At 65.0% G+C, this 55496-nt stretch carries 52 protein-coding genes and 1 tRNA gene (2 of these 53 only partly in view); 17 read left to right on the top strand and 36 right to left on the bottom strand.

What is annotated here, in order from left to right; all coding sequences use genetic code 11:
- Positions 1–560, bottom strand: the 5' portion of a protein-coding gene (locus AIOL_RS12060; protein ID WP_049643203.1) for a hypothetical protein. The gene continues 307 nt to the left of window position 1, outside the view; 560 of the gene's 867 nt are visible here — the first part of the coding sequence; its start codon is at positions 558–560; its stop codon lies off the left edge, out of view.
- A 293-nt stretch (positions 561–853) separates the two neighbouring features.
- Here AIOL_RS12060 and AIOL_RS12055 point away from each other — a divergent pair, with 293 nt between their 5' ends.
- On the top strand, positions 854–1435 hold the full coding sequence (locus AIOL_RS12055; protein ID WP_235438991.1) for a hypothetical protein: 582 nt from the start codon (positions 854–856) through the stop codon (positions 1433–1435).
- A 164-nt stretch (positions 1436–1599) separates the two neighbouring features.
- On the opposite strand, the gene AIOL_RS12050 is transcribed toward AIOL_RS12055, so the two are convergent.
- The 3 genes from AIOL_RS12050 to ccmI form a co-directional block, all read right to left on the bottom strand.
- On the bottom strand, positions 1600–1842 hold the full coding sequence (locus AIOL_RS12050) for a DUF1289 domain-containing protein (protein ID WP_049643201.1): 243 nt from the start codon (positions 1840–1842) through the stop codon (positions 1600–1602).
- 29 nt (positions 1843–1871) lie between these two features.
- Positions 1872–2351, bottom strand: coding sequence for a Holliday junction resolvase RuvX (ruvX, locus tag AIOL_RS12045; RefSeq protein ID WP_049643200.1), 480 nt, complete (start codon positions 2349–2351; stop codon positions 1872–1874).
- 118 nt (positions 2352–2469) lie between these two features.
- Positions 2470–3720, bottom strand: a complete 1251-nt coding sequence (gene ccmI / locus AIOL_RS12040) for a c-type cytochrome biogenesis protein CcmI (RefSeq protein WP_049643199.1) — start codon at positions 3718–3720, stop codon at positions 2470–2472.
- A gap of 207 nt (positions 3721–3927) precedes the next feature.
- On the opposite strand from ccmI, the gene AIOL_RS12035 reads away from it, so the two are divergent.
- From AIOL_RS12035 to AIOL_RS12015, 5 genes are all read left to right on the top strand, one after another.
- The gene (locus tag AIOL_RS12035) at positions 3928–5172 is read left to right on the top strand and encodes a sarcosine oxidase subunit beta family protein (RefSeq protein ID WP_049645416.1); all 1245 of its coding nucleotides are present in this window, start codon (positions 3928–3930) and stop codon (positions 5170–5172) included.
- 399 nt (positions 5173–5571) lie between these two features.
- Positions 5572–5790, top strand: coding sequence for a hypothetical protein (locus AIOL_RS12030; protein ID WP_049643198.1), 219 nt, complete (start codon positions 5572–5574; stop codon positions 5788–5790).
- Positions 5791–5922: 132 nt separating this feature from the next.
- Positions 5923–6252 carry a sarcosine oxidase subunit delta gene (locus tag AIOL_RS12025; protein ID WP_049643197.1) on the top strand — a complete coding sequence of 110 codons (330 nt, stop codon included), beginning with the start codon at positions 5923–5925 and terminating at the stop codon, positions 6250–6252.
- On the top strand, positions 6249–9260 hold the full coding sequence (locus tag AIOL_RS12020) for a sarcosine oxidase subunit alpha family protein (protein WP_049643196.1): 3012 nt from the start codon (positions 6249–6251) through the stop codon (positions 9258–9260). Before AIOL_RS12025 ends, AIOL_RS12020 begins: the two co-directional genes overlap by 4 nt.
- Positions 9253–9801 carry a sarcosine oxidase subunit gamma gene (locus tag AIOL_RS12015; protein WP_049643195.1) on the top strand — a complete coding sequence of 183 codons (549 nt, stop codon included), beginning with the start codon at positions 9253–9255 and terminating at the stop codon, positions 9799–9801. Before AIOL_RS12020 ends, AIOL_RS12015 begins: the two co-directional genes overlap by 8 nt.
- A gap of 7 nt (positions 9802–9808) precedes the next feature.
- Here the strand turns inward: AIOL_RS12015 and AIOL_RS12010 are convergent, their stop codons facing one another.
- Entirely contained in the window at positions 9809–10288 is a 480-nt protein-coding gene (locus AIOL_RS12010; protein ID WP_049643194.1) for a hypothetical protein, read from the bottom strand.
- Positions 10289–10625: 337 nt separating this feature from the next.
- The gene (locus tag AIOL_RS12005; RefSeq protein ID WP_049643193.1) at positions 10626–11693 is read right to left on the bottom strand and encodes an NAD(P)/FAD-dependent oxidoreductase; all 1068 of its coding nucleotides are present in this window, start codon (positions 11691–11693) and stop codon (positions 10626–10628) included.
- A 97-nt stretch (positions 11694–11790) separates the two neighbouring features.
- Between AIOL_RS12005 and AIOL_RS12000 the strand changes: the two genes are divergently transcribed.
- A complete protein-coding gene (locus tag AIOL_RS12000) occupies positions 11791–12621 on the top strand; it encodes a nitroreductase family protein (RefSeq protein ID WP_053101257.1) in 831 nt (276 codons plus the stop codon).
- 51 nt (positions 12622–12672) lie between these two features.
- Here the strand turns inward: AIOL_RS12000 and AIOL_RS11995 are convergent, their stop codons facing one another.
- Entirely contained in the window at positions 12673–14523 is a 1851-nt protein-coding gene (locus tag AIOL_RS11995) for a LysM peptidoglycan-binding domain-containing protein (RefSeq protein WP_082152561.1), read from the bottom strand.
- A gap of 103 nt (positions 14524–14626) precedes the next feature.
- Here AIOL_RS11995 and AIOL_RS11990 point away from each other — a divergent pair, with 103 nt between their 5' ends.
- Entirely contained in the window at positions 14627–15184 is a 558-nt protein-coding gene (locus AIOL_RS11990; protein WP_049643191.1) for an LOG family protein, read from the top strand.
- Here the strand turns inward: AIOL_RS11990 and rarD are convergent.
- The 12 genes from rarD to AIOL_RS11930 all read right to left on the bottom strand — a co-directional run bounded on the left by rarD (position 15121) and on the right by AIOL_RS11930 (position 28902).
- Positions 15121–16065 carry an EamA family transporter RarD gene (gene rarD / locus AIOL_RS11985; protein ID WP_049643190.1) on the bottom strand — a complete coding sequence of 315 codons (945 nt, stop codon included), beginning with the start codon at positions 16063–16065 and terminating at the stop codon, positions 15121–15123. The genes AIOL_RS11990 and rarD overlap by 64 nt on opposite strands.
- Positions 16062–16880 carry a metallophosphoesterase gene (locus AIOL_RS11980; RefSeq protein WP_160314477.1) on the bottom strand — a complete coding sequence of 273 codons (819 nt, stop codon included), beginning with the start codon at positions 16878–16880 and terminating at the stop codon, positions 16062–16064. Before AIOL_RS11980 ends, rarD begins: the two co-directional genes overlap by 4 nt.
- Positions 16881–17034: 154 nt before the next feature.
- On the bottom strand, positions 17035–17634 hold the full coding sequence (locus AIOL_RS11975; RefSeq protein ID WP_049643188.1) for a superoxide dismutase: 600 nt from the start codon (positions 17632–17634) through the stop codon (positions 17035–17037).
- Positions 17635–17744: 110 nt separating this feature from the next.
- Complete coding sequence (locus AIOL_RS11970) at positions 17745–19286, bottom strand: flotillin family protein (RefSeq protein ID WP_049643187.1); 1542 nt, start codon at positions 19284–19286, stop codon at positions 17745–17747.
- Positions 19287–19298: 12 nt separating this feature from the next.
- Positions 19299–20087 (bottom strand): coniferyl-alcohol dehydrogenase, encoded by a 789-nt coding sequence (locus AIOL_RS11965; RefSeq protein ID WP_049643186.1) that lies wholly within the window; start codon positions 20085–20087, stop codon positions 19299–19301.
- Complete coding sequence (locus AIOL_RS11960) at positions 20087–21559, bottom strand: aldehyde dehydrogenase family protein (protein ID WP_049643185.1); 1473 nt, start codon at positions 21557–21559, stop codon at positions 20087–20089. The genes AIOL_RS11965 and AIOL_RS11960 overlap by 1 nt, the downstream gene beginning before the upstream one ends.
- A 1-nt stretch (position 21560) precedes the next feature.
- A complete protein-coding gene (locus tag AIOL_RS11955; RefSeq protein WP_049643184.1) occupies positions 21561–22691 on the bottom strand; it encodes an ABC transporter ATP-binding protein in 1131 nt (376 codons plus the stop codon).
- 77 nt (positions 22692–22768) lie between these two features.
- Positions 22769–23509: an ABC transporter ATP-binding protein gene (locus tag AIOL_RS11950; protein ID WP_049643183.1), complete on the bottom strand. Its 741-nt coding sequence runs from the start codon at positions 23507–23509 to the stop codon at positions 22769–22771.
- Positions 23506–24441 (bottom strand): branched-chain amino acid ABC transporter permease, encoded by a 936-nt coding sequence (locus AIOL_RS11945; protein ID WP_049643182.1) that lies wholly within the window; start codon positions 24439–24441, stop codon positions 23506–23508. Before AIOL_RS11945 ends, AIOL_RS11950 begins: the two co-directional genes overlap by 4 nt.
- Positions 24438–25304 (bottom strand): branched-chain amino acid ABC transporter permease, encoded by an 867-nt coding sequence (locus tag AIOL_RS11940; RefSeq protein ID WP_049643181.1) that lies wholly within the window; start codon positions 25302–25304, stop codon positions 24438–24440. Before AIOL_RS11940 ends, AIOL_RS11945 begins: the two co-directional genes overlap by 4 nt.
- A 51-nt stretch (positions 25305–25355) precedes the next feature.
- Positions 25356–26564 (bottom strand): amino acid ABC transporter substrate-binding protein, encoded by a 1209-nt coding sequence (locus AIOL_RS11935; RefSeq protein WP_049643180.1) that lies wholly within the window; start codon positions 26562–26564, stop codon positions 25356–25358.
- A gap of 265 nt (positions 26565–26829) precedes the next feature.
- Positions 26830–28902 carry a DEAD/DEAH box helicase gene (locus AIOL_RS11930; protein ID WP_049643179.1) on the bottom strand — a complete coding sequence of 691 codons (2073 nt, stop codon included), beginning with the start codon at positions 28900–28902 and terminating at the stop codon, positions 26830–26832.
- Between the two features lie 304 nt (positions 28903–29206).
- On the opposite strand from AIOL_RS11930, the gene AIOL_RS11925 reads away from it, so the two are divergent.
- Positions 29207–30430 carry an MFS transporter gene (locus AIOL_RS11925; RefSeq protein WP_049643178.1) on the top strand — a complete coding sequence of 408 codons (1224 nt, stop codon included), beginning with the start codon at positions 29207–29209 and terminating at the stop codon, positions 30428–30430.
- 89 nt (positions 30431–30519) lie between these two features.
- Complete coding sequence (gene purS, locus AIOL_RS11920) at positions 30520–30750, top strand: phosphoribosylformylglycinamidine synthase subunit PurS (protein ID WP_049643177.1); 231 nt, start codon at positions 30520–30522, stop codon at positions 30748–30750.
- A gap of 13 nt (positions 30751–30763) precedes the next feature.
- Here the strand turns inward: purS and AIOL_RS11915 are convergent, their stop codons facing one another.
- The 5 genes from AIOL_RS11915 to AIOL_RS11895 form a co-directional block, all read right to left on the bottom strand.
- Positions 30764–31168: a hypothetical protein gene (locus tag AIOL_RS11915; RefSeq protein WP_049643176.1), complete on the bottom strand. Its 405-nt coding sequence runs from the start codon at positions 31166–31168 to the stop codon at positions 30764–30766.
- Between the two features lie 508 nt (positions 31169–31676).
- Positions 31677–31750, bottom strand: a tRNA-Gly gene (locus AIOL_RS11910).
- 36 nt (positions 31751–31786) lie between these two features.
- Entirely contained in the window at positions 31787–33316 is a 1530-nt protein-coding gene (locus AIOL_RS11905; RefSeq protein WP_049643175.1) for a phospholipase effector Tle1 domain-containing protein, read from the bottom strand.
- Positions 33317–33400: 84 nt separating this feature from the next.
- The gene (locus AIOL_RS11900; RefSeq protein ID WP_049643174.1) at positions 33401–33808 is read right to left on the bottom strand and encodes a (R)-mandelonitrile lyase; all 408 of its coding nucleotides are present in this window, start codon (positions 33806–33808) and stop codon (positions 33401–33403) included.
- Between the two features lie 300 nt (positions 33809–34108).
- Positions 34109–36142, bottom strand: coding sequence for an ASKHA domain-containing protein (locus AIOL_RS11895; protein WP_049643173.1), 2034 nt, complete (start codon positions 36140–36142; stop codon positions 34109–34111).
- A 534-nt stretch (positions 36143–36676) separates the two neighbouring features.
- On the opposite strand from AIOL_RS11895, the gene AIOL_RS11890 reads away from it, so the two are divergent.
- Complete coding sequence (locus tag AIOL_RS11890) at positions 36677–37723, top strand: CobW family GTP-binding protein (protein WP_049643172.1); 1047 nt, start codon at positions 36677–36679, stop codon at positions 37721–37723.
- A 114-nt stretch (positions 37724–37837) separates the two neighbouring features.
- Here the strand turns inward: AIOL_RS11890 and AIOL_RS11885 are convergent, their stop codons facing one another.
- Genes AIOL_RS11885 through AIOL_RS11875 form a run of 3 tightly spaced genes read right to left on the bottom strand, consistent with a single transcriptional unit; the run spans position 37838 to position 40940 of the window.
- Entirely contained in the window at positions 37838–38419 is a 582-nt protein-coding gene (locus AIOL_RS11885) for a retropepsin-like aspartic protease family protein (RefSeq protein ID WP_049643171.1), read from the bottom strand.
- Between the two features lie 42 nt (positions 38420–38461).
- On the bottom strand, positions 38462–39097 hold the full coding sequence (locus AIOL_RS11880) for a MarC family protein (protein ID WP_049643170.1): 636 nt from the start codon (positions 39095–39097) through the stop codon (positions 38462–38464).
- 1 nt (position 39098) lies between these two features.
- Complete coding sequence (locus tag AIOL_RS11875) at positions 39099–40940, bottom strand: ABC-F family ATP-binding cassette domain-containing protein (RefSeq protein WP_049643169.1); 1842 nt, start codon at positions 40938–40940, stop codon at positions 39099–39101.
- Between the two features lie 185 nt (positions 40941–41125).
- Here AIOL_RS11875 and ndk point away from each other — a divergent pair, with 185 nt between their 5' ends.
- Positions 41126–41548, top strand: a complete 423-nt coding sequence (gene ndk, locus AIOL_RS11870) for a nucleoside-diphosphate kinase (RefSeq protein ID WP_049643168.1) — start codon at positions 41126–41128, stop codon at positions 41546–41548.
- Between the two features lie 80 nt (positions 41549–41628).
- On the opposite strand, the gene AIOL_RS25510 is transcribed toward ndk, so the two are convergent.
- From AIOL_RS25510 to AIOL_RS11855, 4 genes are all read right to left on the bottom strand, one after another.
- On the bottom strand, positions 41629–41781 hold the full coding sequence (locus AIOL_RS25510) for a hypothetical protein (RefSeq protein WP_160314476.1): 153 nt from the start codon (positions 41779–41781) through the stop codon (positions 41629–41631).
- Positions 41782–42249: 468 nt separating this feature from the next.
- A complete protein-coding gene (locus AIOL_RS11865) occupies positions 42250–43563 on the bottom strand; it encodes an FtsX-like permease family protein (protein WP_049643167.1) in 1314 nt (437 codons plus the stop codon).
- The gene (locus tag AIOL_RS11860; protein ID WP_049643166.1) at positions 43563–44249 is read right to left on the bottom strand and encodes an ABC transporter ATP-binding protein; all 687 of its coding nucleotides are present in this window, start codon (positions 44247–44249) and stop codon (positions 43563–43565) included. Before AIOL_RS11860 ends, AIOL_RS11865 begins: the two co-directional genes overlap by 1 nt.
- Positions 44250–44463: 214 nt before the next feature.
- A complete protein-coding gene (locus tag AIOL_RS11855; RefSeq protein ID WP_049643165.1) occupies positions 44464–45858 on the bottom strand; it encodes a tetratricopeptide repeat-containing sulfotransferase family protein in 1395 nt (464 codons plus the stop codon).
- Positions 45859–45976: 118 nt separating this feature from the next.
- On the opposite strand from AIOL_RS11855, the gene modA reads away from it, so the two are divergent.
- The 5 genes from modA (at position 45977) to AIOL_RS11830 (ending at position 50560) form a co-directional block, all read left to right on the top strand.
- Complete coding sequence (gene modA / locus AIOL_RS11850; RefSeq protein WP_049643164.1) at positions 45977–46726, top strand: molybdate ABC transporter substrate-binding protein; 750 nt, start codon at positions 45977–45979, stop codon at positions 46724–46726.
- Positions 46723–47394, top strand: coding sequence for a molybdate ABC transporter permease subunit (gene modB, locus AIOL_RS11845; RefSeq protein ID WP_049643163.1), 672 nt, complete (start codon positions 46723–46725; stop codon positions 47392–47394). Before modA ends, modB begins: the two co-directional genes overlap by 4 nt.
- Entirely contained in the window at positions 47387–48394 is a 1008-nt protein-coding gene (locus AIOL_RS24445) for an ATP-binding cassette domain-containing protein (RefSeq protein ID WP_082152559.1), read from the top strand. The genes modB and AIOL_RS24445 overlap by 8 nt, the downstream gene beginning before the upstream one ends.
- A gap of 399 nt (positions 48395–48793) precedes the next feature.
- Positions 48794–49417 carry a Hint domain-containing protein gene (locus AIOL_RS11835; RefSeq protein ID WP_049645413.1) on the top strand — a complete coding sequence of 208 codons (624 nt, stop codon included), beginning with the start codon at positions 48794–48796 and terminating at the stop codon, positions 49415–49417.
- A 369-nt stretch (positions 49418–49786) separates the two neighbouring features.
- Entirely contained in the window at positions 49787–50560 is a 774-nt protein-coding gene (locus AIOL_RS11830; RefSeq protein ID WP_082152558.1) for a FadR/GntR family transcriptional regulator, read from the top strand.
- 49 nt (positions 50561–50609) lie between these two features.
- On the opposite strand, the gene dgoD is transcribed toward AIOL_RS11830, so the two are convergent.
- From dgoD to AIOL_RS11805, 5 genes are all read right to left on the bottom strand, one after another.
- A complete protein-coding gene (gene dgoD / locus AIOL_RS11825; RefSeq protein ID WP_049643161.1) occupies positions 50610–51743 on the bottom strand; it encodes a galactonate dehydratase in 1134 nt (377 codons plus the stop codon).
- The gene (locus AIOL_RS11820) at positions 51740–52633 is read right to left on the bottom strand and encodes an NAD-dependent epimerase/dehydratase family protein (protein ID WP_049643160.1); all 894 of its coding nucleotides are present in this window, start codon (positions 52631–52633) and stop codon (positions 51740–51742) included. Before AIOL_RS11820 ends, dgoD begins: the two co-directional genes overlap by 4 nt.
- A gap of 2 nt (positions 52634–52635) precedes the next feature.
- On the bottom strand, positions 52636–53640 hold the full coding sequence (locus AIOL_RS11815; RefSeq protein WP_049643159.1) for an ABC transporter ATP-binding protein: 1005 nt from the start codon (positions 53638–53640) through the stop codon (positions 52636–52638).
- 83 nt (positions 53641–53723) lie between these two features.
- Positions 53724–54554: a carbohydrate ABC transporter permease gene (locus AIOL_RS11810; protein WP_049643158.1), complete on the bottom strand. Its 831-nt coding sequence runs from the start codon at positions 54552–54554 to the stop codon at positions 53724–53726.
- Between the two features lies 1 nt (position 54555).
- Positions 54556–55496, bottom strand: partial view of a carbohydrate ABC transporter permease gene (locus tag AIOL_RS11805; RefSeq protein WP_049643157.1) — the 3' portion only. Its footprint extends 1 nt past the window's final position; the window shows 941 of its 942 coding nt (coding positions 2–942); the start codon is cut by the window's right edge — 2 of its three bases fall inside, at positions 55495–55496; the stop codon is at positions 54556–54558.

The raw sequence follows: 55496 nt of genomic DNA, 5'->3' as shown, positions 1-55496 counted from the left end.
TCGGTGCCCTCGATCCAGACCATCAGCACGGCTTGCGACAGGGCCGTAAGCACGGGGTCGTTGGAGTTCTCTGGATCCACAACCTCGCAGATCGACCCGCCGCTGTCGCACACAAAGTTCGGATAGCCATAGATGCGCTCTGACCGCTCGGCGAAGTAGGGCGTGTCCAGAAGCGCCAGGGTCTCGGCCTGTTCGTGCTGGGCCTGGCGTCGCTGGTACTCTGCGATGGGCAGGCCGCCCTTGGACGGATCGCCGGGCTTGCCCAGATAGGTCGACAGCGGTGAGAGGTTCTCGAACGAGATGTTCGACCCGATATAGATGGAATCGCTCATCAAGAGCTCGCGCAGCAGCGGCACCTGCATGGCCAGCGCCTTGGCGTTGTCCGTGATGTACTCGCCCATGTAGCGCGTGCCGATGCGGTAATCGACAGAGTAGTGATACCACTGCCCGGTCGCGCGCAGCATGTTGGACAGGTATGTCTTGCCGAGGCCCGACATCCCAAAGAGCAGCACGCGCTTCTGCGGCGCCGCCAACCATTCCTTGCCAGAGCTGTAAATCATGGACCTTCCCCGAAGCTGCGCCTACCTATCTGAAAGCAGAGGACGAAATCCAGATGGTTTTGCGAGTGGATGCGATGCGATCAGATGCGGGGGCACAATTCCGGCGCGATGGGTGGTGCCGCTTGCCCTGGGCAAGGGACGTGGCCGATTGGGGCAGGGCGGTGCGGCCCTTCGCCGTCGCCGCCGTTGCAGACCCAACGCACGCAGAGTGGGTGCGCTGCGGCGGGACGTGGTTTGCGGGTGTGAACGCGTTGGGTAATGACGCCTCAGGGGCGGTCGGCGGGTCAGGCGCAATGCCCCAAAGCGTGGTGTCGGCGCTGGATGCGCTTGGGCTGGGGGCGCGCGAATGGGACCGCGCACAGATATCCGTGACCTATCCGGGCTATCCAAAGCCCGGCGAGGGCGAGAGCGATGCGGGCTTTCGGTTTCGCCGCGACCGAGATGCGGCGCATGTGGATGGGCTCTTGCCGGTGGGCGCGGCGCGGCGGCGCATGCTGCACGAGCCGCATGCCTTCGTCCTTGGGCTGCCGCTGACAGAGACCGGCGCGGGGGCCAGCCCGCTTGTGGTCTGGTGCGGCAGTCACGAGAGGATGCGCGACGCTTTGGGTGCGGCTCTACAAGAACACCCTGCCGCGCGGTGGTCAGAGATCGACCTCACGGATGTCTACCAAGACGCGCGGCGGGCGTGCTTTGAGCGATGCGAGCGGGTCGAGCTGCATGCGCGCCCGGGCGAGGCCTATATTGTGCATCGCCTTGCCCTGCATGGCGTGGCCCCCTGGCAGGAGGGCGCCGCGGCGCCGCCTGAGGGACGCATGATAGCCTATTTCCGCCCGGAGCTTTCCGCACCGGTGACGCGCTGGATCGCAGATCCTTGAACGATCCCAGCGTTAGGGCGCATTCGACGAGTGGTTTTTTTGTGTGCGGCGGCGGAAGCCTTCAAGGCTTCCGATACGATTTCATGTGATGAAATCGGCGCGCCGCGCGCGTTTCGAGATTGGCGATGAGACGCGCAGCTGTCCTGGGCAGTTTCGGCCTCGGCTCAAGTTTTAAGCCGCGCGGCGCGCCCGCCACGCCGACGCATGATCTGCCCCGCGCGCTCGGGCAGGGCGGCCATAATCTCTCGCCGTGCCTCCGGCGTCATTCGCGTCCAGGCGGCGATTTCTTCGGGCGTGCGGTAACACCCGGTGCAGATCCGCGCCGCAGGGTGCACCACGCAGATCCGCACGCAGGGGCTTTCGATCTCTTGGCGAGACCAGATGTCGTCTTCGCTGGTATGCTGCACGTGCCCGCCCTTTGAATTTCCCGCCGAACCTATAGCCCGGAACCTCTGATATTCCGTAACCGATCCAACGCTCCTTGCAAGATATACCCGGCGGCGACGTGATCTATCACCTCGCTGCGACGTTTGCGTGTCGTATCTGCCTCAAGCAGTGCGCGCTCTGCGGCGACCGTGGACAAGCGCTCGTCCCAGTAGGTGATGGGGATATCGGTCAGGGCGCCGAGGTTGCGCGCAAAGGCGCGGGTTGCCTGGCACCTTGGCCCTTCGCTGCCATCCATGTTCAATGGCAGGCCCAGAACGATACCGGCTATGTTGCGGTCGTCGATTATTTTCAGAAGCTTAGCGGCGTCCAGGCCGAATTTTTTGCGACGGATCGTCTCCAGCGGGGTGGCGATCGAAAGCAGGCCATCGGAGACCGCGACGCCGATCGTAGCGGTGCCAAGGTCTAGCCCAGCCAGGGCGCGGCCAAAGGGTAAGCTGGCTGCGAAATCGGTGATGTCTTCACAAATCATGAACGCCGCGCGCGGGAGAGGCCGCGGGCCCCACCCATTTCCATGGGGCACCGATTCGGTGAAGATTTCGCTAAATTTTTGTCCATTTCGGCAATTGTGATCCCTGTCCGCGCATTCGTCACTGCGCCACCCCCGCGCGCTGCGCCGCGGCGCGGACCAGCGCCAGCCCGTCGGGGTCCTGTGCGAAGACTTCCTGCGCCTTGGACCAGGTCGCCGCCGCGCGTTCGCGCTGGCCCAGGACTCCCAGCGCGTTCACAAGCCGCGCGTATTCCTCGGCCGTGCCGTCCTGGGTGGCCAGGCGCTCGGCCAGCCCCTCGACCATGCCCTGGATCATCGCCTGTTGATCCTGCGCGTCCAGTTCAGAGGCGGCCTGGATGTCCTCGGCGCTGGGCCCGGGCAGGGCGGGCGCGGCTGCTCGGAAGCGCTCTGGGATTTCGTAGCGCATGCCGGCGGCCGCGGCGATGTCTTCGATCTCGGCCAGGATCGGCGGCGTCCAGGGCGCGCGCACCGAGCTCTCCTGCAGGAGCTGCCGCCAGATCTCTAGCGCGCGGTCGGGCCGCGCCGATTGCGCGAACATCAGGCCAAGGTAATAGCGCGCGGTGCCGTTCTGCGGGTCAATCTCGAGCGTCTTGAGCGCGGCCTGCTCGGCCTCGGGTGAGACGTGGCCATCGACGGCGGCAACCAGGATCTCGGCCCAGGCGGCGTAGTCCGAGGCGCTGGCCTTGTCGCCCTTGAGCCTGATGATGTCGGCGATGGCGCGGTGCCCGGCGCGGTAGTTGCCAAGGCGGATCTCGTTTTGGGCCAGGAACATCTGCCCTTGCAGGTCCTCTGGGTTCTGGGCGACCTTGGCGCGCAATTGCTCCATGATCTCAATGAACTCGGCGTCGGTGCCCGGCGGCGGCACGAAGGGCGTGGCGTCGCGGGCCTCGAACTCGGCCTGGCTGGGGCGGCTCAACCGGGCGGCCTCCGCCTCGGCCACGCGCCGCGTCAGCGGGCGGTCATCCGCGCCCGGCGTGCCAATCCAGGCATAGAGCCCGCCGCTTGCCAAGAGGATCGCGGCCAAGAGCGTGAAGGCCAGCCGGCGCGACAGCGCACCGGGCGCCTCGCCTGCCTGGGCGCGCTGCGTGGAATCCGCCGCCAAGAGCCGCCGCGAGACCTCGACGCGGATGCGCTCTGCCTCGTCCGCGGCAATGACGCCGCGGGCCAGATCGCGCTCTACCTCGGACAGCTGATCGCGATAGACCTGCATGTCGGGGTGCTCGCCCGGCGCGTCGGCGCGCCCACGCACCAGCGCCAGCGCCAAAAGCGCCGCAACCGCGCCCGCAAGGCCCACGGCCACCGCCCAGAAGAAGATCACGCCCAGTCCCATGGCTTCCCTCTATCCTGCGCGGGCATGGGACAAAAGCCCCGCGCGGGCCCCCTGCGGCATCAAGGCCCTCTGCGCGGCGCACTGGCCGGGTGTTATGTCGCAATCACCCCCTTTTGCGGCGCGCAGAGCCTTGGCACCTTGCCGCGGCCATTGCATTACAGCGCGAACGTCAGAATCGCCCGCGCCATGCGCCCCTTGGAGTGCCATATGAAACGCTATTCCGCCTTTGCCATCGCCCGCGAGGCCCTGCGCGACCACATGGGCTGGACCCGCGCCTGGGAGAGCCCAGAGCCGCGCGCGCAATACGACGTGATCATCATCGGCGCCGGCGGGCACGGGCTGGCCACGGCCTATCACCTGGGCAAGGAGCATGGCATCACCAATGTGGCGGTGATCGAGAAGGGCTGGCTGGGCGGCGGCAACACGGGCCGCAACACCACGATCATCCGCTCGAACTACCTGCAAGATCCCTCTGCGGCGATCTACGAGAAGGCGCGCAGCCTCTACGAGACGCTCAGCCAGGACCTGAACTACAACGTGATGTTCAGCCCGCGCGGGGTGATCATGCTGGCGCAGACCGAGCATGAGGTGCGCGGCTACAAGCGCACCGCGCATGCCAACGCCCTGCAGGGCGTGGCGACCGAGTATATCGGGCCACAGAAGGTGAAAGAGCTCTGCCCGATCATCTGCCTGGACGGGCCGCGCTATCCGGTGCTGGGCGGGCTCTGGCAGGCGCGCGGCGGCACGGCGCGCCACGACGCGGTGGCCTGGGGTTACGCGCGGGCCTGCTCGGATATGGGCATGCACATTCTGCAGAAATGCGAAGTGACCGGGGTCAAAACCCAGAACGGAAAAGTGACCGGGGTCACCACGAGCCGGGGCGATATCGGCTGCAACAAGATGGGCATCGTGGTGGCCGGGAATTCCGGGCACCTGGCCGAGATGGCGGGCTTCCGGCTGCCGGTCGAGAGCGTGGCCCTGCAAGCGCTGGTTAGCGAGCCGATCAAGCCCTGCATGGATGTGGTGGTGATGGCCAACACGGTGCATGGCTATATGAGCCAGTCCGACAAGGGCGAGATGGTCATCGGAGGCGGCGCGGACGGCTATAACAACTACACACAGCGCGGCAGCTTCCACCACATCGAAGAGACCGTGCGCGCGCTGATCGAGACCTTCCCGATGATCTCGCGGCTCAAGATGCTGCGGCAATGGGGCGGGATCGTGGACATGACCGGGGACCGCTCGCCGATCATTTCCAAGACGCCTTTGGAGGGCTGTTTCATCAACTGCGGCTGGGGCACCGGCGGGTTCAAGGCGATCCCGGGCTCGGGTTTTGCGATGGCGGAACTTATGGCCACCGGGCGCTCGCCCCTGGCGGCGGAGTTCGGGATGGAGCGGTTCCGCGAGGGCCGGTTCATCGACGAGAGCGTTGCGGCAGGGGTGGCGCATTGATGTGGAGCGGGGCCAAAATCCTTGTAAGGATTTTGTCGAGGATTTTGCAAAATCCTCGCCTGGCCGCACGCGTGCCTAGTGCCAGATCCGCAGCAAACGGCGCCGAGAATTTTGTAAAATTCTCGACAAGAGATTTCCAAATCTCTTGTCCGTTGCACTTCAATTCTGCCGTGGGCGGTTCCCGGGGATGACGGTGGTAGGTATCAATGGTGATGCGCTCGGCACACCGGCTCCCTGTCCGGGATTGCGACCAATATGCGGTTTCTCAGCGGGTTTTGACCGGGCATGGGCGGCCAAACCGGCCAGTCTTGGCGCAATCGCGCCGGGGATTTCCGCCGATATGGACCTAGGCCGCGGCACGGGTGTTTTGATGTCCCCCTCAGAAGAGGAGTACATCTCATGTCTGACTATCAACAGCCCGACTTCCGCCGCCCCGTTGACACCGGCACCGGGCGCGGCGTGCTTATCCCGCTCGCCATCGTGCTTGCCATCTTCGTGGCCCTTGTTGGGCTCGGCGCGCTTACCAGCGGCAGCGGCGAAAGCGACAGCGCCGATGGCGCGCCTGCGGGCGCCGTCGTCGAAGAATCCGCGCCGCTCGTGGCTACGCCGGCGGAATAACACCAACGCACCTATCGCGAATAAATCAGGCGGGCGCCTCTCGGCGCCTGCCTTTTCCTTTGCCCGATTGCGCGCCGACGCAATGCCGACGCAAAACCGACGTGATACCGACCTCGAAAATGGACCTCTGCCATGCTCCTTCTGAGATGCCCCTATTGCGGCGTTGACTGCGATGAAACAGAGCTGAGCCCCGGCGGCGAGGCGCATCTGAAGCGCTTCGGCCCCGGCTCGGAAGACGCCGATTTCGAGGGCTACCTGTTCCAGCGCGAGAACCCCAAGGGCGTGCATTTCGAGCGCTGGCGCCACGCCAATGGCTGCGGCAAGTGGTTCCACGCGGCGCGCTGCACGGTGACGCTGGAGGTATTTGGGACCTACTCGGCGCAGCTCACCGAGCCGCCACAAGACATCAAGGACGCCATCACCGCCAAGCGGCCCGGCTGGCACTGGAGAGAATTCGCATGAGCACGCGTTTGACCCAAGGCGGGCGCCTGATCGACCGCGCGCAGCGCCTGGATTTCACCTTTAATGGCAAGCGCTTAAGCGGCCATCCCGGCGACACGCTGGCCTCGGCCCTGCTGGCCAATGGGCAGATGCTGATGGGGCGGTCGTTCAAGTATCACCGCCCGCGTGGGCCCGTCGCCAGCGGCCCCGAAGAGCCTAACGCGTTGATGCAGATCGGAAAAGAGGGCCGGTTCGAGCCGAACCAGCGCGCCACCGTGCAAGAGCTTTTTGATGGGCTCGAGGCCGCCAGCCAGAACCACTGGCCCAGCCTGGACCATGACGTGGGCGTGGTGAACAACTACATGTCGCGGTTCCTGACCGCGGGGTTCTACTACAAGACCTTCATCCATCCGCGCGCGGCCTGGAAGCATGTGTTCGAGCCCATCATCCGCAAGGCCGCAGGCCTGGGCGCGGCCCCGCAGGACCGCGACGAAGACACCTACGAGCACTACCACACCCATGTGGACGTGCTGGTCGTGGGCGGCGGGATCGCCGGGCTGGCCGCCGCGCGGCAGGCGGGCGCCGCCGGTGCTCAGGTGCTGCTGGTCGAGCAGGGCGCCGAATGGGGTGGCCGCGCCCAGGTGGATGGCGCCGAGATCGACGGTATGAGCGCCGAGGATTGGATCAAGAAGACCCTGCAAGAGCTTGAAGCCATGGAGAATGTCCGGCTTCGCATCCGCTGCATGGGGTCGGGCGTCTATGACCACGGCTACTGCCTGGCCTATGAGCGGCTGACCGATCATTTGACCGAGAAGGACGGCCCGCGGCACCGCCTGTGGAAGATCCGCGCGCGACAGGTCGTGACCGCCACCGGCGCCATCGAGCGCCCGCTGAGCTTTGCCTGCAACGACGTGCCCGGCGTGATGCTGGCGGGGGCCGTGCGTGACTATGTGGTGAATTACGGCGTCTCCCCCGGTGACCGCACTGTGGTCGTGACGAATAACGACGACGCCTATCGCACCGTGATCGCTTTGAAAAACGCCGGGCTCGAAGTGCCCTGCGTGATTGACGCGCGCCAGACCCCCGCCAGCCCACTCATCGACCAGGTGCGCGACATGGGCGTGCGGATCGAGTTCGGGCGCGGCATCGGCAAGGTGAAGGGCGGCAAGCGGGTCGAGGGCATCACCATCGGCATCCAGGGCGGCGAGGGCGCCGTGCTGGAAGAGATCAAATGCGATGCGGTGGCGATGTCCGGCGGCTGGTCCCCGGTGGTGCATCTGTGGTCCCATTGCGGCGGGAAACTGGTCTGGGACGACGCCCAGGCGCATTTCCGGCCCGACCCCGACCGCGCCCCCACCGGCGCCGATGGCGCAGGCTTTGTGCGCTGTGCTGGCATGGCGAACGGGTCTATGAGCACCGCTGAGGTGCTGGCCGATGCCGATGCGCAGGGCCGCGCCGCCGCGATGGCCGCGGGCCACAAGAAGCGCAAGAAAGCCGCGCCCAAGGCCGCGACCGAAACGCCCGCGGCCATCGAGCCGGTCTGGGTCATGCCCCAGGGCGCGCCCTCTGAGCTGCGCCAGAAGATGTGGCTGGACTTCCAGAATGACGTGAAGGTCTCGGACGTGCAGCTCGCCGCGCGCGAGGGCTTCGAGAGCGTCGAGCACACCAAGCGCTACACCACGCTGGGCATGGCCACGGATCAGGGCAAGCTGAGCAATATCAATGGTCTGGCCGTCCTTTCGGACAGCCTTGGCGCGGCGATTCCCGAGGTCGGGACCACCACGTTCCGCCCGCCCTACACGCCGATCTCGATGGGCGCGATTGGCGGCGAGGCGCGCGGCGATGTGTTCCAGCCGCTGCGGCGCTCGCCCATGCATGACTGGCACGACGCCAATGGCGCGTTCTGGGAGCCGGTGGGCCATTGGCGCCGCCCCTATTGCTACCAACGCCCTGGGGAATCGGTCGAAGAGGCCGTGAACCGCGAGGTGCTCAACACCCGCAAGCGCCTCGGCCTGCTGGACGCCTCCACTCTGGGTAAGCTCATCGTCAAGGGGCCGGACGCGGGCAAGTTCCTCGACATGATGTACACCAACATGATGTCCACGCTGAAAGTGGGGCGCTGCCGCTACGGGCTGATGTGCTCGGAGAACGGGTTCCTCTCCGATGACGGCGTGGTAGCGCGGATCGACGAGGACACGTACCTGTGCCACACGACCTCTGGCGGCGCGGACCGGATCCACGCGCATATGGAGGAGTGGCTGCAGACCGAATGGTGGGACTGGCAGGTCTATGTGGTCAACGCCACCGAGCAATACGCCCAGGTCGCCGTGGTCGGCCCGGACGCGCGCAAGGTGCTGGAGACCATCGGCGGGATGGATGTCTCGGCCGAGGCGCTGCCGTTCATGGCCTGGGCCGATGGCGAGATCGGCGGCTTTAAGGTGCGCGTCTATCGCATTAGTTTCTCTGGGGAATTATCCTATGAGATCGCCGTGGACGCGCATCAGGGCGCGGCGTTCTGGGACATGCTGATGGAAGCCGGTGCCGCCTATGGCGCCATGCCCTACGGCACCGAGGCACTGCATATCATGCGCGCCGAGAAGGGCTTTATCATGATCGGCGACGAGACCGACGGCACGGTGATCCCGCAGGATTTGGGGCTGCACTGGGCGGTGTCCAAGAAGAAGGACGACTTCATCGGCAAGCGCGCGCAGGAGCGCTCGTTCATGGTGGATCCCGAGCGCTGGCAGCTTGTGGGGCTGGAGACGGTGGATGGCGGCGTGCTGCCGGACGGCGCCTATGCGGTGGCCGAGGGCGCGAACGCCAACGGGCAGCGCAACGTGCAGGGCCGCGTGACCTCGACCTACCACTCGCCGACGCTGGAGCGCGGCATCGCCATGGGGCTGGTGCTTCACGGACCTGAGCGCATGGGAGAGGTGCTGAACTTCCCTGGCGTGGACGGCACCGAGCAGCAGGCCCGCATCGTCAGCCCGGTTTTCTATGACCCCGAGGGGGAGAAGCAGAATGTCTAACGCGGTATCAGCGCTGAACGGCGCGTCCTTTGAGGGCTATGTGACGGTGACCGATATGGGTCCTGCGGGGATGATCACCCTGCGGGGCGACTTGGGCAGCGCGGCGATCAAGAAGGCCATCGGTATGGCGGTGCCAGCGCCGCTGAAGATCACCAGCAAGGGCGAGAACTCGGTGGCGTGGATGTCGCCGGACGAGCTGTTGGCGTTGTGCCCCTATGAGGTTGCCGACGAGACCGCCGCCAAGATGACCAAGGCCCTAGGAAAGGCGCACTCGCTGGTCGCCAATGTCTCGGACGCGCGGGCATTGATCCGGCTTGAGGGCGCGGATGTGCGCGAGGTTCTGGCCAAGCTCACGCCCGCGGATGTGGCCGCGATGCAGCCGGGCGACCTGCGCCGCTCGCGCCTGGCGCAGATCCCGGCGGCGTTCTGGCTGACCGATGATGAGACCGCTTATGTGATTTGCTTCCGCTCGGTTGCGAAATACACGTTTGATCTGCTGACGACTGTGGCGGCACCAAGCAGTAAATTGGCACCCACCTGAGCGACTTCTAATACTTTAGTGAGGCCACGGTCGCTGATGACATATAAGCGAGCGAAACATAAATATAGGCAGTCTGGAGCCATTGAGGTGCCCAAAACAACAGACCCTCTACGACAGCTTCATATAGCGGTATGAGCTCCCAGGAGTCGTGAATGCCCCACTGATAGATGCCCCAGGCAAGCGTTATGGCGACAACCAGTGGCGCAAAGACGTTTTTTAACGACGCAATGACCCCGACGCCAAAGATGGAGAAGAAGCGATTGGCGAAGCCATATTCGGGCTCCACGGATTCTGGGTCAAAAAGAGATAAGACGCCGTAAACCCCGTAACAAAACAAGACAAACCCAAAAAAAATTGGCGGCGCCGATAGACGCAATACAATTTTTGCCTCATCACACCGTCTATAAGTGACGAAGGTTGCAGCAGCGCCGGAAGCAACGATTAGCGCACTAAAGCCACCGATGAATACATGTAAAACTAAATCCATTTCCGATTTCCAGATCTACCAAGATAAATTTGGACACGTTTGCATCCAAAAATCCAGCGGTCCGTGAAATATGCAAGAAAATTATAAATCTACACTTATTCATCGTGTCTTTGAAGACGCTATTGCTCAAATGAAAGAGATACAATCGTCGCGCCATCAACCATTTAAAGTGACCTGCGCCGCTCGCGCCTGGCGCAGATCCCGGCGGCGTTCTGGTTGACCGATGATGAGACCGCTTATGTGATCTGCTTCCGCTCGGTGGCGAAATACACGTATGATCTACTGACGACCGTGGCGGTGCGGGGCAGCGAGGTCGGCTAGGGCTCAAAACGCAGTCCTATAGGGCCGCGCGCTCATGCGGGCTTGCCCAGTCGCGACCCAAGCCGTAGCGGCCCAGGTCGTGGCGCGCGGGCTGCCCGGTCAGGTTATCTGCCAGGGCCTCGGCGATCACCGGCGCAAGGGTCATGCCCGAATGCGTCACCGCCAGCCACACACCGTCCAGCCCGCTTGGCCCAACGATCGGAAAGCCGTCCTTGGGGATCGGGCGGTTGCGCCGCGTGACCTCGACCACGGGCGCCTCGGTCAACCCTGGGACCAGGGCACGCAGTGCCGCCGCCGCATCCGAGGCCATAAGGTCATCCGCGCGTTCCGGTGTCTTGGCCAAGGACGAGGACATCAAAACCGCGCCGTCCGCGCCCTGCCAAAGGTCCAGCTTTGGCGTTGCCATCACGCAGGGCAATTGGATCGGCAGGGGCGCGGTACGCATCAGGATGCCAGGGCTTTGGCGCAGCGGCACGTCGATGCCAGCGCTGGCCAGCAGGTCGCCCGTCGCATTCCCCGCGCAGATCACCGTCTTGGCCGCCTCCAGTTGCTCGCCCGAGGCAAGCGTCACGCGCCCGGCTTCCACCGTTTCGACCAAGCCGCGGATCAGCCACGCCCCAGCGGCAAGCGCTTGCGCCGTCATCCAGTCTGTGATGCGCGCGGGATCGGCATAACCCTCGCGCGGCAGCAGCAATGCGGCCTCCGGCGCGTTCAGGCCAGGGATGCGCGCCTCAAGAGCGGCCCTGTCCAGGGCCAAAGCCGCCCAGCCAAGCGCATTCATCCGCTCTTCCTGCGCGCGGACTGCGCCTGCATCGTCGCCCCACAAGAGCGCGCCGGGGAAGAAGGCCGGGCAGTCGGGATGGGCGTCCTTGAGCGCGTGCCAGAGCTCCATGGAGGCGCGGCGCAGCTGGGCATAGCCCATATCCGCCGTAGAGGAGGCGTTCAGCCAGCCCAACGAGCCCAGCGAGGTCCGCCGATCAGGCGTATCCGCGTCAACGATCACCGGGCGCGCGCCGCGCCGCGCCAACTCCCGCGCCAGTGTCGCCCCCAGGATGCCGCCGCCGATTATGAGAATCTCGTTCATGCGCGGGATGCTCTGTTCAGCGGGGTCGAAAGTAAAGCCGCGCGGCATTTCTTTCCGCGCCCGCGGGCCCTAAACTTGGCGCAACGGAGGGGCGGTCATGAGCGACGAACTCAACGAGATCATGCGGGCGCGGTTCGGCGAGGCGCTGGATCTGGCGGAGGTGTCGGATGCGGCGCAAGCGGCTGTCACCGGCATCATTGGGCGCGGGTCCTGCCGCGCGTTCCGCGCAGAGCCGGTCAGCGAGGCGCATCTAAGGCTGATTGCCGCCGCTTCGCTCTCTGCGCCCTCCAAGAGTGACTTGCAGCAGCGCGACGTCATTTTGCTGCTCGACCCCGCGCGGTTGGCCCGGGTCAAGGCGTTGCTGGGCGCGCAGGAATGGATTGCCAAGGCCCCGGCGTTGATGCTGTTTTGCGCCAACAACCGGCGGCAGCGCCAGGCGCATGCGCATTGGGGGCGCGATTTTGCCAATGATCATCTGGACGCGTTCTTTAACGCCTCCGTGGATGCGGGGATCGGCCTTGCCACTGCGATATCTGCCGCCGAGGCCATGGGGCTGGGCTGTTGCCCGATCAGCACGATCCGCAACCACCTGGCCGAGACCCGCGACCTTCTGGGCCTGCCTGATCACGTCTTCCCGGTGGCCGCGCTGGCGATTGGCTGGCCGGTCTACCCGAGCCCGCGCGTCACGCCGCGCCTGGCGCTGGACGCCACCGTGCATGTGGACGCCTATCGGGACGCGCCGATCGACGCTGTGCTGACAGAATACGAGGCGCGGCGCGGTGGGATGACGGGCGCGCCGCGCAACCCCGACATTTACGGCTCGGCAGAGCCCTATAGCTGGTCAGACGACAAAACGCGCCAATACGGGCAGCCCGAGCGCGCCGATTTCGGCGCGTTCATCAGGCAGATCGGGTATAAGCTCGACTAAGGCGTTTCGTTTGAAGACTGGATGCAGGTTTTTCGCGATCCGCGGGAGGCGCTATTGCGCATCCGGCACCGCGAAGACCTGGCCCGGATAGATCAGGTTAGGGTCGCGGATCCGGTCGCGGTTGGCCTCGAACACCCGCACATAAAGCAGACCTTCGCCGTATTTCTCTGACGCGATGCCCCAAAGCGTGTTGCCGGGCTGCACCGTGACCACGCCGACGCCGCCGCGTGTGATGGCGTCGCGCTGGTCGAGCAGCGACAGCAGGGCCGGGGCCTCGCGTTTGAACGGCGTCTCGACGCGGGCGGTGACCTGGCCGGTGTCGTCGATCTGGTCGACGCGCAGGGTATAGGTGCCGGTGTCGACCTCGGGCAGGGGGGTCTGCCACTGCCCGTCGATGCCCACGCGGGTGGTCTGGATCGGCTTGTTGTCCAGATAGACCCGCACAAAACCCTCGCCGCTGCTGCGCCCACCCAGTGCTACGTCGCCGGTCGGCTCGTAGGTGATGGTGTCGATGATCACGGTCTGCGTGTTGGTGGGGCTGCCGTCGCCGCCATCCTGGAGCACGCGGATGCCGCTGTCATCGGCCAAGAGGACCGAGGGCGCGCGCGGCTCATCCGCGGTTGCGGTTTCTACGGCCGTTTCTGGTTCTGAGGCGACGCTCGCCTCAGTCGAAGCGGGCACCGGCTCGGATTGCGCCGTCTCGGTTTCTGCGCCCGCATCATCTTGGTTTGCGTCAGTAGAGGCTGTCTCGGTCTGAGCTGGCGCTTCGGGCGTTGTTGGCTGGGTCTGGGTGACCTCAGTTTCCTCTGCCGCGGCGTCATTGGTTGATGCGGTCTCTGTGTCCGCGTCCTGCGGAGCCTCTGGCGCCGCGATGTCCTTGGAGGCGACTTGGGTTTCCGGAGCCGGTTCGGCGTTTTCAGGGGCGATTGCGACGACACTCGGGGCAGGTGCCTCCGGTGTCGGCTCGACGGCTGCCGTGTTGGTCGACGGTTCAAGGGCGATCTTGGGCGCAACTTGCGTCGAGACGGGTTCTGCCGGCGCATCGGCGACGGCGTCCTCGGGCACGGAGGACAGACCGGCGACCTGCTCTGGGCTTGGCGCTGGGGTGGTCGTGTCGAGGGATGGGGCGGTGTCGCCAGCGGGGGCCTCAGCGGTGTCTTCCGGGGCGTCGGTTGCGGGCTCGGGGGCGATCTTTTCGACGGCCTCTGGTTTATCGGCGGGCGTGCCGCTTTGGGCCGGCAGCTCTGGCTTGGGTTCGGCAAGAGCGGCGACGTCAACCGCTGCGGGCTCGGGGTCCGCGGTTGTGCTGGCCTCGGCGTCTGCGGTTTCTGGGGTGGCCACTTGCCCTGGGGACACGGTGCCGGTCTCGGCCACCACGACGGGGTCCTGGGCCGGGGCCGGGGGGGCGATGATCACCGTGGCGGTCGAACGCAGCGGGTCCGCGCCGTCAACATCCATCAGCAGGCTGACGGTTTGCTCGCGCTGCACCGGGGGGATCGAGAACAGGAAGGCAAAGCTGCCGCCCTTATCCGCGCTGGCGCGGTGGACCTCGGTGCCGTCCAAGAGCACGGCCACTGACGCGTCCGGCGTGGCCTGCCCGGCGACCACGGCGGTGCCGTCGGGCTCGACGCGCACGAGGTCGAAGCTGGGCGGCGAAGGTATATCGGCGGCGGGCGTGTCGTTGCTTGCCGATGCGGCCGCATCCGCCTTAACATTGGCGCCGGAGCCGGCATCTTCGGACGCCGCGGCAGATACTTCGCTTGCAGGAACCGTGGGCGCGGGCGCAGTCTCGTCCGGGAACTCCCCGAACGGCCCATAGATCAGCGCCGTGCCGACCACGGCGACCACCGCTGCACCGGCGGCCACGCCGCCAATTCCACCCAATCCGGCCAGTTTACTCATTGTGTTTCCCCAAGGCCCACGGCGAGAATCCCCAAAGCCGCGGTTGATCGACAATATCAACGCGGCTAACAGGGGTCAAAACCCATTCCCGTGAGAGGTTACCATGGCGCGAATTGCCACATCCGTTTGTGTCTTTTGTGGCGCAAGGCCCGGAAATTCCGGGGTTTTCGTCGCTCAGGCGCAAGAAATGGGCGCGGCGCTCGCCCACGAGGGCTGGCGGCTGGTCTTCGGCGCGGGCGATCGCGGCATCATGGGCGCGGTGGCTGAGTCGCACCGCACTGCGGGCGGCGAGAGCCTCGGCGTGATCCCAACCCACCTCATGGGGTTCGAGAGCGCCAACGCCCAGGGCGACACTTTGGTGATCACCGAGAACATGCACGAGCGTAAGAAGGTCATGTTCATGAACTCCGACGCCGTGGTGGTGCTGCCGGGCGGGGCAGGCTCGCTGGACGAGTTCTTTGAGGTGCTGACCTGGCGGCAGCTTGGGCTGCACCAAAAGCCCATCGTGTTGATCAATGTCGAGGGTTACTGGGACCCGCTTTTGGCGCTGATCGACAGCGTGATCGACCGCGGCTTCGCGGATGCGTCGCTGCGGGATTACTTCTCTGTTGCGGCCTCGGTCGACGACGCCATGGCCGCCCTGCGCGCGGCCCTTTCCTGACGCAGCGCCTCGAGCGAATAGACCGCCAGGGCCAGCCAGATCAGCGGGAAGGCGATGCCGTGCCAGCGCGTGAAGGGCTCGGCAAAGATCGCCACGGCCAGCAGGAATTGCAGTGTTGGGTTGAGGTACTGCATCAGCCCTACGGTGGCCAACTGCAGCCGCCGCGCGCCGAAGGCGAAAAGCATCATCGGGCCCGCCGTCATCGGACCGCTCAGCACCAGGATCAGGCTGTCGCGCCAGGACGTGCCAAAGGCGCCCACCGCGGTCTCCGTCAGTGCCACCCAGCCATGGGCGTGCACGCCCCAGAGCCAGACCAGCGCGAAGGGCGTGAACAATAGCACCTCTGCGGTCACCGATACCACCGGCCCGGTGCGCGCGTTCTTCGTGAGCACGCTGTAGGCGCCGAAGGTCGCTGCCAGGATCAGCGACAGATAGGGCGGCACGCCCAGGCCCACCGTCAGCACCAGCACGCCGGTGCCCGCCAGCGCCACCGCCGCCAGCTTGGCCCGCCCAAGCGCCTCGCCAAAGAACACCACGCCGAGAAGCACGGAGAGGAGCGGGAAGATGAAATAGCCCAGCGAGGCCTCCATCACCCGGTCCACCTGCACCGCCCAGATAAATAGCGTCCAGTTGACCGAGACCATGGCCGCGGCGACGCAGATGCGCCAGCCTTCACCGGGCGCGCGCAGGGCGCGGGTGATCTCGGCCAACCGCCCCTGCAGCGCAAGATAGAGCCCAAAGAGAACCAGCGACCACACGGTGCGATGGCTCAACACCTCCAGCGGCGGCACGTGGTCGATGAGCTTGTAAAAGGCCGGGCTGAGCCCCCAGATCACATTCGCGGCGACAAGCGCGATCAGACCCTGCGCGGCGGGCCTCATGTGCTCGGCCCCGCAATCTCGACGAGTGTGATCTCGGGCACGGTGCCAATGCGCAGCGGGATCGAAGAGGCGCCGAGCCCGGCAGAGACCACAAGGTGGCGGCCGCGCTCTTCGAAATGCCCATAGGCGTAGCGCGTGCCGTGCCGCGAGGGGGCATAAAGCGCGCGGCCAAACAACCGCAGTTGCCCGGCATGGGTGTGCCCAGAGAGCGTCAGCACCACGCGCGGGTCGGCGATGTCGGGGAAGATATCCGGCTCATGGGCAAGCAGCACGATGGGGTCATCGCCTGGGGCTTGGCGCAGGGCCGCCTCTAGGTCGTCGCGCCCGGCGCGCTCTTTGCGCCACCACGAGCGCCCCTTGATGGCTTGCTGCGAGGTGATCCCGGCCAGCCAGATGTCATCGCGGCCGGGGCGCTGCGCCTGGTTTTCCAGAAAGGTGAACCCGGCGGCTTCTAGATGGGCCTGTGCGGCCACGGGGCCGGCCTTGCGGGCCTGCGCGGCGGGGTCATCATGCCAGTCGTGGTTGCCGAGCACGGCAAAGGCACCGAGCGGTGCGGATAGGCCTTTCAAGGCCTCGGCTCCGGCGGCGACATTGGCCTGGACGCGGGGCTTGCCGTGCCCGCCCGCCAGATCCCCCAGAAACACCACCAGGTCAGGGCAGAGCGCCGCGACGCGGCGCTTGACCGCCTCCATGCGGGCAGCGCTCATTGGGGCAAACCCCCAATGGATGTCCGACAGGATCGCGATGCGCAGCATCGCCCGCCGGCCCCAAAGAGGGCTCTCAATCCGCCAGCGCTGGACATGAAATCGGGTCATCGGCGCTAGGACCGAGCCCATCGCGCCTCTGCGCCCCCATCGGACCAGGCGCTTGGATGTGTTCCGGGGGCTCACGGCGCCGCGCACTCCAAAATAAAGCGACCGCCCGTCCGAAGGAGGGGCGGTCACATTCAGATCAAGCTGCCAGCAGGGATTACATCCGGCTGGCGACGTTCTCCCAGTTCACCAGGTTGTCGAGGAAGTTCGACAGGTAGGCGGGGCGCTTGTTGCGGAAGTCGATGTAGTAGGAATGCTCCCACACGTCGCAGCCCAGCAGGGCGGTCTGGCCAAAGCAGAGCGGGTTCACGCCGTTCTCGGTCTTGGTCACGGCCAGCCCGCCATCGGCGTTCTTGACCAGCCAGCACCAGCCCGAGCCGAACTGGCCCGCGCCCGCGGCGGAGAACTGCGCCTTGAACTCGTCAACCGAGCCGAAGCTTTCGGTCAAAGCGGCCTCAAGTTCGCCCGGCATCTTGCTCTCGCCCGGGCCCATCATCTCCCAGAACTGGTTGTGGTTCCAAAGCTGGCTGATGTTGTTGAAGATGCCATTCTGGGCCACAGCGGAGGCGTCATAGGTGCCCCCGATGATCTCTTCGAGGCTCTTGCCGTCCCACTCGGTGCCCGCAATCGCCGCGTTGCCGTTGGTGACATAGGCGTTGTGATGCAGGTCGTGGTGGTACTCAAGCGTCTCTTTGGACATACCAGCGCCGGCCAGAGCGTCATGCGCGTAGGGAAGATCGGGAAGTTCGAATGCCATGGGTAGGGCCCCCTCTAGGTGGAAATTTCGCTACCTGCTTGATGTGCCCTGAGGCACCATAAGGTCAAGAGGGAAGCGGCAATTCTAGGCGATAGTGCGTTCGGACTTAGTTAGCCCTTGTTTCGGTCCGGATTGTCTTTCGCCTCGAGGGTTTCGTCCAATGAAAGCCCCATCTGGTCGCCGAGCTTTTTCAGCAGGGGCAGTTGCACGGCCATCTCCATGATCGAATCCATGGCCGCGCCCACCGGGGTCTTGTGGCCGGCCTCGCCGCTGCCGCTGCCGGAGCCGCCGAGCCCCGTCACATGGTTGACGTTGATCGACTTGATCTTCTCGGCGGGCTTGACCATCTGGGCGACGATGCCGGGCATGGCCTCTAGGCGCGCCTTCTCCAGCTCCATCGCCACGAGCGCCTCAGAGCGGGCGTTCTCAGCCTCGATCCGGGCGCGGTTGGCGTCAGCCTGGGCGACCTGAGCGGCTTTCTCGGCCTCGGCCTCCTCGCGGCGGGCGGCGGCGCGGTCCTTGGAGGTGGCCTTGTCGCTCTCGGCGGCGATGGCGGCGCGGGTGGCGGCGGTCTTAGCCTCGGCCTCGGCGTTCACTTGGTTGAGCTGCGCGCGGCGCTCGGCCTCGGCCAGGGCGCGGGCGGTTTCCACCGCCTCAGAGGCTTTGACGGCTTCGGCGCGGGCGGCATCGGCCTCGACCTGGGCGCGGCTCTCCTCTTGGCTCTTGGCGGCGATGGCGATTTGGCGGTCCTGCTCGGCAATCGTCAGGGCCTGCTCGCGCTGGACCTCTGCGGCCTGAATCGAGCGCTCCATTTCGATCTTGGCCTGGGTCGCGGCGCGTTCGCTATCAGCCTTGCGAGCGGCGACCTCGGCGATCTGGGCGGCCGCCAGGGTCTCGATCTCCTGCGCCTGGGCGATCTCGGCGCGGCGCTCTTCGAGGTCGATCTCTAGCCGCTTGCGGCTGGCCTCCATGGCGGCGCGGCGCACGGCGACCTCTGACTCTGCGTCGATCTCGGCGCGCTCTTTCTTAGACTTCGCAATGACTTCCGCGAGCTTCCTCATGCCAACCGCGTTAAAGGCGTTGTTCTCGTCCAGCGCGGCAAAGGGCGTCTGGTCCAGCGCGGTCAGCGAGACATTGTCGAGCTGCAAGCCGTAACGCCCCAGCGCTTCGCCCAGCATGTCGCGCACCTCGGCCACGAACTGCGCGCGGTTCTCGTGCAGCTCGTCCATGGTCATGCGCGCCGCAACCGAGCGCAGCGCGTCCACCATCATCCCGTCAATCAGCGCGCGCAGCTCGTCGCGCTGAAACGTGCGCTGGCCCAGGGTCTGCGCGGCGCGGGTGATCGCGTCCTCATCGGGCACCACGGAGACGTAGAACTCGGCGCCCACATCGACCCGCAGCCGGTCCTGGGTGATCAACGAGCTCTCGCCCTGGCGCGCCACATCAAGCCTGAGCGTCGCCATGTTGACCTTTGAAATCTCATGGAAATACGGGATCGCCAGCACGCCGCCGTCAATCACCACGCGCCGGCCGCCGACGCCGGTGCGCAACAGCGAGATCTCGTTGGTCGCCCGCTCATAGAACCAGGCCGCCACCACGATGATGACCGCGGCGAGTATGAGTAGCAGGATGATCCAGCCAGCGATGCCCATCTGATTTCCCCTCTAAAGCCCGTGCGCTTTGCACGTGAGATTTGATGCCATGCCGCCATCGGCCTGGATGTTGAAGCCACGGATCCACTGCGTCATGTCGCTGAGCAGAAAGGCGATCACCGGCGCGATGTCCTGCGGCGTGCCCGGGCGGTCCATGGTGTCGCGGTCCTCTTTGGCGCGCTCGCCCAGCGTCTCGATGAAGTCCGGCAAGATCGGCGTGTCGACGGGGCCGGGGCTGACCGCATTCATGCGGATGCCCCGGTCGCGCCAGGTCCAGCGATTCTGCATGGTCCAGACGAGCAGCGCCTCCTTGGAGAAAAAGTAGCTGCGCCCGCCCTCGCTGGAGACCTGCCAGCGCGAGATGAACGCGTCCAAATTGTCCCAGGTGAGTGTCTCAGAGGCCTTGATCGCGTCCACCGCCTTGGGCCAGCCATGCCCCGCCAGCGAGGCCACATTCACTATACTGGCCCCGTCGGCGAGCTTGGGAACGATCTTATAGGTCAGGTGCTTAAGCCCCAGAAGGTTCACCTTCAGCAGGATATCGGCGGGCTTGGTGGGCGGCAGCCCCGCGTTGTTGACCAGCCCGTCGATGCCGTCCGGCAGTACGTCCACAAGCGCGTCGATGGTGGCGCGGTCCGAGAGATCCGCGCGGTAGAACTCCTCGACATTGTCGAAGTTCTTGGTCAGGTCGACGCCCAGCACCTCGGCGCCTTGTTCGGTGAGGATGCGCGCGGTCTCGGCGCCGATGCCCGATGAAGACCCCGTGACGACGATGCGTTTGCCTTTAACCAGATCGCGCATCAGAACACCGGCGGGAATTGCTTGCCGCCGCGATCATAGGTGATCCAGCGGGTCTCAGAGAAGCTCTCGAACGACCAGCGCCCGCCATAGCGGCCAATGCCGCTGGCCTTGGTGCCGCCGAATGGCGCATGCGCCTCGTCATTGATGGTCGAGCAGTTCACATGGGTCATGCCGTTCTCCATATGGTGCGACATGGCCTGGGCGCGCTGCTCATTGGCGGTGATGATCGCCGAGGACAGCCCGTACTCGGTGTCGTTGTTCATTGCCACGGCCTCGGCGTCGGTCCTGAAGGGCACGACCACGGCCACGGGGCCAAAGGTCTCGTCGCGCCAGATATCCATCTGAGGGGTGACATGGGTGACGATGGTGGGCTCGACAAAGCGGCCGTTCACGCCGCCGCCAAGGGCGATCTGCGCGCCCTTCGCTTTGGCGTCCTCCAGCTGGTGCCGCACCCGCTCGGCCTGGCGGTCGTTGATCAAGGGCCCGATAACATTGGATTTATCCGCCACGTTGCCGGTCTTGAGCTTGCTGGCGCGGGCGACGAACCCGTCCAGGAACTGCTGATAGACCTGCTCTTGCACCAGCACCTTCTCGACGCTCATGCAAATCTGGCCCTGATGCATGAATGCGCCGAAGCTGGCGGCGGAGGTCGCGCGCTCCATATTGCCGTCCTCCAGCACGATCAGGCTGTCCTTGCCGCCAAGCTCGATGCAGCATTTCTTGAGATGGGCGCCGCATTTCGCGGCGATCCTGCGCCCCACGGCGGTGGAGCCGGTGAAGGCCACGCCCTTGACCCGCGGATCATCCACCAGCGCGTCGCCCACCGCGGCCACGTTCTCGCGAGAGCAGCTGACAACGTTGAAGACCCCCGCGGGGATGCCGGCCTCTTCCATGATCTCGGCAAAGAAGAGCCCGCCGGAATAGGGCGTCTCCTCGGAGGGCTTCAGCACGATGCAATTCCCGGCTGCCATGGTGAAGCTATACTGCCGCGTGGCGAGAATTCCCTGGGCATTCCAGGGGGATATCACGCCGATCACCCCCATCGGCACCCGCACAGCGGTCGAGACCTTGCCCTGCAGCGAGGGCAGGACCTCGCCCACCGGCGCATAGCAGGTGGCCGCGGCGGCGCGCAGGATCTCGGGGATCGCCTTGGTCTCGTAGACGCCTTTGCCGTACCAGCCGCCGCCTTCGAACTGCGCCGCCGCGACATAGTCGGGCGCGCGGCGCTCGACGATTTCGGCGGCCTTGAGCATCAGCTCGGCGCGGTGCTGGAAGGGCAGGGCGGACCATTCAGGGAAGGCGTCCTGGGCCGCGGCGATGGCGGCCTGCATCTCGGGGACGCCCGCATCGGGCGCGCGGCTCCAGACCGAGCCGTCTGAGGGGTTCATCACGTCGAACTGGCCCGGCCCGGCGCGCCAGGCGCCGCCGATGAAATGGCCTTTGATCTGGGGGGCGTTGGTCGTGTCTAACATCTCAATCCCTTTCGAACTGGCCCGAGGGGCGGCGGCGGAAGACCTCGACACGGGGGCGCCTGTAGACCTCGATGACGGGCGGTTTCGCTGTGAAGGAAGGAGGTCGGTCTTGCGTCGGTGTCGCGTCGGTGTCGGTTGCAGCGCGCGAAACGCGCGCCCGTGCCGCCTGCGCGGCGGCCTCAATGTCGCGGAGCACGACCTGCACGCGGTCCTGCGCCAGCTTTGATGCGGCGGCGGCGGTCTCTGGCGCCGCTGTGCGCGGCGCTTGGGCCGAGACCGTGGCCGCGGTGGCCACCATGTCGTCAACGGAGAAGCCGTAGTCTTGGCTGGGCCTGTTTAGCGACGCTGTTGGTGGCTTGGGCGGGGGTGCATCATCGGCCTTGACGGGTGTCTTCGGCGTGTGCTTTGGCGCAGCTGCCTTGCCAGAGCCGCCAAGATAGGCCTTCTGCACGGCGGCATCCGTGGCCAGCCGTGCAGCGCTGTCCTCATGGGTGATCTGTGTGTTCTCCAGAAGATAACCACGGTCGGCGATGGCCAGGCTCTGCTTGGCGTTCTGCTCGACCAGGAGCACGCCGATGCCCAGCTCCCTGACCAGCGAGAGGTTCTGGAATAGCTCTTTGCACAGCAAGGGCGAGAGGCCCAAAGAGGGCTCGTCCAGCATCAGGATCTGCGGCGCCGACATCATCGCGCGCCCGATGGCGACCATCTGCTGCTCGCCGCCCGACATAGTGCGCGCGATCTGCCCCTGCCGCTCGCGCAGCTTGGGAAAGAGCCGCATCACGCGGTCCAGGTTGCTGCCCTCATCGGCGCGCGCGCGCTTGGAATAGGCGCCCAGCAAGAGGTTCTCGCGCACGGTGAGGTCGCCGAAGATCCCGCGCCCCTCGGGCACCAAGGCGACGCCGCGCTCGACGATCTCGTCCGAGCCGAGCCCGGCCAGAGGCGTGCCACCCAGGGTGACTGCGCCAGAGACCTGTCCCTCGCAGATGCCGGCAATGGCGCGCAGCAGGGTGGACTTGCCCGCGCCGTTAGCGCCGAGGATCACCACGATCTCGCCCGCGGCGACGCTCAGGCTGACCTCGTTCAGCGCGGGATGCGCGCCATAGGCGGCGGACAAGGCGCGGACCTCAAGCATGGGCGGGCCCTCGCGTCTGGGCGCCGCAAATTTCTTCCAAGAAATTTGCAAAACTCTTGCAAGAGTTTTGGATCGCCTCACGCATCGTCATCCCCCAGATAGGCCCGGATCACCTCGCGGTCGCTCAGCACCTCGTCCGGCGTGCCCTCGGCGATCTTGGCGCCCGAGGACATCACCACGCAGCGGTCGCAGAGCGCCCGGATCGCGTCCATCACATGCTCCACCAGGATGACCGTGCGGCCCTCGTCGCGCAAGGCGTGGATCAGGTCGATGCCGGTCTCCAGCTCGGTGGGGTTCAGCCCGGCCAGCCATTCGTCCAAGAGCAGCACCTCGGGCTCGCCCGCCAGGGCGCGGGCCAGCTCGACGCGCTTTTGGTCAATATAGGTCAGCGCCGAGACCGGCGCGTCCGCCATCGCGTCCAGCCCCACCCGGTCCAGCATGTCATGGGCGATGTCCACCGCGTCGCCGCCCCAGCGGCGGCTATGGCCGAACACGGCGCCCGCCATGACGTTCTCGAGCACGGTGAGCCCTGGCAGCAGCCGCACCAGCTGAAAGGTCCGGCCCACGCCGACCCGCGCGATGTTCTGGGCCGGCATCCCCGACAGGCGCCGCCCGCGCATGGTGATCCGCCCCGCCGAAGGCCGGAACACGCCGGAGATCATGTTCATCATCGTGGTCTTTCCCGAGCCGTTCGGCCCGATCACACCCACCATCTCGTGGTTGCCCACGTCAAAGCTCATGTCATTCACCGCAACCAACCCGCCAAAGCGCTTGGTCACGCCGCGCACGCGCAGGATGGGGGTGCCGGTGGGGCTCATGAGCGGCCCTCCCGGATCTTGCTGCGCAGTTGCTCCAGGCGCCCCACCACGCCATGCGGCAGCACGTAGACGATCAACAGGAAGGCCACGCCGATGAACAGCGTGGACTGGTTCGGCAGGTTGCCGTTGATCCAGTTCCAGATCAGCAGGAAGGGGACCACGCCCACGATGGGCGCCCATAGCCGCGTGGTGCCCCCAAGCAGTGCCATGATCACCACCAGGAAGGAGATATGCGGCGAGAAGACCTGGTTGGCCTCAATATAGCTCCACCGCGGGGCCACGATGGCGCCCACAAGGGCCGCGAAGAACCCCGTGGTGGTGAAGAGGATCACCTTGGCCATCGCCGTGTTGATGCCCACATGCCGCGCCACGGTCTCGTCATTGCCGATGATGCGCAGCGCAAACCCCAGCCGCGAGCGGTTGATGACCCAGCCCAGCAGGTAGACCACCGCCACCACCGCCAGGAGCATCCAGTAATAGTGCTGGTCCCGGAAGTCGGAGAAGATGAGGAACCCGTGCGAGCCCAGAAAGTTGTTCTGGATCCAGCTCACCAGGTTGCGGATCATCTCGGCCAGGCCGAGCGTGAAGATCACAAAGTAGACGCCCGTCAGCCGCAGCGTCGCCAGCCCGATCAGCGCCGCCAGCACCCCGCCAGCCAAGGCGGCCACGGCGATCATCAGCCAGAACGGCAGCTCGTAATCCGCCATCCCCATCGCCACGATCAGCCCGCCCAGCCCATAGAAGGCCGCCGTGGCAAGGCTGATGTAATGCGTGGGGCCCGAGAACAGCGCCCACGAGATCGCGAGTGCCGCGAACATCATCATATCCAGCCCGACGCCGATATGCAGGTTACTGCCCACCAGCGGGAAGAGCGCGGCCAGCACCACCAGCACCGCCACGATCAAGAGCTCCAGATAGCCGCTGGGCCTCATGTGGTGCGCCTCCCAAAGAGGCCCTGGGGCCGGAACAAGAGGATCAGCACGAAGATGAGATAGGCCGCCGCCAGCGTCAGCCCAGGGTCGATCAGCGTCGCCACTGCCGTTTCGACCACGCCCAGGATCACCGCCGCCACGATGGCGCCGCGGATGTCGCCAACGCCGCCCATGATCACGATGATCAGCGCCTTCAGGGTGAAGACCACCCCGATGGAGGCGTCCAGCGTGATGAAGGTCGAGATCAGCGCCCCGCCCGCCGCCGCCACCGCGCCGCCAAGCGCGAAGGCCAGCGCCGACATGCGCGGCACGTTGATGCCCACCAGGCCTGAGGCCTCGGTCGAGACCGACACCGCCCGCATCGCCACGCCGGTCCGCGTGTGGTTCAGCCACAGATACAGCCCGCCGCCGATCCCCACCGCCGCCAGAAACGCGATCACCCGGTTCACCGAGGTGGTGGAGCCGATGATCGAGATCGGCTCGGAGAGGTACTTATAGGCAAAATACCCGCCCTCGATAGAGAACATCACTCCCATGATGATGAAGGACATCCCGAAGGTCGCCAGGATGCTATCCACCTCCAGCGCGCCTTGGGTCTTGGCGCGCCGCACCAGCGGCGTCAGCAGGAAGCGGTAGATCAGCCAGTTCCCCGCAAAGGCCGCCAGGGCGGCGGCGATGACGGTAATGTAGGGGTTGAGCTCACGCGTGGTGTAAAGCCAAAAGGCCGCCAGCGCGCCAAGGACCAGCACCTCGCCATTCGCGAGGTTCATGATCCGTGCCACGCCGTATTGCAGGTTGAGCCCCATCGCGACGAGCGCGTAGGTGCCAGACAGCAAAAGACCAGAGACGAGGATGTCGAGCATTGCGGGGATCTAAGCGGGTAGGATGGGGTTAAACCCCATCCTACGCCTGTCTTACTCGGCCCATCCTTCCTTGGCGCGCACCGGCACGGCGCCTTCGACGTCAGAGCCCTTCACGCCGCGGAACACGCCGTCCTGCCACTGGCCCACGGACCAGAAGGTGTTCGAGACGTTGTTCTCAAAGCTCAGATCGCCCATGACCGTGTCAAAGGAGTTGTCCTTGATATACTGCGTCACGGTTTCCTTATCCAAGGTGCCGGCGCCCTCGATGGCCTGCTCGAGGATCTGCATCGCGGCATAGGTGTTGGCCGAGGCCCAGTAATCGGCGACCTTGCCGGTCTTCTCCTCATGCGCGGCGCGGTACTCGGCGATCTTGGGGTCGTCCACATTGGTGCCACCGGCGCCGAGGACGTTGTTGATCTTATTGCCATAGGCGCCCTTGAACGCCGGGAAGCTCGTCGCCACCGCGGAGTAGTAAAGCGAGACGTCCAGATCCTCGATGATCGCCTGCTCGGCCAGCCCAAAGCTGTCGGGCGGGTAGGACCAGGCCACAAAGGCCTTGGCGCCGCTGTCCTTGGCGCCCTTCATCACCGGGCTCAGGTCCGGGGTGCCCAGCGGGTAGGACTTGTCATAGACGATGTCGAACCCTTCCTCGGCGAACCGGCTGCGGGCGATATCCGCCAGCTCGATGCCAAAGGCGTCGGCCACGTTCACCATGGCGACCTCGTTGCCGATGACGCCCGCGTCGCGCTGCTCGACCAGGATCTCGGCCACGCCGTTGATGAAAGCGGTGGTGGTGCCCAGCGTGAAGAACAGGTTGGGGTAGCGGCTGGTCAGCTCGTCCATCTTGTCGGTGATGGCGGAGACCGCGATCACCGGGTAGCCATAGCGGCCATAGATTGGTGCTGCAGCGATGTTGAACCCGGTGCCGTAGGGCGCGATCACAAAGTCGACCTTGTCCTGCTCGGCCAGGCGCTGCGCCAGCTTGATGTGCTCGCCGGGGTTGGTCTTGTCGTCATACTCGACCACTTCGAGCATCATCTGCGTGCCGCCGACATTCAGCCCGCCGCGCTCGTTCACAAGCTTGGCCCAGAGCTCGACATTCGGCCATTGCGTCACCGCCGCGCCGCCAGCGAGGGGGCCGGTCTTGGGTGCGATCGAGCCGATCTTGATCACGTCCTGCGCGAGGGCCGCGCCGCCCATCAGGGCGGTTGAGGCGACCATGCCAGCGGCGGCCAGCTTCATCAAATTCCTGCGTATCATCTTTCGTTCCTCCCTAAACGATGCCCCTTGCTTTGTCGCAAGCTGCGGCGCGCCAAGGCGAATCGGCGCGCGTGCGGGCGTGATATAAGTGAAAGGTTGCAAGCAGAATGGCTTGTGCCGCAACGATTTTGCGCGGCCCGGTCATTATTCTTATGGCGGCGGAGAAAATCTTATGCGCCGCGTTACCCTCTTCCGGGGCGTTCCGGCCAGCTCTGCCTCATTGAAGGGCAGACCTGGCCGGCCAAATGCGAACCCGGTCCAAACTCTATTTCTTATGGGGGGCTTGTTTGCCATTTGCCGTCGCTGCACGGGCGCGGTTCTTCTTGCTGCTTGGTTTGCCCTTTGGCGGAGGCGGCCCCTTACGGGCCTCACTGCGGCCCTCACTGCGGCGCTTGGGGGGATCGAGCTCCCCGGCCTTGGCGTTTGGGGCGCTGTCCTTGCCAGGTTTCGACTTGGGGCCGGTATGCGATACCGGGGGCTTTCGCTTGCCCGGCGCGGGTTTCTTGGCGGCATCCGCGGGCGGAGCGCTGGCCTTAGGCGCTTTCGGTGCGCGCGGCTTGCGCTCCTCTGGCTTGGTGGGCTTTCGGTCCTCTGGCTTTGGCTTGCTGCGGCGCGGCTCTGCGGCGTCGTTGCGGTCCGCGAACGGCTTGCCGCTCTTACGGGGCTCGGGGCGAGAGTCTGGACGAGACTCTGGGCGCGGCTCGGGGCGTTGCTGGGGCGATTTCTCGAACCTGCGCTCGGGTTTCGCGCCTCTTGCGTCGGAAAGCTCTGGCGCCTTGTCCAGGCGCGCAAGCCGTTTGGACCCCTCGATTTTCATGCCGGGGCCAATGGCGGCCAGGAAGTCATCAACGCTGGTTTCGCGGATCTCGACAAAGGACTGCTCGTCGGTGATCCGGATCGCGCCGATATCCGTCTTGGTGATATTGCCCGCCTTGCAGATCATCGGCAGCAGGTGCCGCGGCGAGGCGTTGTGGTTGCGCCCTTCCGACACCGAGAACCAGACGCTGGCGCCGAAGGGTTCGCGGGGTTTGCGCGGCTCGTGCACGGCCTCGCCAAGCTCTTCGGGCGGGGAATGTCGCAGCTTATACTGGCGGATATAGGCGGCGGCGATCTGCTCGGGGGTGAACTGTTCCACCAGTTTCTCGACGGAGTCGCGCTCGCTCTCGGTGATGGCGAGTTGCCAATCATCCGCCGCGAGCATGCGGTCCTGGTCGCGCGCATGGACATCGGTCGCAGAGGGCGCGGCGCCCCATTCCGCCTTCAGCTTGGCGGATCTCAGCAGGCGTTCGGTCTTGTTGCGCGCCGCCGGCACCACGACCAAGGCGCTGACGCCCTTGCGCCCGGCGCGGCCGGTGCGGCCCGACCGGTGCAGCAGCGTTTCGTGGTTGTTGGGCAGCTCGGCATGCACGACCAGGTCAAGCTTGGGCAGGTCAATGCCGCGCGCCGCGACATCCGTGGCGACGCAGACCCTGGCGCGACCGTCCCGCATGGCCTGCAACGCGTTCGAGCGCTCGCTTTGGGTCAGCTCTCCGGACAGCGCGACCACGGGAAAGCCGCGGTTGGACAGCCGCGTGGTCAGGCGCGAGACCATCGCGCGGGTGTTGCAGAAGACAATCGCGTTGGGTGCCTCGTAATAGCGCAGCACGTTGATGACGGCGTTCTCGCCGTCGCGCGCGGCGACCATCATGGCGCGGTAATCGATATCGGCGTGCTGGATCTTGTCGCCGATGGTCGAGATGCGCTCGGCGTCGCGCTGATAGCTCCTTGCAAGCGCGGCAATAGAGCTGGGGACCGTGGCCGAGAACAGCAGCGTCTGGCGTTCCTGCGGGGTGGCCTCAAGGATGAACTCAAGGTCCTCGCGAAAGCCCAGGTCGAGCATCTCATCGGCCTCGTCCAGCACCACCGACCGCAGATTGGTCAGGTCGATCGAGCCGCGCATGATGTGGTCGCGCAAGCGCCCCGGCGTAGCCACGACCAGATGCGCGCCGCGGGCCAGGGCGCGACGCTCGTCGCGCATATCCATGCCGCCCACGCAAGAGGCCAGTGACGCGCCCGCATCCGCATAAAGCCAGCCGAGCTCGCGTTTTACCTGCAGAGCCAGTTCGCGCGTCGGGGCGATGATCAGCGCCAGCGGATGGCCCGCCGGACCGAAACGGTCCTCGTCGCCCAGCAATGTGGGCGCAATCGCCAGCCCGAACGCGACCGTCTTGCCAGAGCCGGTCTGGGCTGAGACCAAGAGGTCCCGGCCTTGCAGTTCGGGTTCGGAGACGGCCTGCTGGACCGGCGTCAAACTATCATAGCCCTTACGGGCGAGCACATCTGCGATGGTTTTTTTCAAAGCTGAGATTCTTTGTGTTTGGGATGTGACGCGCGCGGGGTTGGGTCACAAGCCCGGCATCGTCCAAGGGCGCCTGTTAACGGGTGGCGCGGGCTTTGTATAGGACCGTTTTTGAGTTCAGCTTAACGCCCCCCCGCTTTGCCCCGTGTGTTGGATGTGGTTGCCCGCTTCTGGTCGCGGGCGATTATCGCCGCTTTAGGGGTTGCCGGTTTTGGGTTTCGGTTTCGGGCGCGGTGGCATGCATAACGTGTTATTGAGCCCTGGTCGAATTTCTGAGAGGGTCCTTCTATAAGGAACAACGCGCATGAAGACGGACGCCCCATCTGATCCCCCGAATGCCCAGCTGAACTCTGCGATCTTCGCAGGTTGCATGGTGGCTTTCCTGGGGTTTGGTTTCGCGGCGACGTTTGGGGTGTTTCTGGCGCCGATCTCTGCGGATCTGGGCTGGGGGCGCGAGGTGTTCTCATTCTCGGTGGCCGTGCAGCTTTTGACCTGGGGCTTCGTGCAGCCCATCGCAGGCGCCGTCGCCGACCGTTATGGCACCGCGCGGGTGCTAGTCTTTGGCGCGCTGGCGGCGGGGGCGGGGTTCGCGCTGCGCGGCGTGACCACGGACCCAACCTTGTTCATCCTCACCGGCGTGCTGGCCGGGGCAGGGACCGGCGCGGCCTCTTTCCCCATCGTGGTGGGCGCGCTTGGCAAGATCGTCTCGCCCGAGCGGCGCAGCTTTATCCTGGGGCTGGGCACCGCGGCGGCCTCGCTAGGGATGTTCATGGCCGCGCCCACCGCCACGGCGATGATCGCGCGTACTGGTTGGTCGACCTCGCTTATGATCATCGGCGCGAGCTTCCTTCTGATCCTGCCCTTCCTGCTGGCCATCGCGCGGGTGTCAAAGCCCACGGCTGCGGGCTCGAGCGCGCAGGATTTCGGCGACGCGCTTGGCATCGCCTTCCGGGACCGCAGCTATCTGTGCCTGTTCTTTGGGTTTTTCGTCTGCGGGTTCCACGTGGCCTTCATCCAGACGCATCTTCCGGCCTATGTGAGCGATCTGGGGCTGGCAAGCTGGGTCGGGGCCTGGTCGCTGGCGCTGATCGGGCTTTTCAACATCGCGGGGACGTTCTCTTCGGGCTGGGCGGGGCAGGTCCTGTCGAAGAAATGGGTGCTGAGCGGGATCTACCTGGCGCGGGCCTGCGTGATCGCGGTCTTCGTCCTGACGCCGATCTCGGCGGGCTCGGTGCTGGTATTCTCGGCGGTGATGGGGCTCCTGTGGCTGTCTACCGTGCCCTTGACGATGGGGCTGGTGGCGTTGACGCAGGGCCTGCGGTTCCTGTCCACGCTGACGGGGTTGGTGTTTCTCAGCCACCAGACGGGCAGCTTCATGGGGGCCTGGCTGGGCGGGCGGCTTTACGATCTGAACCAGGATTACACGCCGATGTGGTGGGCCGCGGTGGTGCTGGGCCTCCTGGCGGCGCTGATCCACCTGCCGATCCGCGAGGCGCCGGGGCCGCTGGCGCAAAAGACCGCAGAGTAGCTTTGCGCGCGAAAGCGGGTCAACGGCTTGCCCCTATCTGCCCCCTCGGCTATCAGCGCAGCCAACGCAGTTGCCCCGGAGATGCCCCGATGAAAGCCAAGGTCCATGTCATGCTCAAGAACGGCGTTCTGGACCCGCAGGGCGAGGCCATTCGGCACTCGCTTGGGACGCTGGGGTTCGAGGGCGTGGGCAGCGTGCGCCAGGGCAAGGTGATCGAGCTGGACCTTGCCGAGGGCACCACCGAGGACAAGGTGCGCGAGATGTGCGAGAAGCTGCTCGCCAACACTGTCATCGAGAGCTACGCGATCGAGATGGGCTAGGCGCCTCGCCGTCCTAGTACTCGAAATTGTTGCGCGAGAACCGGATTTCGGTTTTCGAGATATCGCCGCCCCAGGGTTTGGATGTCACTTTGCAACGCGCAACAGACGCGGTCTCATCCTTGAGTCTCGGAAAGTACTTTACGTTAAGCAAAGTGCGCCCATTCAGGCGCAGTTTTGCCCCTCGCATTAGCTGCCGATCCACGTTTCCGGGCACGTTCCCGCGGTTGAAGTAAGCGCCGCAAACAGCGATCTTGCCGCCACTTTCGATGAGCTTGTAAAGGACGAGTGTCTGGCCGCCGCCGCGCCAATTGGTGCCGCCGACCTCGAAGGAATCATCCAACGGGATTGTTTGTGCGGAGAGTTGCGCCGGGATGGCTAGCATTAAGGTTGCAATCAATGTGGCTATGAGTTTTCGCATGCGTCCTCACAAATTTAAGTCAATGCTTTAGCATCGTCTGCGCTTTGATTGAAATTGCAAGGCGTCAAATCAGTTTCCGGGTTAAATTTTTGTCCGTCACTCCTGGTTTGCGGAACGCGTGTCAAGTTGTGGAGATATATGTGGAAACCGTATCTGCATATGCGGCAAAGGCGGCCATGTCGTAGCTCTTGCCTAGGGTCCACCGGTCTCATGTTTGTGCAATAATTGCGGGTCGCGCAGTTCATGGGGGTGCGCGAGGCCTTGTTAGAGACTCAATAGGCGGATCAAGGGCTCCGATAGTATCGACATACGGATGGGGATTGCGCGCGACCTGGCAGCGAACAGCACAAGATCCCCATCGGACATATTGCTCTGATGGGGGTCGCCGCGGTTCCCTGCGAATTCTATCGGGAATCCAGAGAGCAACGCCGAGTGGCACACCTACATGGGCGACATTGATGCGGGCGCGCAAAAGCTCGCCTCACCAACAATTAAGGAAGAGAATTTTTGGAGCGGGTAACGGGAATTGAACCCGTAACTTAAGCTTGGGAAGCTCGCGTGATACCTTTTCACCATACCCGCTTGGGAGGTCGTGTTTAGCCCGCCGCGGGGGCGGGGTCAATCGCCCTTGGCCTGGTTCGGCGCATCGGGATTGGGCTGGTTGAGCCAACCATTGATCCACCAGTCTTGGGCTTCGCCCACTGGGTCGCGCGTGACGTTCTCGGGGTCATAGCCGCAGTCCGGATCGGCCTTGCGCAGATAAACGCTGTCGTCGATCTGGTGGCTCTGAGGGATCTGGCGCGGCTCCAAGAGCGGAAGGTAAAACGGGTTGAGGCGGCGGAACCACGCGGGGGGCTTTTGATCGCGCCGTCCGACCCATTTCGGTGGCAGCAGCTCCAAAATCAACCAGACCCAACTGGCGCGCGGTTTGGCACCATCGGTGAAGATCGAGTTATGAATCGGGGCGCAGTGATCGGGCTCGGAATAGGGGATTTTGGCGGCGTTGACGCCAGGCTTGTTGTTGAAAACCTTGCCTTCTAGGTAGACTTCGCGGCGGTTGCCCGTAAAGCGCAGGCCGGGGGCAGGGCGGTGGCCGGGGACCGCCGTGACCTCTGGCTTACCGTCGGCCACGCGTGCGGCGTTCAGGATCTTGAGGTCCTCGGCATCGGCCTCTTCCTCGCGCTGGGTCAGCCGGTCCAGGATCCACAGCGCGGTGATCTTGCCGATGCCGCTCTCGTTCTCGGCATACCCGCCGCCGATGTCGCTGTGATAGCCCGGGAACCAGCGCTGATCGACATATTGCATGCGCTCGGGCCCGCGCTTGAACCGGTTGCCATAGTAGACGCGATAGGCGGGGTTGTCCGTCCAGTTCAAGTTGCGAAAGAAGCTGCGCCGCTCGTCCACGGCCATGGCGTGGGTGACGATGCGCACCGATCCGTTCGCCGCCGTGCTGCGGTGCAGGGCGTGCTTGCCCACCACTGCCAGGGACCAGTTCTGGGGGATCGTGTACCAGGGCCAATCCAGCCGGATGATCGAGGCCACGGTGTCGAAGAGCAAGAGCGCCCGGATCGGCGCGATGGTGGGCCGCAGCACGCGGTCGAATTGGCGCAAGGCGCGGAACCGCACCGAGGCCGTCTCGTTCTCGTCGTCACGCTTTGTCAGGCTGCGATAGGCGCGGAACGCGGGCGCGACCAGGTGCAACTGGTCGGGGGCCACGAGGCCGAAATCATGGATGAACCCCGCCAGAACCCGCGCCGCATAGGCCCCGCGGGAGAAGCCGGTGACATAGATCTGGTCCCCCTCAATGCCGCGGCTGTCCTTGCGCGGATCGTCATCCGGCAGGTCCTCATGTTCTTTCTCCCACGCCTTGGAGTAGAATTCTGGCCCTCGGTAGGTTTTGCACAGCCAGCGGTAGCCACGCAGCACGTCGTCCTCCAGCCCGTAACCGAAGGCGAGGCCCAGCACACCGAAGAATTTTTGTGAAGGACGGATGTTGACTGAGTTGCCGTCATTGGTCCCGACCCCCATGACATAGAACGTCAGCTGGTTCTCATCCTGGGTGAACCCGCGGTAGAACTTGACGATGTTGGTCTCGCCGTCACCGATCTCGTTGCCGGTGCCGTCCATGCAGACGATGAGCTTTCGCATCCTGCGTCCCCCTCAATGCGACTTAAACAATGCGTGCAGGAAAGCATGGGGATGGGTCTTCGATCAACCCAGGGGTTAAATTTGCTAAGCCCGATCCGCGCCGTATTCAGCGTCGGTGACGTGCTCCAACCAGGTGGAGGTCGCGCCGTCCGCGTCGGCCTCTTGGATCGCAATGTGGCTCATGCCCACATCCGGGGAGGCGCCGTGCCAGTGCTTCTCGCCCGCGGGGATTGAGACCACATCGCCCGGCGTGATCTCGTGGATCGCCTCGCCCTCCTGCTGGACCAGACCCTTGCCCGCAGTGACTACCAGGGTCTGACCGTAAGGGTGATGGTGCCAGGCGGTGCGGGCGCCGGGCTCAAAGGTCACCTGGACGGCGCGCACGCGGCCCGGCTCTGGGATAGCATTGATGGGGTCCATGCGGACCTGGCCCGTGAAGTAATCCGGCGATGGCGTAAGGCTGGGGCGGGACCCGGCGCGGTGGATATTCATGCTATGCTCCAGTGGCAATGACGCGTTTGTATTCGGCGTAGAATACAGGGCTTTTTCGCGCAGTCACCCAAAAAGGGCCGGACCAACGGGTTCGATCAGGCGTGGCGCTTGCGTGTAGGCGCAGCGACTAGCACAGCGCGCGGCGTCGATTTCTTTCAAGAAATCGGCAAAACTCTTCAAAGAGTTTTGCGTCGCGAGTGTTGCAAGGCCTCGCCCTGGTAGGTCTTGATCGCCGCGCGCCGGTCCGACTTCCTTGGAAGGAAGTCGCAAATCTCTTGCAAGAGATTTGGTGGTGCTGCGCTATCCGCGTCGCCGCCGTCTGCGCCCGCCGCCCTCAGCCTCGCCCGAGTTGAAGCTGACCGCGGGCAGATCCACGACCGCGTTGAGGATCGGGAAGGGCTCCACCGAATTTGGGATCGCAGAGGCGTTCACGAAATGCTCCTGAAAGCGCGGCTCCACCGCGGTCTCCACCTTGTGGATCTGGCGTACAGTCTCTTCGATTTCGCTCCGGGCCGCGCGATTGAGCAGCGCGATCCGCGCGCCGGTGCCCGCGGCGTTGCCGGCGCTTGTGACCTTTTCGATCTCGCAATCGGGGATCATGCCCAGCACCATGGCGTGTTTGGGCGAGATATGCGCGCCAAACGCCCCCGCCAGGACCACGCGGTCCACGGTGTCGACCTCTAGCTTATCCATCAACAGCCGCGCGCCGGAGTAAAGCGCCGCCTTGGCCATCTGGATCGCGCGGATATCGGGGTTTGTGACCGTGATCAGCGGCCCGCCCTCGGCGCTGCCGTCATGCAGCACATAGCTATGGGTGCGCCCATCGGCGATGCAACGCGGCGTGCCCACTTGGTCGGCGGAGCCGATTAGCCCCGAGGCGTCCACGATCCCCGCCAGCCGCATCTCGGCGATCGCCTCGATGATGCCAGAGCCGCAGATGCCGGTGATCCCCGTGGTGGCCACGGCCTCGGCAAAGCCCGCCTCGTCCGACCACACATCCGAGCCGATCACGCGAAAGCGCGGCTCCTTGGTGATGGGATTGATCTCGACACCCTCGATGGCGCCCGGTGCCGCGCGCTGGCCCGCGCTGATCTGCGCGCCCTCAAAGGCGGGCCCGGTGGGTGAGGAGCAGGCCAGAACGCCGTCCTTGCTACCCAGGAGGATCTCGGCATTCGTGCCGACATCCACGACCAGAACCAGGTCCTGGGACTTGTCGGGCGCCTCGGACAGGGCCACCGCCGCGGCGTCCGCGCCCACATGCCCCGCGATGCAGGGCAAGAGGTAGACGCGGGCCGACTGGTGGATCGCCAGGTCCAGGTCATCGGCGCGCAGCCGCAGCGCGCGCGAAGTCCCCAGCGCGAAAGGCGCCTGGCCCAGCTCGAACGGATCGATTCCCAGCAAAAGGTGGTGCATCACCGGGTTGCAAACCATCACCACATCCACGATCAGCGCCTTGTCGATGGCCGCCTCTGCCGCGATCTGGGTGAACAAGGCGTTCATTCCCTCGCGCACGGCATGGGTCATCTCCTTGTCGCCGCCGGGGTTCATCATTGCATAGCTGACCCGGCTCATCAGGTCCTCGCCAAAGCGGATCTGCGGGTTCATCAACCCGCTGGAGGCCACCACCTCGCCCGATTGCAGGTCGCATAGATGCGCCGCGATCGTGGTCGAGCCCAGATCCACCGCCATGCCGTAGACCGTGCCGTCATAATAGCCCGGCCAGAGCTGCATGATGCGCGGCGGGTTCTCTTCGTCGCCCAGATGCACGGCCACGGTGACCTTCCAGGCGCCCTTGCGCAGAATCGGCTGCATCACTTGCAGGATGTGCAGGTCGGCCTTGACGTCCTTAAGCTCCCACTGCGCGTCTAGGGCCTCGACCAGGCGCTCCAGATCGCCGGTGGGCTTGTGCATGTCGGGCTCTTCGACCTCGACGTAGAAGAGCTTTACCGCGGGGTCCATGATGATGTCGCGGGCCTCGGCGCGCTTGCGCACGACCTGCTTGTGGACCTGGCTCTCGGGGGGGACGTCCACCACGATGTCGCCCTGCACAGTGGCTTGGCAGCCCAGGCGGCGGCCTTTGGTGAGCCCGCGGATGCGATCATAGCGCTCTTCAACGCTGTTCCACTCGTTCAGCGCGCCCTCGGCAACGGTGACGCCATGCTTGGGAAACTCGCCATAGCTGGGCGTGATCTGGCATTTCGAGCAAATGCCGCGCCCACCGCAGACGCTATCCAGGTCGACACCAAGCTGGCGCGCGGCGGTCAGGATGGGCGTGCCGACGGGGAACCGGCCGCGCTTGCCGGAGGGGGTAAAGATAACAAGCGGATCGTCCATGGGGCCTTTGAACCTTTGTTTTGGCGCAGCATAGCGGCACCGGCGGCGCGCGAAAGCGGCGTGGCGTCGCAATAGGTTCTGTCTGCGGCATCATTTGGTCGTTCACCAGTGGCTGGGTGATATTAGGCCTAGGAGCGGACATTGAGATCAAGTGCACCGAGCTTGACCCGGGGCCTCCACCTTGAGCCAAGCGCAACGCGGGCAGCGGCCGACCTGGAGGACGCCTGCGCGACAGTTCTGTGTTGCGAGCGATCTTCGACAACGCCAGCGTTCCAATGGGTTGCGACGTTGCAAAAGCGGCCTCCTTGGGGAGGTCGGCCGCTGCCCGAGGCAAGCTCGGGCGGTTGCATTGTTTGGGTTCCGTCGCGTCTGGTGTCGGCAAGGGTTGTCAGGACGGTGCGCTTGAATTCAAAGGTCGGATCCAGCTCAAGTAGTCGTTCATTTTGAGCAAGAAGTCGGGGCTTCCCCAGCCCCCGAAATCGCGCGACTATTGGCTTCTGGAATCGCGCGCACTCAGGAAACACTCCGCCGGTTATGAACAAAACCCGCCTTCCGATAACGTTGCTGACCGGCTTTCTCGGCGCCGGAAAGTCGACGCTGCTTAATAGGGTCCTGGTGGACGAGCGGTCCGGGCGGCTTGCGATCATTGTGAACGAGTTCGGGGATGTGGGGCTGGATCACGACCTGATTCAGGCCACGGACGAGGATGTAACGCTGCTCTCTTCCGGCTGCATCTGCTGCTCGATCCGGGGCGACCTCGCAACTACAATCCCGAGCCTTTTGGAGCGGCGTGCCTCGGGTGCTTTGCAGTTTGACCGCATCGTGATTGAAACCACGGGCCTTGCGGATCCCGGTCCGATCCAGCGCACGCTGTTGACGGACCCGGCTTTGGCCGGCGCGGTCCAACTGGATGGCATTATCACGCTTGCGGATGCGGTGAACGGGCAGCGGACATTGGATGCGCAGTTCGAGGCGGTCTCGCAGGTGGCGATGGCCGATTTGATCGTTTTGACAAAGACCGATTTGGCCACGACCTCCGCGGCGCGCGCGTTGCGAAAACGGCTGCTGGGCCTGAACGAGACGGCGCGCGTCGTGGAGGTGGCGGATGTTGTCGCGTCGCCGGGCATGCTTTGGGGGCGTTCGGGTGGCCGCTGGGACGTCACAGCGCGCGAGGCGCTGGACTGGCTCACGCCAAAGCCTTTGGTCGAGGCCATGGACCCCTTGGCAAACCTGTCAGGCATGGCCGCAACCGCCGCGCCGCAACCGGTGGCATTGCCCCATGATGGGCGCATCAGCTCCGCGTCTCTGGTCCTTGATCGCCCCATTAAGCGCGCCAAATTGAGCAAATGGATCAGTAACCTGATGGATCAGCGCGGCTCGGATATCCTGCGCATAAAGGGGATCGTGTTTCTGGGGGGCGAACCGCTGCCCTATGTCTTCCACGGCGTGCAGCACACATTCGACAGCCCGGTGCCGTTAGAGGGCTGGCAGGCCGGGGACACGACGTCGCGGATCGTGATGATTGCGCGCGATATCTCCTCAAGGAGGTTGGAACGGCTCTTGGACAAGCTGCGACGTTAGGGGGCGCAGCTCGTCGCGAAGTTCAAGACAACACCCGTCGATCCGGCCGATCAAGGTAATAGCATGCAGAGCCCGCCGCATCAGCTGCGCGCCTCGTGACCAGGCAAGCGGGGGTTACCGGTGCAGCACCAACATGTCGTCGGCGATCTCGATCCGGTCAAACCGCTGCAGGTAGGCCATTCCCAAGAGCGAACCGATCAACTCGCCCTCGTTCACCCAAACGGTGACATTGCGATCGACGATGTCGCCGACCTCGAACAGGTCAATCACCGCGCGGGCAGAGCGCACCTGGCCATTGGCGGTGTTGGCGATGCCGGAATAGATGAGGCTGTCGAGGTCGACACCGACCTTTTCGGCGTCCTGGCGGCTCAGCACGATATCGGTCGCGCCGGTGTCCACGATGAAATCTATCCGCTGCCCGTCCAGATCAGCGCGCAGGTAGTAGTGCCCATCCTGCTGCCGCGGCAGCTCGATACGGGCCTCGTCGGCAAAGACGGCCTGCTGCGGCACCAGATCGCGCCGCACATCCTCCCAAAGCCCATAGCCGGCCACGAGGCCAAGGATGATGAGCGCCCAAAGCAATCCATGGCGCAGCATCGTGCCCAGCTGCTTGCGATTGGCCAAAAGCGCATAGCCCGCGATCACGCTGCCCAAGAGCGCTAAGTAGATCAGTCTTGCCGTCTCGTCGCCGGTCATAGGCACCTCCTGCAAGTCAGATAGGCGCGAATTCGGGAATTGTCAGCCCTTTGGGGCCATAACAAGCCCGAGATCCGCCGCCCCGTCGACCACGAACTGAACAGAAAGCGCCGCCAAAAGCATCCCCAGAAGGCGCGTCACCACCATGATCCCCGTGGGTCCCAGGATGCGCTCCAATGTTCCCGCGGTCAAAAACAGCACGAAAACCAGGGCGATCACGCCCAGCATCGCCAGGTGCACGCCGAGCACGGTCTCCCAAGGGGTGCCCGGTGCGCCCGCCAAAAGAACCATTGTGGCCATCGCGCCGGGACCGGCGATCAGCGGCAGGGCGAGGGGGAAGACCGAGGGGTCCTCGGAGGGGTCATCCTCGTCGGCGCGGTCCTTGCGGCGCTTGGTGCGCCGCTCAAAGAGCATGTCGAGCGCGGTCAGGAACAGCAGGATCCCGCCCGCGATGCGGAAGGCCGGCATGGAGATCCCAACAGCGCCCAGCAAAGCGTCCCCCAGCAGGCCAAACAGCGTCAGCAAGGCCAAGGCCACGAAGCAGGCGCGCAGGGCGATGCGGCGCCTGGCCTTGGCGCTCATGCCCTGCGTCAGGGCGACAAAGAGCGGCGCCAAACCAATCGGGTCTATGATCACGAAGAGCGCGGTGAACACCGTGAGCAGGGCAATGGGATCCATTCTAACGCGTCTCCGCCGCTTCCAGCTTTTGTTGCGCGGCCAGCCACAGCTCCTCGGCGCGGTCGAGCCCGTCCATCACCTCGGCGTATTTCTTCTGCCAAACCTCGGCCTCGCCGGACTTGCCGGGCTCATAGAGCGCCGGATCGGCCAGTTTGACGCTCAACTTCTCGCGCATCGCCTCCAGCTTGGACATGCGATCCTCGCATTTGCGCACGTCCGAGCGCAGCGCCATCAGGCGGTCGCGGCTGACGGGTTTCGGCTTTTCCACGGCCTTCAGTTTCTCGGGTTTATCCTGCGTAAGCAGCAGCTTGCGGTAATCTTCTAAACTGCCCTCATAGGGGGTCACGGCGCTCTTGTTCACCAGCCACAGCCGGTCGGCCACATGTTCCAGCAGATGCATGTCGTGGCTGACCAGGATCACCGCGCCGGTATAGGCGGTCAGGGCCTCGACAAGGCCCTCACGCGATTGGATGTCCAGGTGGTTGGTCGGCTCGTCCAGGATCAGCAGATGCGGCGCGTCCAATGTGGCCAGCAGAAGCGACAGCCGCGCCTTTTGCCCGCCGGAGAGCTTGGCCACCACGATCTCGGCTTGCTCGGCCAATAGCCCGAAACCGGCAAGCATCGGGCGCAGCCGAGACGGAGGCGTGCTGGGCCGCGCGCGCTGCAGATGCTGCAGGGGTGTCTCGTCGAGATGCAGCTCGTCCACCTGGTGCTGGGCGAAATAGCCCACGCGCAGCTTGCGGGCGCGCGTCATACGTCCGCCCATCGCCTCAAGTTTCTCCGCCAAGAGCTTGGAAAGGGTGGATTTTCCCTCGCCGTTGCGGCCCAAAAGGGCGATGCGGTCATCCTGGTCAATGCGCAGGTTCAGCTTTTTCAGCACCGCGCTGTCGTTATAGCCTACGGAGGCCGATTCCAGGTTCACGATGGGCGGCGAGAGTTCCTCGGGCTCGGGGAAGGTAAAGACTTGGGCCGCGGCCTCCTCGGGCGGGGTGATCATCTCCATCCGGGCGATGGCCTTTAGGCGGGACTGGGCCTGTTTGGCCTTGTCCGCCTTGTAGCGGAATCGGTCCACATAGGATTGCAGATGGGCGCGGCGGGCCTCTTGCTTCTTCGCCATCGCGCTGGCCTGCGCGGCGCGTTCGGCCCGCTGGCGCGCGAATTGGTCATAGGGGCCCTGGTAGAAGGTCAGCCGGCGCTGGTCGAGATGCAGGATCGCGCCGACGGCGCGGTTCAAGAGCCCGCGGTCATGGCTGACGATGATGACGGTATGCGGGTAGCGCGCCAGGTAGCTTTCCAGCCACAGCGCGCCCTCGAGGTCCAGGTAGTTGGTTGGCTCGTCGAGCAGCAGCAGATCGGGCGCAGAGAACAGCACCGCCGCCAGGGCCACGCGCATCCGCCAGCCACCGGAGAAGGCCGAGCAGGGCATGGCCTGCTCTTCGTGGTTAAAGCCCAGGCCGCGCAGGATACTAGAGGCGCGCGCCTCAGCCGACCAGGCGTCGATATCGCTTAGCCTTGTCTGGATTTCTGCAATACGGTCAGGGTCTTGGCTGGTATCCGCCAGCAGGGCCGCGCGCTCGGTATCCGCCGCCAGCACCGTGTCCAGAAGGGACACCTCATTGCCGGGCACCTCCTGCGCGACGCCGCCGATCCGGGCGCCTTTGGGCAGTGAGATATTGCCCGATTCCAGCGCCAGCTCGCCCCGGATCAGCCGAAACAGCGTGGTCTTGCCAGTGCCGTTGCGCCCCACCAGGCCGACCTTGTGGCCCTCGGGGATCACAGCACTCGCGCCCTCGATCAAGGGGCGGCCATCCATGGCGAAAGTTATGTTGTCGATACGCAGCATGCGCCGGGGCTTAGCACTGCCGGACGGGCAGGGAAAGCGGCAGCGCGCATGTCATCGACTATGAGCTTTTGCTGGTGCGGGAGGAACCGCGATTGCACCGCTTTTCAAGGCGCGCCGACCATGCTAGGGGGCGCGGCAAGAGCGGTGGGCGCGGGGTCCGTCGCGCAACCTTCAAGAGGGCAGTCATGGCCACCGAACGCACACTTTCCATCATCAAACCCGATGCCACCAAGCGCAACCTGACCGGCAAGATCAACGCCAAGTTCGAGGATGCCGGCCTGCGCATCGTCGCGCAAAAGCGTATCCACCTGTCCAAGGCCCAGGCGGGCGTGTTCTACGCGGTGCATTCCGAGCGCCCGTTCTACGACGAACTGTGCGAGTTCATGGCCTCCGAGCCGGTGGTCGTGCAGGTGCTGGAAGGTGAGGGCGCAATCGCCAAGAACCGCGAAGTCATGGGCGCCACCAACCCCGCCGATGCCGCCCCCGGCACGATCCGCGCCGAGTTTGCCGAATCCGTTGGCGAGAACTCGGTTCACGGCTCTGACGCACCAGAGACCGCCGCGGTCGAGATCGCGTATTTCTTCTCGGGCCTTGAGCTGGTCGGCTAAGCCCAATCAATAGATGTCAAAGCGGCGGCGCTGGTCCTTCTGGGTCGGCGCCGCTGTTTTTTAAGCTGGGCTTTGCGCCCCTAGATGCTCGCCCAGTCGCGAATGAGCTCTGGCTGCGGTTTGACCGCCTCTTGCGCCTGATCCATCCGCCGACGGTCCGCCAGGGGAATTGGTGCGGCCTTGGGGGGCGTGGCCTTGATCTCTTTCGGCTGTGTCTGTTGCTTCACTTCCATCGTTACTACCCTTTCCTATATGCTCGCCTGCGAGCGGGGCGGGGTCCGGCGCCTTGCTCCTGGCGCGGTTGACCCCACAACCAGGTAAGCCTGTTAGGGTGACGGCTCGTGGGCCAAAAAAGGTTCAAAAGGCGGCAACTGATCACAAAACCAGCGTGAATTGTTTCAATCTGGGGATAACTCGGTGACCTATCCACAGCTTCGCCAAATAACTTGCACAGGTTTGGCGGCGGTCCATATTGCGTCAGGGGACAGACAAAGAATTGGGGGAATAGTGAGAAACGAACGCCCGAAGATGGTCGCCGAGACCGATGCGTCTGGGAAAGTCACCCATGTGTGGCTCGCAATGCCAGAGTGGAAAAGCGCACGCCCTGTAGATCGCAAAAAGCTCGTCGCTGGCGTGATCGCACGGAGCGAGTTCCATGGCGCCTCAAGGCGCGAGATCACGGATTGGCTCAGGCGCGGGCGCTAGCCGCGCAGATGCGACACCACCGGTTGACGCAGCTGGGCCCAGGCGGGCAGCAGCGACAATAGGCTCGCGAGGGTCACAAAGCCCAGCCCAAGATGCAGCTCGGTCCAGCCCAGGGAAGCCTCGACCAGGATGTCGGTGCGGGCGGTCACGATGCGCCCCAGCACCCATGTCGCGCCAAGGCCCAGCACGGCGCCCAGCGCCGCGCCCGCGACCAAGAGCGTCGCGCAGTAGGACCAAATCACCGCAAAGATGAACCGCCCCGGCGCGCCTAGCGCGCGCAAAAGCGCCATCTGGCGCTGAAACAGCCGCACGAGGATGAAAAGCCCCAGCAGGACGCTCGCCGCCACCAGCGCCTGGGTGACCGTGGCCATGATTGACATCGCTTGGCGCACATCGCCCATCACGCGGTAGAGATTGGCCAGAACGGCGCCCGGAAAGAAGGCCATGGTCTCGGCCTCGCGGGTGAATTCCGAGCGCAGCGCATACGCCGCGGCCAGGCTGCCGGCGCGCACGATCACCGCGGGCGTGCCTGGGAAGTACTCGGCGTCGAAGGGCTCGCCCAGGGTGGCCTCAGAGCCCGGCGCGTGGCCGTCCGCCAGCCCGTGCACCAGCCAGACGCCCTCTACCGGGGTGAGCACGGCGTTGTCCCAGGGCGACCCGGTGCGGGCCATACGCCCGACCACGGTGATCTCGTCCGCATGGGCATCCGCAATCGCCGCCGCGCCGCGCCCATGGGCGGGGATGGTGCTGTCGCCGATTTGCATTGGCACGGCGGCGCCGATCACCGCCTCGTATGGGGTGGCGAACATGCGCCCCTCGATGCGCCCGTCGCTGAGATGCGTCACAAAGGACGCCGTGGTGCCGACCACCGGGGCCTCGCCCACCGAATCCCCAAAGGCCAGCGGGGCGGCAAGCTCGACCCGCGGGTGGTTGGCGATCTCGTTATAGGTCGGCCCGTCCAGCAAGGGCGTGTCTGTCGCGCGCAGGAACACGCTGGCCAGCATCATCGTCAGCTCGCTGCCCGGCGCGGTGATCACGATGTCGAACTTGTCCGCCGCCTGGGCCATGCCCTTGCGCAAGCCGCGCTCTTGCGCGATCAGCCCAAGCCCCATGCCCACGGATATGGCGATCAGCAGCGTGAACATCGCATTGGCCCAGCGGTAGCGCCAAAGGATCGCGCGCACCAAGGGGGCCGGGCGGAAGCCCCGGCGCACCAAGACCCAGCACAGCAACACCGGCAACACCAATCCGGCGGCCATCAGCGCATTCTGCGCATTCGTCGAGAGCTCCTGCCAGAAGTTCTGCCACATCACGCGGCGATCCCACCTGTGACCGTGCCATGCTCCAGCGAGATGACGCGATCCATGCGGTCCAGCAGTCGGTCGTCATGGCTGACCACGATCAGGCTACAGCCGCGATCCTCGACCCGCGAGATAAGGTCGTCGGTCAGCGCGTCCGCGGCGGCGCGGTGCAGGCTGGCGGTGGGTTCGTCGGCGAGCACGATCATCGGGTCATGGGCCAGCGCGCGCGCCACGGCCACGCGCTGGCGCTCGCCGCCAGAAAAGCTTGCCACGCTGCGGCTGTCCTGCTCGATCCCCAGACTGGTCAGAAGGTCGCGGGCCATGCGGCGGATGCCAGGGCGGCGTGCGTGCGGCGCAAACAGGGTCTGCAACGCGGCATTGTCCACCGGGCCCAGCTCGTCAAACAGCAGAAAGTCCTGGAATATCATGCCGATATTCGCGGCGCGAAAGCGGCTGCGCTGGCGTTCGCTCTGTCTGTTGAGGTCGGTGGGGCCCCAAAGCACCTGGCCCTTGGTTTGGCCCAAGAGCCCGGCCAGCGCAAAAAGCAGCGTGGATTTGCCGGCGCCAGACGGCCCATGGATGCCCAGCGCGCAACCCGCCGGTGCCTCCAGTCGCGGCACCGACAGAATCGAGCGGTCCCGAGTCCCTAAAACCTCGAGATTACGGACCCTTAGGTCAAAAATTTCGTTTGCCATTCACTGCGCCGCTCGGGCGGGGTCGGCGTGGGCGCCGCTCCCCGGATGCTCTTGGTTGGCGCCAACCTATTCGACCCGGGATGACAAATCCATGACATGTTTCGAGGCGCGGCGGGTAAAAGCAGAGTGGGGCGTCAAATGGTATCAGCCGCGAGCGAGGCCGCGCCTACGGGATGCAGCAAGCGGTCCCGGCTGGGGTGTATACCCTCCAGGATCAGTTCATGCGCGCGGTGTCCTCGCGCAGCAATACCTGCCCCTCGCCAATGTTCACACCCTGCGCCGCCAGGGCCTGCGCCAACGGGGCCACGGCGGTGCTGTATCGCTTCCAGCGCTGCACCGATCTGCGGTGGATCTTTTGACGCACCTGCCCGCGCGAGCGGGTGACCACCGCGTTGCGCGCCGCCTCCGGGTGCATAACCGCGTCCTCCCAAGGCAGATCCAGAAACGCCATTACCTTTTGCATCTCCTCGCGGGGCGTCGTGACCAGCCGCTCATAGGAGACCTCATGATAGGGATTGGGCAGCGCCGCCTGCACATCCGCCGCGCAGCCCTCGTAAAGCGCGAAGGCATGCGCCAAATGCCCGATATCCAGCGCAAAGCTGTTGCCGTTGAAGAAGCGGCCGGTGAAGCATGAAACGCAGGTGTCTAGGGGGTCGCGGCGGATATGCAGGATGCGCGCCTTTGGGAACAGCGCGCCGATATGGGGCAGGCAGAGGATGTTTCCGGGGAATTTGTCCACGTAGCGCCGCGCGTTTGCGGCGGTCTGCACCTCGGAGACATATTCCGAGGCCCAGGCCGCAAGATCGTCGCTTGAGGCCCCCAGCAACCAGCGATGCGATAGCTCTCCCATCGCGTCGCGCCGCGCAAAGCCCGCCTTGGCGCGGTCCGAGATCAGCGATACCTCGCCACAGCTTGCCACGCCAGTGGCGTTGGACAAAAGCGCCTCTAGCAGCGTGGTGCCAGAGCGCGGCATGCCGACCACGAAGATCTGGTTCTCGCCTTGCGGTCCGTTGTGATCCCGCGGCGCCGCGGCGCCAAGCGCGGCCAGATCAAGCAATCCCGCGCGCCAGCTATCCATCAGCGCCGGCTGATACGGCGCGGCTTGGGCCAGCTTTGCGCCGTGTTCGGCGTGCTGCCAGGCGCGCCGCCACTGGCCCGTGTCCTGCATGGCCTTGCACATGACGTAATGCACCTGGCTGAGCCAGTCCGGCTCCTGCCAGGTCTCGGCCAGCAGCCCCTCGATATGCCCAAGCAGCTTCTCGCCGCGCCGAAAGCGATGGATCTCAGCAAATGCGGCCAGAGACAGGACATCATGCGGCTCCTGCGCGATCGCCTCTTGCAGCAGCTTGCGCGCGGTCATCATGTCTCCGCGCGAGCTGTGCACCAGCCCCAGCCCGCGCAGATGCGCAGCCGTGGGCGCGGCCTCGCAAAGCTGCAAGAACAGACGCTCCGCCAGGTCCAGATGCCGCATGCGTGTAAGGCCCGCGCCGATGAGCGCCAGGATCTCAAAATCCTTCGGGTGATCCTCGCAGTAATCTGAGGCCATGGCCACGGCGCGTCGGATATCACCGCGCGTATAGGCCGTATGAATCTCGTCGCGTGCGGGCATGCGGTCTCCTGCGCTTATGTCACATAAGTTACATTGGCTTGGCTAACGAAACCCTAACTTGCGCCGCCTCGACGAGCCCCCTTGCGCTTGGGGCCCTGGTCGCGCGACATCGTAAGCGATGAGATATGCGGCGATTCTACTGGTGGTTCTGCTTGCTGCGGCGGGCGCGGCCCGGCCTGCGATGGCCGAGCGCGTGACCGTTGCGGTCGCGGCGAACTTCTTGACCACGGCGCGGGACGTGGCGGCGGTGTTCTCGGCGCAGACCGGCCACGAGGTGGACCTGGTGCATGGCTCCACCGGCAAGCTCTTCGCGCAGATCCGGGCGGGGGCGCCCTTTGACGTGTTCCTGTCGGCGGATGCGGCGCGCCCGGCGCGGCTGCGCGAGGTTGGCGAGGTGGCCGAGGGCGGGATCGCCACCTACGCAATCGGGCGCCTAGCGCTGGTGCATGGCGAAAGGACCAAGCCGGGCACGCTGGACGAGATCCTGGCCCGGCCATCGCTGCGCTTTGCCATCGCCGATCCGGCGGTGGCGCCCTATGGCGCGGCGGCGCGGGACGTGCTGCGCGCAGAGCGCGGCGCGACCTGGCAGTCCAATGTCGTGATGGGCGAAAGCGTCGGGCAGGCCTTTACATTCGTGGCGACCGGCAATGTGGATGCGGGGCTTGTGGCGCTGGCCCAGGCGCGCACCTTCGAGGGCGATATCTGGGTGCTGGAGCTGCCGGATGCGCGCCACGCGCCGATCCAGCAGGATGCAGCCTTGCTGAAGCGGGCCGCGGCGAACCCAGCGGCGCGCGCCTTTCTGGAGTTCCTAAGCGCGCCCTTCGCGCGCCAGATCATTTCGGATGCGGGCTATGAGGTCCCGCAGTGAGCTTTAGCGGGCCGATCCTTCTGACGCTGCAGCTCGCGGGGGTCACCATGGTGCTGCTCTTGCTGATCGGCATGCCCATCGCCTGGTGGCTGGCGCATACCAAGTCGCGGCTGCGCCCCATCGTCGAGGCCGTCACCGCGCTGCCGCTGGTGCTGCCGCCCACGGTGCTGGGGTTCTACCTGCTGATCCTGATGAGCCCGAACACCCCAATCGGCGCCTTCTGGGTGCGGCTGACGGGCGAGCAGTTGACCTTCAGCTTCTCCGGCCTCGTGGTGGCGTCGCTGTTTTACTCGCTGCCCTTCGCGGTGCAGCCGATGCAGGCGGCCTTCCAGGGGGTAGGGCGCGGCATGATGGAGGCGGCGGCCACGCTGGGCGCGTCGCGCTGGGACCAGTTCCGCTCGGTCGTGCTGCCGCTGTCGCGCCGCGGCATCCTGGCGGCGGCGGTGCTGAGCTTTGCCCATACGGTGGGTGAGTTCGGCGTGGTTCTGATGGTGGGCGGCAACATCCCCGACCGCACGCGGGTGATCTCTATCGAGATCTACTCGGCGGTCGAGACGCTGGACTACCAGACGGCGCATATCCTGTCCGGCGGGCTCTTGGTGTTCAGTTTCGTGGTGCTGGTCTTGGTCTATCTGCTGAACCAGCGCGGGCTGCGGGCCGGTGTCTGAGCTCTTGACCTTTGACCTTGCGGTGCGCAAGCCCGGCTTCAAGCTAGAGGCCGCGGCGGAGGTGCCGCTGTCGGGGATCACCGCGCTGTCTGGCCCTTCGGGCAGCGGCAAGACGACCTTGCTGCGGGCCCTGGCCGGGCTGGAGCCCTCCGCCACGGGGCGCATCAACTTCGCTGGCGAGAACTGGTCGCGGATGCGCCCGGCCCGCCGCGGCGTGGGCTATGTGTTCCAGGACGCCAAGCTGTTCCCGCATCTGAACGTGGCGCAGAACCTGGCCTATGGCGCGATACGGCGGCAGGCGTCCGAGGAGCTTGTGGAGGCGGTGGTGCGGGCGCTGGACCTGCGTCCGCTGCTGGCACGCTCGCCCGAAACCTTGTCGGGGGGCGAGACGCGCCGGGTGGCCCTGGGGCGGGCCCTGGCCTCGGCGCCGCGCATCCTGCTGATGGACGAGCCGCTGACCGGGCTGGACCGCGCCCGCAAGCTGGATCTGATGCCCTATATCGCCCATGCCGTGGCGGATTTCGGGGTGCCTGCGATCTATGTGACCCATTCGGCGGCCGAGATCAGCTTTCTGGCGGATCGCACGCTCTTTATCGAGGACGGGCAGCTTACGAACTGGTCCGGCGCCGCGCCGCGCGTGGTGGGGCGCGTGGTGAACGCGGCCCCGGGGCAGGTGAACCTAGAGGTCGGGCGCTTTACGGTGTGGGTGAACGGGCAGGGCAATGTCGGCGAGCTTTGGGCGGTGCCGCTGGGGCAGGACTATTTGCTGTCCACGCAGGATCCCGGGCACAGCACCGCCGCCCTGACATTGCCGGGCGTCGTGGCGGATGCCGACCCTGGCAGCGGGTTGTGCCAGATGGATATCGAGGGGCAGCGCCTGGCCCTGGCCTGGCCGCGCGTCGATGGCCGCGTGCCAGAGCGCGGCACGCCGGTCTGGTTGTCGCTGCCGCGGCTCAGCGCCCGACCGATTCAGGCCGAGGACGGCCCCGAATCGCGTTAACACCTGTGGCGCGGCGCACAATGCCGCCGCGGCCCAGGGCATTGATCATGCCAAAGAGATAATTGTGGCGAGAATACGGCGATGCGCAGACGCCTTTGACGTGCATTGCGCCCGTTTCTTCTCTGGAAACGATGAGTCCGGCCTTTGCCCTTGTTTTTGCGTCGTATGGCGCCTGGCGTGCTCGGAACGGTCACTTTGCCAATTCAGTTGTTTCCATTTTGGCAGCAATGCGGGCCAAGGCTGCGTCGAACCCGCCCCCGAAATCGCGCCCAAACGCCGGGTTTGCCCCAAACTTGCCATGATTTTCCTCGGCCAGAACGGCCTAACGCAGTAGGTCTTATGCATGTCAGCGGTCAGTCGCTGATTGCGAATACCGGAATATTGGAAGACGAAACGAGCATGGCTGTAGCCACTGAAATACAAACAGAAACGCCTTGTTACACCCCCGGCAGCCGTATCGCGACGCCCACAGGCGAGGTTGCGGTCGAGACGCTCTCGGTGGGCGACAAGGTTGTGACGCGCGACAATGGCATCCAAGAAATCCGCTGGGTTGGGTGGCGCAGCATTGCGGGGCGTGAACTTACGCAGAACCCGCATCTGCGCCCCATCCTCATCCGCAAGGACGCCCTTGGCGACGGGCTGCCCGAGCGCGACATGTGGCTGAGCCCGAACCACCGCGTGCTGGTGACAAGCGACCAAACGGCGCTTTACTTTGAGGACCGCGAGGTCCTGGTGGCCGCCAAGCACCTGGTCAACCACCGCGGTGTGCATGACGTAGAAACCCTGGCCACGACCTATATTCACTTCCTGTTTGACCGCCACGAGGTGGTGCTGGCCGATGGCTGCTGGTCCGAGAGCTTCCAGCCCTGCGACACCAGCCTGCGCGGGATCGGCAACGCGCAGCGCCAAGAGATCTACGACGTCTTCCCCGAGCTTCAAGAGAACCATGACAGCGACGCGGCCCGCCCGGCGCGGCGCATTCTGTCAAAGAAAGAGACGCTCACGCTCTTCGACCAGATGTGACTTCGCATACAGCAGCTCCGCGACGGCGGAGCGCACAAGCGGCCCTTCGGACCTGTGGGGAGGTCTGGAGGGCCCATTTGTTTGGCGTGTCGCGTTGTTGCGTGCGGCGTGATGCGGGTCCTCCGCGGGGCCGTATTTGGCGCAAAGCGTGCCCATTTCGGCGTCAGTGGGGTGTTCCGGCTGTGCGCGAATGGCGCCAGAATAGCTCTCAGCATCCGCCGCTCGTGCATGCCGTGGCGATTTTCGCACGCATTCATAGGTCACGGTATAAGCTTTCGTTTATTCTGTGTTCCTACGGCTCCGCTGGAGACGGAAACGCATTGGCATTAGGGCCTGCGCTCAGGCACTATCTAGAAAAGAGGGGCCTCAATGAGTTTCGCGTCGACACAACCGTTTAACGTGCCTGATATCTATCTGGCCGAGTTGCCCACCGGCGCGGGCAAGACTGCGGTCAACACGTTGGGCCGGATGATCGCCCGCGGCGATTTTCCCGCTGGCGCCACCATTCCGATGGAGGCTGAACTGGTCGGCATGCTCGGCGTGTCTCGAACCGTCGTGCGCGAGGCGATCAAGGTGCTTTCGGGCAAGGGGATGGTGCGCACGGCGCGGCGCTACGGCACCCGCGTCTTGCCGTTCGAAAGCTGGAACCTGATCGACCCGGACGTGATCAATTGGCACGAGCCCAGCAGCCCCGCGGCCACGAAGATCTATCGCGACAGCACCAAGCTTCGCTTTATCTTCGAGCCGGAGGCCGCCGCCCTGGCCGCAATCAACGCGACCACCGAGCAGCGCGAGATCATTCTGCGGGCCGCCGAGCATATACGCCCAGAGCCCTACGGCACAGAGGGCATGATCGCCGCCGATTACGCGTTCCACGCCACCATCCTTGAGAGCACCGGCAACATCATGCTGCGGCAGATGCAGGGTCTGATCCTGGCGCTGCTGCAATTCTCCTACCCCACGGGCGCGCAGGCGGCGCCGAGCGAGAAGGTCTCGAGGCGCAGCCATATCGAGGTCGCCGAAGCGATCAAGGCCGGCGACGGCGAGACGGCGCGCGCGCGCATGTCGTCAATGCTGGAGCAGAACCAGTTGGTCGCCGATCGCATCGGCGCGTGGGACGGTCCCAACATAAGAGCTCTCTAGCGGGGCGCATCGCCCGCTCGCCCGACCGACCGGACGACCGGCCGGGGGGCTACCAGTTGGCGAATGACCCGTCCTCGCGCCGCAGGATTGGCAGATGCTCGGGGATAAAGGGGTAGTTGACCAGGCCCGCCGGGTTCAATTCGACCCCCAGCCCGGGCGCAGCACCGCATTCCAGCCAGCCGTCCCGCCACACTTGATCCGTCGTGATGAGATCGGGCACACATTCCCCCGGGCGCCTAGGTAACTCTTGGACCAGCACGTTGGGGCAGCTGAGGTTCAGATGCAGGCACGCGGCGGTCGAGATCGGCCCGATGGGATTATGGACGGTCAGATCGATCATTTGGGTCTCGCACAGGGCGGCGATCTTTTTGGCCTCGGTCAATCCACCGGCGATGCAGACGTCGACGCGGGCGTAGTCGATGAGGTTGCGCTGGATGAGCTGGCGGAACTGCCATTTCGTCGCAAATTGCTCGCCCGCGGCGAGCGGCACGCCGGTCTGCTGGCGCAGCAGCGAATAGCCATCCGCGAACTCGCTGCGCAGCGGGTCTTCGACGAACATTGGACGATAGGCTTTAATTTGCTCGCAGAAATAGGCGGCTTCCGGCGGCGTGAGCTTGGTATGGGCGTCAAAGGCGAGCTCGATATCGGGGCCAAGCTCTTGCCTAAGCAAGCGGAACTCCTCGATCGCCTTATCGACCGCCCAGCGGCCCCGCATGACCATGTCGGGTTCGTAGGACGGCTCCCACCGCAGAACCTTCCAGCCCTCTGCGACCGCCTTGCGCGCCGCGGCCAGGGTCTCTTCGGGCGTGTCACCGTGGATGTGGCAGTAGCTTAGGACCTTGTCCCGCGTCCGGCCGCCCAGCAATTCGTAGACCGGCACGCCAAGCGCCTTGCCCTTGATGTCGTAGAGCGCCATGTCGATGGCCGAGATCGCGCTGGACAGCACCTGGCCCGACGGGTGGAAGCCTGACCGCCACATCACCTGCCAGAGATGCTCGATCCGGAACGGGTCCTGCCCGATCAGCAGGGACTTGAGGTCGCGGATCATGCCCTCGACGGCGTATTCGCGGCTTGTCAGCCCGCTTTCGCCCAGCCCATAGGTGCCCTGGTCAGTCTCGACCACCACGATCAAGAGCGTGCGCCACTCCTTTAGCAGGTGGACCTTGATGTCGGTGATCTTCACAGCAGCTCTTTCTTGCTGGACGCGTTCGCGTCGATGCCAAGGACGTCCTGCCAGCTATATTCCGGCTCCCATCCAAGCATGGCGCGGGCCTTGGCGCAGTCCAGCATCGCGGTTCTGCCGGTCAGGGCGGGAAGCACGGTGGCATCTGGCATGACCGCCGCGACAAGGGCGCGGCTTGGCTGGCGCATGATGGTGTCCGAGGCGGCGATGCTGAAGACCTCGGCGCCGGTCAGGTTGGCCTCCAGGGCCAGGCGAACAGCGCGCGTGACGTCCCGGATGTGGACATAGCCCCAAAGGTTGAATTTGCGGCAGGAAAGGTCGCTCCAATAGCCGGGGATCTTCTGAAACGCGGCATCCGCGCTTGGATCGTCATAGAGTACGTTGGACAGCCGCAGCCCGATGAAGGTCATGTCATGGAGCGCGGCCATCTGCTCGGCGATTGTCTCGGATACGGCCTTAGAGATCGCATAGCCGGTCTGCGGCGCGGGCGCGGCGGTCTCGTCCATCGGCACCTCGGGCGGCTGGTTGGTGACGAAGGGGTGGCCAAAGATGGTCTCGGAGCTGGCCCAGACGACCCGCTTGATGCCATGCGCGGCGGCGGCGTTGAAGGCGTTGAACAAGGCGACCGTGTTATTGGCAAAGCGGTCCGCGGCGGCGAAATGCTCTTCGTCCGGGCGCGGATCGCCGGCGAAATGCACCACCGCGTCGCAGCCGGCCATGGCGTCAAAGACCGCGCCATAGTCGCACATATCCAACGGCACGAAGTCGCAAAGCGGCGCGCGCGGCGGCTTCACATCCAGGTTGCGGCATTGAAAGCCGTGATCCAAGAGCTCTTGGATCACGGCCCCTCCCGCGCCGCCGCTGCCTCCAGTTACACCAACCAAGGTCATCGTTACGCCCTTTCGACAGTTCCGTCGGCACGGAATAGGTGAATGTTGTTGGCGCGCGGGGTCAGAAAGACCGCGTCGCCGGTGGAAATCGCGACCTCGCCGGGCAGGCGCACGGTGATGCGCCCGGCGGCCTCGCTGTCGACATAGGCGACCGTGTCGGACCCAAGGTGCTCGACATAGCGCAGCCGGCCTTCCCACTCGCCCGCGTCGGGCGAGACGTCGATATGCTCGGGCCGGATGCCCAGGATCTTTGACTTGCGGGCCTCGGCGATGCGGCCCTCGATCAGGTTCATTCTTGGCGAGCCGATGAAACCCGCAACGAAGGGGTTCTGGGGCGCGTTGTAAAGCTCCATCGGGCGGCCGACCTGCTGGATTATGCCGTCCTTCATGATCACGATCTGGTCGGCCATGGTCATGGCCTCGACCTGGTCATGGGTGACGTAGATCATTGTGGCATTCAGTTTTGCGTGCAGCTCGGCCAGCTCCACGCGCATCTGCGTGCGCAGCGCGGCGTCTAGGTTGGAAAGCGGCTCGTCAAACAGGAAGACCTTGGGCTTGCGCACGATCGAGCGCCCGATGGCCACGCGCTGGCGCTGGCCGCCGGACAATTGCCGCGGCTTGCGGTCCAGAAGCGGGCCAAGCTGTAGGATCTCGGCGGCCTCGCCGACCCGGCGGTTGATCTCGTCCTTTGGGGTCTTGGCCAGCTTCAGGCCAAAGCCGATATTCTGGCGCACCGACATATGCGGGTAAAGCGCGTAGCTTTGGAACACCATTGCGATGCCGCGATCCGAGGGCTTGGCGCCGGTCACGTCCTCGCCGGCGATGTGGATTTCGCCCGCCGAGACGTCCTCTAGCCCGGCGATCATCCGCAGCAGGGTGGACTTGCCGCACCCGGATGGCCCGACAAGCACGCTAAAGCTGCCGTCTGGGATGGTCAGGCTCAGGTCGGGGATGACCTCTACGGCGCCAAAGCTCTTGTTGATGTTTGTCATGCGGACTTCGGCCATGGCTTAGCCCTCCCTGTAGGTGTCAAAGCCGCGGCGGGGGCCGCCAGCGCGTGCCGTCGGGCGGCGTGTCTGTCGCGGGGCGGTCATCCCTTTACCGCCCCGCCGGTCAGGCCCGAGACGATGTATTTCTGCGCCGCCAGAAAGAAGACCACCGCGGGCGCCAGCGTCGCCGAGACGAAGGCCAGCGTGCGGTTCCACTCGGCGGCGTATTCGCCGCGAAAATCCATCGCGCCCAGCGTCCAGGTGTAGCCCTCGCGGTCGTTGAGCATGATCAGCGGCAGCAGGTAGTTGTTCCAGCTCTGCACGAACACGAAGACCGCTATGGTCGCCAGGATGGGGGTCGAGAGCGGCAGCGTGAAGGTGAAATAGAACCGGATGTAAGAGCACCCATCCACCCGCGCGGCATCGAAAAGCTCGGACGGCATCTCTTTGAAGAAGGTGCGAAAGAACATGATCGAGAAGGCCAGCCCAAAGGCTACCTGCGGCAGTATCACGCCCCAGGCGGTGTCCAGCAGCCCCAGGTCCCGCACCGTCAAGAACAGCGGCATGATCGCCGCGGCCACCGGGAACATCAGCCCCAGCAACAGGTAGCCGAACAGGAAGCGCGACCCAAAAAAGCGGGTCTGCGCGAAGGCGAAGGCGCACATCGAGCCCAGAACCAGCGTTAGCCCCACGGTCATGATCGAGATGAAAAAGCTGTTGCCCAGATAGACCCAGAACCGGCGCCCGCCCAGGATCTCGCCGTAGAACTGCAAATGCCAGACCTCGGGCAGCCCAAAGGGTGAGACGCGCAGCTCGCCATTGGTCTTGAACCCGCCTAGGACCGCCGCGGCGATGGGCATCAGGATCAGAAAGGACACCGCCAAGAGCACGATGATCCGGGCGGCGTCGGCCCAGGTGAACATGCGGCTCATCTCACTGCCCCCTCTGCACGGTGTTGCGATAGGCCAGGGCAAAGACCACACCGGTCACAAACAGGAAGACGCCGACCGCAGAGCCAAAGCCCACGTCCAGCCGGATGAAGCCGAAGTTGTAAAGGTAGCTGACCAGCGTGTGCGAGCTGTTGGACGGCCCGCCCGCGGTCATCGGCATCACCAGGTCAAAGACCTGCAGCGCGCCCAGCACGGAATAAAAGATCGACACGGTGATCGCGGGCCAGATCAGCGGGATCTTGATGTACCAGGCCTTCTGCCAGCTGGTGGCGCCATCGATCTCGGCGCTCTCCAACAGCTCGGAATTGATCGACTGCAGCCCCGCGATGTAGATCATCATGTGAAAGCCGAAATACTTCCACACCAGCACGGCCAGGATCGAGTAATACGCCCAGGGCCTCTCGGCCAGCGGGAACCAGGCCTCCTCCAGCCCCACCAGCTGGCTAAGCCAGGCCGACAGGCCGTAATTGCCGTCCAGCGCAAAGGCAAAGATCAGGCCGGTGGCGACCTCGGCCAGGATGTAGGGCAGAAAGAAGATCAGCCGAAAGACCGTGTTGGCCCGGCTGGTGCGGTAGATCATCAGCGCCAAGGCCAGCGCCAGGGGCAACTGCACCAGCAGCGAGACCGCGATCACCAGGCCAGAGTTCCAGACCGCCTGCCGGAACGCGGAATGCCCGAGCATGCGCTCGAAGTTGCGATCACCGACCCAGCGGCCAAAGGTGGTCTGGGTGGTCTCGTTCATCGCCCAGGGCGCGGGCCCGTAGCCCGACCACTTCCAGGGCGCGAAGAACCCAGCCTGCAGCATCGGCATCATCACGAACACGGTAAAGACCAGGATGGCGGGCGGCACGAAGATCAAGATCATCCGCAGCTGGTCGTCCTGGGCCCAACGCTGCCAGAGCGAGGTGTGGGCAGTTCTTGCCA

Source organism: Candidatus Rhodobacter oscarellae (assembly GCF_001078595.1).
Lineage (GTDB): Bacteria > Pseudomonadota > Alphaproteobacteria > Rhodobacterales > Rhodobacteraceae > Rhodobacter_B > Rhodobacter_B oscarellae.
Note: the sequence above shows the minus strand (reverse complement) of the source record. Positions and strands in the feature narration are given on the sequence as shown.

What these genes read in the sequence shown, in the direction of transcription:
- AIOL_RS11965 (WP_049643186.1), bottom strand. Translation starts at nt 20,087, where the DNA reads ATGCGCGATCTGGTTAAAGGCAAACGCATCGTCGTCACGGGGTCTTCA.
- AIOL_RS12010 (WP_049643194.1), bottom strand. Translation starts at nt 10,288, where the DNA reads ATGGATTTAGTTTTACATGTATTCATCGGTGGCTTTAGTGCGCTAATC.
- ccmI (WP_049643199.1), bottom strand. Translation starts at nt 3,720, where the DNA reads ATGGGACTGGGCGTGATCTTCTTCTGGGCGGTGGCCGTGGGCCTTGCG.
- AIOL_RS25510 (WP_160314476.1), bottom strand. Translation starts at nt 41,781, where the DNA reads ATGGAAGTGAAGCAACAGACACAGCCGAAAGAGATCAAGGCCACGCCC.
- AIOL_RS11905 (WP_049643175.1), bottom strand. Translation starts at nt 33,316, where the DNA reads ATGCGAAAGCTCATCGTCTGCATGGACGGCACCGGCAACGAGATCGGT.
- AIOL_RS11900 (WP_049643174.1), bottom strand. Translation starts at nt 33,808, where the DNA reads ATGAATATCCACCGCGCCGGGTCCCGCCCCAGCCTTACGCCATCGCCG.
- rarD (WP_049643190.1), bottom strand. Translation starts at nt 16,065, where the DNA reads ATGAGGCCCGCCGCGCAGGGTCTGATCGCGCTTGTCGCCGCGAATGTG.
- AIOL_RS11875 (WP_049643169.1), bottom strand. Translation starts at nt 40,940, where the DNA reads ATGCTGCGTATCGACAACATAACTTTCGCCATGGATGGCCGCCCCTTG.
- AIOL_RS11885 (WP_049643171.1), bottom strand. Translation starts at nt 38,419, where the DNA reads ATGACCGGCGACGAGACGGCAAGACTGATCTACTTAGCGCTCTTGGGC.
- AIOL_RS11895 (WP_049643173.1), bottom strand. Translation starts at nt 36,142, where the DNA reads ATGGACGATCCGCTTGTTATCTTTACCCCCTCCGGCAAGCGCGGCCGG.
- AIOL_RS11925 (WP_049643178.1), top strand. Translation starts at nt 29,207, where the DNA reads ATGAAGACGGACGCCCCATCTGATCCCCCGAATGCCCAGCTGAACTCT.
- AIOL_RS12055 (WP_235438991.1), top strand. Translation starts at nt 854, where the DNA reads ATGCCCCAAAGCGTGGTGTCGGCGCTGGATGCGCTTGGGCTGGGGGCG.
- ndk (WP_049643168.1), top strand. Translation starts at nt 41,126, where the DNA reads ATGGCCACCGAACGCACACTTTCCATCATCAAACCCGATGCCACCAAG.
- AIOL_RS12000 (WP_053101257.1), top strand. Translation starts at nt 11,791, where the DNA reads ATGAGCGACGAACTCAACGAGATCATGCGGGCGCGGTTCGGCGAGGCG.
- AIOL_RS11820 (WP_049643160.1), bottom strand. Translation starts at nt 52,633, where the DNA reads ATGACCTTGGTTGGTGTAACTGGAGGCAGCGGCGGCGCGGGAGGGGCC.
- AIOL_RS12020 (WP_049643196.1), top strand. Translation starts at nt 6,249, where the DNA reads ATGAGCACGCGTTTGACCCAAGGCGGGCGCCTGATCGACCGCGCGCAG.
- modA (WP_049643164.1), top strand. Translation starts at nt 45,977, where the DNA reads ATGAGATATGCGGCGATTCTACTGGTGGTTCTGCTTGCTGCGGCGGGC.
- AIOL_RS11855 (WP_049643165.1), bottom strand. Translation starts at nt 45,858, where the DNA reads ATGCCCGCACGCGACGAGATTCATACGGCCTATACGCGCGGTGATATC.
- AIOL_RS11880 (WP_049643170.1), bottom strand. Translation starts at nt 39,097, where the DNA reads ATGGATCCCATTGCCCTGCTCACGGTGTTCACCGCGCTCTTCGTGATC.
- AIOL_RS11940 (WP_049643181.1), bottom strand. Translation starts at nt 25,304, where the DNA reads ATGCTCGACATCCTCGTCTCTGGTCTTTTGCTGTCTGGCACCTACGCG.
- ruvX (WP_049643200.1), bottom strand. Translation starts at nt 2,351, where the DNA reads ATGATTTGTGAAGACATCACCGATTTCGCAGCCAGCTTACCCTTTGGC.
- AIOL_RS11835 (WP_049645413.1), top strand. Translation starts at nt 48,794, where the DNA reads ATGGCTGTAGCCACTGAAATACAAACAGAAACGCCTTGTTACACCCCC.
- AIOL_RS11975 (WP_049643188.1), bottom strand. Translation starts at nt 17,634, where the DNA reads ATGGCATTCGAACTTCCCGATCTTCCCTACGCGCATGACGCTCTGGCC.
- AIOL_RS11810 (WP_049643158.1), bottom strand. Translation starts at nt 54,554, where the DNA reads ATGAGCCGCATGTTCACCTGGGCCGACGCCGCCCGGATCATCGTGCTC.
- AIOL_RS11995 (WP_082152561.1), bottom strand. Translation starts at nt 14,523, where the DNA reads ATGAGTAAACTGGCCGGATTGGGTGGAATTGGCGGCGTGGCCGCCGGT.
- AIOL_RS11935 (WP_049643180.1), bottom strand. Translation starts at nt 26,564, where the DNA reads ATGATACGCAGGAATTTGATGAAGCTGGCCGCCGCTGGCATGGTCGCC.
- AIOL_RS11890 (WP_049643172.1), top strand. Translation starts at nt 36,677, where the DNA reads ATGAACAAAACCCGCCTTCCGATAACGTTGCTGACCGGCTTTCTCGGC.
- AIOL_RS11830 (WP_082152558.1), top strand. Translation starts at nt 49,787, where the DNA reads ATGAGTTTCGCGTCGACACAACCGTTTAACGTGCCTGATATCTATCTG.
- AIOL_RS12005 (WP_049643193.1), bottom strand. Translation starts at nt 11,693, where the DNA reads ATGAACGAGATTCTCATAATCGGCGGCGGCATCCTGGGGGCGACACTG.
- AIOL_RS11865 (WP_049643167.1), bottom strand. Translation starts at nt 43,563, where the DNA reads ATGTGGCAGAACTTCTGGCAGGAGCTCTCGACGAATGCGCAGAATGCG.
- AIOL_RS12015 (WP_049643195.1), top strand. Translation starts at nt 9,253, where the DNA reads ATGTCTAACGCGGTATCAGCGCTGAACGGCGCGTCCTTTGAGGGCTAT.
- purS (WP_049643177.1), top strand. Translation starts at nt 30,520, where the DNA reads ATGAAAGCCAAGGTCCATGTCATGCTCAAGAACGGCGTTCTGGACCCG.
- AIOL_RS12035 (WP_049645416.1), top strand. Translation starts at nt 3,928, where the DNA reads ATGAAACGCTATTCCGCCTTTGCCATCGCCCGCGAGGCCCTGCGCGAC.
- AIOL_RS11950 (WP_049643183.1), bottom strand. Translation starts at nt 23,509, where the DNA reads ATGAGCCCCACCGGCACCCCCATCCTGCGCGTGCGCGGCGTGACCAAG.
- AIOL_RS11955 (WP_049643184.1), bottom strand. Translation starts at nt 22,691, where the DNA reads ATGCTTGAGGTCCGCGCCTTGTCCGCCGCCTATGGCGCGCATCCCGCG.
- AIOL_RS11815 (WP_049643159.1), bottom strand. Translation starts at nt 53,640, where the DNA reads ATGGCCGAAGTCCGCATGACAAACATCAACAAGAGCTTTGGCGCCGTA.
- AIOL_RS12030 (WP_049643198.1), top strand. Translation starts at nt 5,572, where the DNA reads ATGTCTGACTATCAACAGCCCGACTTCCGCCGCCCCGTTGACACCGGC.
- AIOL_RS11990 (WP_049643191.1), top strand. Translation starts at nt 14,627, where the DNA reads ATGGCGCGAATTGCCACATCCGTTTGTGTCTTTTGTGGCGCAAGGCCC.
- AIOL_RS11970 (WP_049643187.1), bottom strand. Translation starts at nt 19,286, where the DNA reads ATGGGCATCGCTGGCTGGATCATCCTGCTACTCATACTCGCCGCGGTC.
- AIOL_RS11945 (WP_049643182.1), bottom strand. Translation starts at nt 24,441, where the DNA reads ATGAGGCCCAGCGGCTATCTGGAGCTCTTGATCGTGGCGGTGCTGGTG.
- AIOL_RS11915 (WP_049643176.1), bottom strand. Translation starts at nt 31,168, where the DNA reads ATGCGAAAACTCATAGCCACATTGATTGCAACCTTAATGCTAGCCATC.
- AIOL_RS11980 (WP_160314477.1), bottom strand. Translation starts at nt 16,880, where the DNA reads ATGACCCGATTTCATGTCCAGCGCTGGCGGATTGAGAGCCCTCTTTGG.
- AIOL_RS11860 (WP_049643166.1), bottom strand. Translation starts at nt 44,249, where the DNA reads ATGGCAAACGAAATTTTTGACCTAAGGGTCCGTAATCTCGAGGTTTTA.
- AIOL_RS11960 (WP_049643185.1), bottom strand. Translation starts at nt 21,559, where the DNA reads ATGTTAGACACGACCAACGCCCCCCAGATCAAAGGCCATTTCATCGGC.
- AIOL_RS12025 (WP_049643197.1), top strand. Translation starts at nt 5,923, where the DNA reads ATGCTCCTTCTGAGATGCCCCTATTGCGGCGTTGACTGCGATGAAACA.